Below are 57,671 nucleotides of genomic sequence, written 5' to 3' on the forward strand. Positions count from 1 at the left end.
CCGGGTGCTCTTACGCGGCATCAAATGTTGGATCTTCAACGCCGAACGGGATGTTCTTCTCCTGCGGGTGCCCGCATGGGTGGGCGAGCACGAAGCACTCTGGCAGCCGATCACCGGAGGCATCGAAGCCGAGAAGACCGCCCTGCGGAAAGATCTGGCCGCGATGGGTATCCAGGCCCACATCTCGACAGCGGGCCCTGGACCTAACTGACCATCACCATCGGACGCTGTAACGTCCTACCGGGTTGTGAAGGGCGCCGGCCGGGTCGAGATACCCGAAGCTGTTGCCCAGGCACACGACCGCGTCGACTTCAACACCGGTGTCTTCGGGCCTGGAGGCGGCTGCCACCGGCACGCGGCGGGCACCGTAGGGCCGCCCCCGCACCCGCCACACACGCCCGGCCGGCGTTCCGGTCGAACTACGCGATTTTCGTGGCGTTGCCTTCTCCCAGACCCCCAGATTCAGGCCTTCGCAAGGCTTGAATTCAAGCTTAAAATGGTGCCCATGCAGACGCTACCGATCTCGAAGGTCAAGGACAGGCTCAACGAACTGGTCGACGCCGCCGCGATCACTCACGAGCAAGTGACCATCACCAAGAACGGCTCGCCGGCGGCCGTCCTGATCGGCGTCGACGAGTGGGAGTCGATCCAGGAGACCCTGTACTGGCTGTCGCAGCCGAGCATCCGCGAATCTCTCGCCGAGGCCACGGCCGACGTGACGGCCGGGCGGGTCTTCGACGAAGCGCAGATCCGCGCCGAGTTCAGCGTGCCCAGGCGCGACCGGTAACGCGCCCGGTGAGCTATGAGGTGGTCTTCACGGCCACGGCACGGCGAGACCTCCAGCACATCCCACCGCGCATCGTGCCAGCGATCATCGAGTTCGTCTTCGGCGACCTCGCGGTCGCACCGCAGCGGGTCGGCAAACCTCTCGAACGGGAACTGGCAGGCACCTTCAGTGCCCGTCGCGGACCGTACCGGGTGCTGTACGTGGTCGACGAGGAAGCGAAGCTCGTGACGCTTCTGCGGATCGCTCACCGAGCCGATGTCTACCGCCCCGGCGGTAGGTAGAAGGAGGTCTGGCCCCGGCTGGGCACCGCGAGTTCGACGACGCTTCGATAGCCGCCGTCACAGCGCAGCCCCAGCCTGAAGCTGCACGCGATGACAAGCCGGCCGGTTCGAGAACCTCTGGTCGCGCCCGCAACCTTCTGCGTGCCGTCTTGCCGGAGGCACGCAAGAACGATCTTTATCGCGCTGTTTGTGCTGGTCAAACAGGATGAGCAATATCGGAACCAACCTTGGGTCGCTCGGGTCCAAAGCGCGCGGCGAGAGCACCGCTGCCGATCGTCGCGTCCCAGATGGGGCGGTCGGCCTTCCTTTGGCCTGTGCCGTGCCAGGGCCGGCGAATCAGCGCGGACGTGCTACCGTGCGCAAATAGATCACCTCATAAAATGTCGCCCCCGACGGGCCGCGGAGCCGCGCTGACGGGGCATTCCTGGTCAGGCTGATGAGGGGGCGATGTGCCTGGCACGAGGCGCTCGGGGGATGGTGCCCCCAGCGGGACCACGGACGCGGAGACCGGCGCGGCCGGCCACTGCGACTTCTTCCTTACCCATGCCCGCGCCGATGTCGAATGGGCGAAATGGATCGCCTGGCAACTCGAGGAGCACGTGCATTTCGACGGTCGGAAGGCGCAGGTTTTTCTCGAAGCCTGGGATATCGTGCCCGGATCGGATCTGGTAGCCAACATCAGCCGCATGCTCGACCGCTCCGACCGGGTCGTGCCCATCCTCTCGCCACACTATTTCGCCGATCCCGGCGATCATGTGTGGCCGGCGGCCTGGACGGGCGACCAGGACCGGCTTCGGCGCATCGTGCCGGTGCGGGTCGAGGCCTGCGTACCTACCGGCCTGCTCCGGACGATCCACTACATCGACCTGGTCGGCATGGACGCCGAGGCGGCCGCAGCGGCCCTGCGCACCAGGATGTCCGACGCCATCAAGGGTCGACTGACATGCCGACGCCGACGGTCAGAACGGCCTGCCGCCTCGCGTCTGCCGCGCTGCTGGCCTGTCTCGTCTACGCGCTGGGAGTCAGCGGTTGTTCGTCGCGGGAATCCGGCGACGACGGCGTCGGGCCGATCACCTTCTCCGGGATCGCCGACCTCACCTACGGCCACCAGGTCACCAACGCCGTCGGCCGCTGGAACCGGGAACACCCGGACCAGCACGTCCGATACATCGAGCAGACCGACTCCGCCGACGAGCAGCGCGCCCAGCTCATCGCGACCGCGCAGGGCTCGCACGAGTGTTATGACGTGCATTCGCTCGATGTGGTGTGGACGGCGGAGTTCGCCCGCGGCCACCTTGTCGTACCGCTGGATGCGCACGAGTCGCGCGCGTACGGGATCAGAAAGGATCTCTTCGTCCCCGCGGCGTGGGCGAGCGGGCGTTACCGCAACCAGCAGTGGGCCGTGCCGTTCCTCGTCAACACCCCGCTGCTGCTCTACCGCAAGGACATTCTCGACGCGGAGCGGCTGCTCCCGCCCACCAGCCTGAACGAGATGATCTCGCAGATCAAGTTGATCAACAAGCGGCGCGCCACCGCCGGCCAGCCGCCGGTCGGCGGCTTCGGCGGTCAGTTCGCCCGCTACGAGGGCCTCACCGTAAACGCCCTGGAAATCATCCGCAGCCTCGGCGGCGACCTCGCCGCGGGCCCCGACACGCCGCTCTCCGAACCCGACGACATCGGCGCGGCCCTGCGCCTGCTCGCGGACGGCACCGAGGCCGGCACCGAGGCCGGCGGCTGGCTGCCGCAGGAAACGCTGACCGATCGCGAGCAGGGCAGCCGAGACGCCTTCACCCAGGGCCAGCTGCTATTCCTGCGCAACTGGCCCTATGCCTACAAACTGGTCACGGCCGCGGGCTCACCACTCGCCGGAAAGGTGGGTGTGGTGCCGCTGCCCTGGAGCGGCGTTCTCGGCGGCCACAACCTCGCCGTGTCGACCTGCTCTCGGCACCGCGCCACCGCTTGGTCGTTCATCAGCTACATGACGACCAACCGCGACATCCAGTCGGCCATGTTCCGCGACGGCGGCTACCCGGCCGCTCTGCTCGCCGTCTACAGCGACCACGAGGACGAGTTCAGCCGAGCGGTCGTCAGCAGCCTGAAGGGCGCCGGCACCCGTCCGATCAGCCCGTACTACGCTGCCGTGAGCGGAACCATCCAGGATGCCGTCCACAGCGTGCTGACCCACGAGCGCACCCCCGCCGAGGCCGTCGCCTTCCTCCAGCAGCAGCTGCCCGATGCCCTCCATGGCGGATAGCCGGTCGCGCCCCTGCTTGCGAATGATGGATGCCGCGGACGGCCGGGGCCGGGTAACGGATTCAAGGCGTGCGGGAGTCAGCGGTCGGCTGGGAGGCCGAAGAGCTGGGTCCAGTAGACGCCGTAGCTGCCGCCGCGGGCACAGCCGACCCCGATCTGGGTGAAGTCCCCGGTAAGGATGTTCTTCCGGTGCCCGGGGCTGTTCATCCAGCCGGCCATCACCTCGGCCGGGCCCGGCTGGCCCGCGGCGACGTTCTCACCCAACATGCGGTAGCGATAGCCGGCCGCGGCGGCGCGGTCGGACATCGTCCGCCCGTCCAGGCTGACATGGTCCATATAGCTGTTGGCCGCCATATCCTCGCTGTGCCGCTGCGCGGCCAGGGCCAGGCGGGGCTCGGACGCCAGCGGTCCGGCGCCGGTCCTGGCGCGCTCGGCGTTCACCAGCACGACCACCTCCGCCAGCGGGCCGGCCAGCGGCGCGGTGTCGTCGTCCACCTGGACACCGAAATCACGGACAAGCCCGGCAAGACCGTCGGAGTAGCCCTGGCCAAGCGCACGGATCTTCCAGGCGCCGCCACGCCGGTAGATCTCGGCGAGGAGAAACACGGTCTCATCGCGTGGCCGGGGCGGTGTGAAGCGCACCAGCGTGGAGCCTTCACCACCGCGGATATCCAGCACCGGCACTGGCAGCTGCCCGAGCGACAGCGCGCTGTCGGCGGGGCTCACGACCACCACCACCCGGCTCGCCCCTGGCCGCAACCGGCCCGGATCGATGGTCACGCTGTCACCGTTCACCGTGGCACCAGGCGCGGACGGCTGGTTATAGAAGACGAAGTCCTGATCCGCCGCGACCTGCCCGTCGTCACCGGTGATGAGAAGCGAGAGGTCGAAAGGGCCGGGCACACGGACCGACAGGACACCACCAGGTAACGGCCGGTTGGCACCGGCAACCAGCTCGATCATGGCAGCTCCCGAACACGTTGCCGGCCTGTGTTGTGCGCTGCCGGTAGGCGGCATCGCCACGGCGCGGATAGGCTAGGTCACGGAAAGGACGTAAAGTCACATTTTGGCCCTGCCACCAGATGTTATTGTGCCCGGCATGGCCGAGCCGGCGTCCCCCTCGCTGGGATCTTCTTCCTCCTCCAATACTCCCACCGCGCTCGACGGGGCAACGTCACAAACCTCGTGCCCAGAGCCGCCGCCCACTCCACCGATGCCGGTGGCCAGCACCTCGGTCAAACGATCGATCAAGCTGTTCCAGGCCTGCCGCCGCGAGCAGGTCGATCCCGCGGGCTTCTACTCGTTGCTCGCCGCGGACTCGGTACACCAGCTCAGCCAGTTCACCTCGCTGGCGGGGTCGGTCGTGCTGGACGTCGGCGGCGGCCCCGGCTATTTCCGCGCCGCGTTCGGGCGAGCCGGGGCCCGGTACTTCTGGGTTGAACCGGATATCTCGGAGATGAGCGCGGGAGGGATCGTGGAACCGGGACGGGTGCTCGGCAGTGCCCTGGACATGCCGTTCGCCACCGCCTCGGTGGACGTCTGCTATTCCTCAAACGTCCTTGAGCACGTCCCCGACCCGTGGCGGATGTGTGCCGAAATGGTGCGGGTGACCCGCCCCGGCGGTGTGATCTTCCTGAGTTTCACCAACTGGCTGTCACCGTGGGGCGGCCACGAAACCTCACCATGGCATTATCTGGGCGGCCACCGGGCGGCGCTGCGATACAAGCGCCGCAGCGGTGTCACGCCCAAGAACCTCTACGGCACCAGCCTGTTCCCGGTGTCGGTCGCCGACGCCCTGGCCTGGGCACGCGGCCGAACCGACATCCAGATCCTCGAGGCCATGCCGAGGTACCTGCCCACCTGGACAAAACCAATCCTGCGGGTTCGGGGCCTGCGGGAGGTCGCCACCTGGAACCTCGCGATGGTCTTCCGCAAACGTTGACAAAACGCTGTCGTTGACAAAGCGCTGTCATCGAACGCATTCCGAAATACGGTTTAAGAGCACCCGACAACGGGCGTGTGGATCAAGGAGAGGGGCTGGGGTGCGTGCCCCAGCCCGCGACGCCGTGTCCCCTGTTGCCGGTCGCTCTCAACCTCGTCGACGACATTGTTCCCGACGGTGTCGTCGACGCGGCCATCGTCACCAGGATTATCGCCATCAGGAGCCAGCCGCACTCTGAACCCCGTGTGTGTACAGGATCGAAAAATGCGCTGGAATCGCACATGGCCGCGGTTCAGACCAGCCGTAGCTGGTGGCCCTGGTTCGCCCGTTGCGGGCGGGTACCCGCCGGACCCGAACGGCGCTGGAGCAGTGGCTCACCGAGAACGTCCAGAAATGGTGACGGCCGTGTCTCGATGGCTGTCCCACCCCGGCCGCGGCGAGCCGCCTGGGTGAGCACGAGCCGCCCCTTGGCCCGGGTCATGCCGACGAACAGCAGCCGGCGCTCCTCGGCGTCCCCGCCGCCGTCCCCAGCGCTGGGACCCGCAGCGTTGACAGCTGTCGGCGAGGAGGCACCCGCCCAGCTCAACGGCAACAAACCAGCCTCGCAGCCAATAATGATCACGAGACCGAACTCCAGGCCCTTGGATGCGTGCAACGTCAGCAACGAGATCCGGTCCGCACGTGGATCAAGAGTGTCGACCTCCGCGCCGAGCGCGATCTCTGACCGGAACCGCTCCAGATCATCCCCGCACTCGGTGGCGAGAGAGGTCAGGATGTCGAGCGCGTAGCGGATCTCGATCTCGCCAAGAACCGGCTGGCCAGAGGCTGGCAGGCCGGTGGTGACGGCCGGCGCGGGAGAAGCGTCGATCATCTCCTGTGCGGCGGCACGCACCCTCGCGAGGACGGACCACCGCTCCGAGGAGTCGCCTTGGCACTCGTCGATGAGCTCCAGCAGACGCCCGACGCCCGGCGCGTCGGCAAACCGGTTGTGGGAGCGCCGCTGGAAGGGAAAACCGTGGCGGTCCAGCGCGTCCATCACCGGCCGGGCCTGGCGAGCCGTGCGGTAGAGCACCGCGATGTCGGCGAAGGAGAACCTGTCCTCACCGGTCCCGTCCACACCGAGGTCGAGCGCGTGAAAGGAGGTGCCGCCCAGCGCCTGTTCGATGGTGCTCACGACGGCCGCGGCCTCCTCGGCCTCGTTCGAGGCTCGATGTAACAGCGGCCGCGGGCTTTCTGGGTGGGTGCCGACCGCCGCGAGCGTTCGGCCGGGGACGAGCGTCGCCGGTTCGATCAGGCGGACGGCGGCATCCACGATGGCCGGCGTGGAACGGTAGTTACGGGTGAGCGAAACCACCTGGGCGTCGGGAAAGTCCTCTCGAAAACGCAGGAAGAATCCCACATCGGCGCCGCGGAAGGAGTAAATGGCCTGGTCCGGGTCGCCGATCGCGCACAGGTTCGCGGCAGGCCGGTCAGCCGCCGCGCCAGCTGGTCCCGTACCGGCGGAACGACCTGTCAACATCGTCAGTAGCACGTACTGCAGCTCGTCGACATCCTGGTACTCGTCGACCCAGACATGCCGCCAGCGCGCCTGGTAGGAGGCGGCCAGGTCCGGTCGCGCCCGCATGGCGACCACCGGCAGCCCGACCAGGTCGTCGAGGTCCACCAGGCCACGCGCGCGCAGTGCCTCGTCGTACCGCCGGGCCGGGCCTGCCAGCTCATGGCCGGCCAGCTCATGGCCGCTCGACGGAGTGCCGAGCGCGCACGCCCGGCGGAACCCGGCCAGCTCGCGCCGGACCCGTTCCAGGCTGCGCACGCCCGTGACCGTCCCGGCCAGCGCCTCCCGCAGGATGTGGGCGCAAGTCGCGTCGTCGGCGATACGGACGTCCGCGCCGAGGCCGAACAGCTCGTGGCAGTCCTGGACGATCCGCAGGCCCAGGCCGTGGAAGGTGGTGGCGAGGATGCGGGGCGCCGCCTCGCCGGCGAGCGCGTCGAGCCGCTCCCGCAGCTCGGTCGCGGCCCGCCGGGTGAAGGTCACCGCCAGGCACTGTTCAGCGGGCACGCCCTGTTCCCGGACCCGGTGCGCGATCGAGTGGACCAGGGTCCGGGTCTTGCCGGTGCCGGGTCCAGCAATGATCAATAATGGTCCCCGGATGACCGCGGCCGCCGCGCGTTGTTCGGCGTCGAGACCGGCCAGGATCGACGATGCGGCCGGGCCGGCGCTCGCCCCCGCGCCGGCCGGGGCGGGGGCCGCCGGAGCCACGGCTGTGGGCACGCTCCTGGCCATGCTCTTGGCCGCGCTCTTGGCCACAGTCCTGCCCGCGGTCGGTACGACCGACGGCGCCAGCGCGCTCCGCTCCGCGCGCCGGGTGCCACCTCGCGCGGTACGGGTAGCGCCGGCCGGGCCACCGGCGTCCTTCGTCGCCTCCGGCCTGCCGGCCTCCGCGGTGGGTGTGCTGGGTGCGAGGTCGAACAGCGTGCCCGCCTGGGAGGTCAGTTCCTTCGGGTCGAACAGCCGGATGACCCCGTACTCGCCGTCATAGCCGGCGTCGCGGATCACCTCCTCCCGGCGCAGCCGCCGGATCGCCTCGACCAGCACGGACGAACCGACCTCGGCGATGGCGTCCAGCGGGACCTCACCGAGGATTGCCAGTTCCGGGCCGAGGCGGGTAGTGAGCGTGGTGACCTGCGCGGCTACCGCCTTGCTCTTCGGGCCGACCCCAAGGATCTCCCCGACGACCTCGGGCAACGCGACCAGCGAGCGCACCTCTCCCGCGGTCGCCGGGCGCACGCCATCGCCGCGGTCGGCCAGCGCGTCCACGCGGTGCAGCACACCGACGGTCAGTGGGCGCCCGCACTGCGGGCAGCGGCCGTCGACCTCCCGGGTCTGGCTCGGTTCGAAACGCACTCCGCAGTTGCGGTGACCGTCAAGGTGGTACTTGCCCTCTTCCGGGAAGAACTCGATGGTGCCGGCGAACCCCTCCCCGCCACGCAGCGCCGCGCGGATCGCGAAGTAGTCGACATCGCAGGTGAACGCGGTCGCCTCCCGGCCGAGCATGGGCGGGGAGTGCGCGTCGGAATTGCTGACCAGCCGGAACCGGTCGAGCCCGGACACCCGCCAGAACATCGGCGGGTCCGCCGAGAGACCCGTCTCCAACGCGAAGATGTTGTCCGCGAGGTCGAGATAGCAGTCCTCGATCGCGTCGAAGCCGGACTTCGACCCGAGAACGGCGAACCAGGGGGTCCACACATGCGCCGGCACGAGGTAACAGTCCTCCCCCGCGCCGAGCGTGATCTCCAGGAGGTCACGGGAGTCCAGCCCCAGGATGGGACGCCCGTCCGCGGCCAGATTGCCGATCTTCGCAAGACTCGCGGTGATCCGGCCAGCGGCGTCGGTGTCCGGGGCGTAGAGGAGATGGTGGACCTTGCGGGTCCGCTCCCCCCGCTTGTAGATCGTGGAGATTTCCGTGGACAGCATGAACCGGGCCGCCTGCCGACAGGACGCGGGCAGCGTCCGCAGGACGTCCGCCTCGAGGTCTGGACGCAGCCGGAACAGGCCGGGCTCGGCCGGCACGAGCTTGGTGGCGATCTCCTGCGACCATACGGGATGGGTGAAATCGCCCGTACCGACCACAGCGATCCCCTTGCGTGCCGCCCACCAGGCCAGATGCTCCAGGTCGCAGTCCCGGCTGCATGCCCTGGAGTACTTGGAATGGATATGCAGATCTGCAAGAAACCGTGAGTTCACAGAAATGTATGTTGTCGCATCGCCGCACCCGCACATGCGGCCACCCCGCTCCACCGGCGGCGGGGCACGGATGGGACACCACCCGTCCGGTAGCTCCGGGACCGCCGGGCCAGCCCCAGGCCGCGCAGATGGGCACTTTCATGATCCTAAAATCAAGAAAACGGACCATGCGGCCCGAGCACGGGAGCAGGCCAGCCACGAACCCCGCCGGTGCGACACGGCGAGCCATCCACCCACACCCAACAGTGACCGACAGTAATCTTCATCAGGTGCCTCTGACTCGCGGACGCCTGCGCACGGCACCTTCCGTCCTGCTGCTCGTCTCCCTGGTGACGGGGCTGACAACCATGTTCCCGACCGCGGCGGGAGCCGCCTCGGCACCGAGACCAACCAGCACGAACCTCCTCGGCGGTCCGGAGCTGGCGAGCGATGCCGTCGTGGTCGGTCCGCGTGCCTCGTCGCAGCCTCCCGAAACCACCGCCGCGAGCTGGCTGATCGCCGACGCCGATAGCGGCGCGGTCCTGGCGGCTCGAGACGCCCACGGTCCTCACCTGCCGGCGAGCACGCTCAAAATCCTCACGGCGCTCGCGATACTGCCGCGGTTGTCACCAACCCAGGAAGTGAAGATCAGCGGCGCCGCCGCGTCGGTCGATGGAACCCGGGTGGGTCTCGTCCCAGGCATGACCTATACGGTCGCGGAGCTCGCCACGGAAATGATCATTGCTAGCGGCAACGACGCCGCTGTCGCGCTCGCCGAAGCCGCTGGCGGCGCCGCCACCACGATCGCCCTGATGAACCGCACCGCGGCCGAACTGAACGCGCGCGACACACAGGCCGGAGATCCCAGCGGCCTGGACGCACCCGGACAGCGGACATCAGCATACGATCTTGCATTGCTGGGCCGGGCCGCGCTTGCCAGCCCCATAGTCAGCCGGTTCCTGACGATCCCGCGGGCGACCGTCCGTGGGCGGAGCGGCACATCGTTCCAGATCCAGAACCATAATGAGCTCCTCACCTCATATTCAGGAACCATCGGCGTCAAGAACGGCTACACCGCCGCGGCGGGAGCGACCTACATAGGCGCTGTCCGGCGAGGTGGCCACACCCTCATCCTCACGATGATGCGGGCAGCCCCCGCATATGCCGCGGAGGCCAAGGCGCTGCTCGACTGGGGATTCGCGAACGTCGACACAATCACCCCGATTGGGTATCTTGTCACAGAAAGCGATAAAATTCACAATGTCGAAATGTTTCCAGCCGGGTCAATCGTGGACGGCCCGCGGCCACTGATCACTTCCAGCGCTGACCCGGGCATCCGAAGCCGCAACGCTGTTGGGGACCGGAATTACCCGGGGAACCAGACAGGGCGGCAGGACAGCCACGACCGCGGGATAGGGACGGTGACGTGGATCGCCATCGCAATCACATGCGCGGTGGGGCTGCTCACCCTACGCCGGCGGCTTGCCCGCCATCGCCTTTTCTCGGGCATCGGCACGTTCCCCGTCGACGCACCGCCCGGCATCGCGATCCGGCCGTCCTTGCCCCCCTCCGGCCCGGAAAACATCTCCGGATCCCGTGTCCGGCTGCTGCCTCATCGACGAGGCGGGGACGAAAGCGGAAGCCTGGCAGCCGCTCGGGGCGTCGAGCCCGATGGCGGCCCAGCGCCATCCGCATCTCCGCCGGGAACGTTCCCGGCAGGAGCATCCGTACCAGGAACGGCTACGCCGCCGGGGGCATCCGTGCCGGGGGCAACCGTGCCGGCGGTATCCGCGGTACCCGACGGCGCGACATCGGAGGAGTAAGGCGCGGTGACCGTCCACGCCGCGACCAGCAGCGTCCAGCGCATCATGATATTGATCCAAATCAACAAACCGACAATCACCGCGAACGTCCCGTAGACGGGGTTTCTGGTCGTCATGCCCACCAGCCAGGTCGCGAGGACCTTGAGGCCCTCCACCCCGATCGCGCCACACAGCGCCCCCCGCAACGCGCGGTCACGATCGGTGCTCAACGGCAACCAGAGAAACAGACAGAGGAAGAGCGCCACGTCCAGAGCCAGCGCGACGGCAACAGCGAGCAGCGAGGTCACCACCGCGGCCGTGGTGCTGCCAGCCAGCCCGATCCAGCTCAGGAACGTCCCTGACACCGAGGTGGCAACGCTGGTCACCGCGATCGACACGAACCCGATAAGACCGAGCCCGGCCAGGACGCCGATATCTTTCAACCTGCGTGTCACCACATTTCCGACGTCTACCGGCTGGTGCCACACGATCCTGATCGCGTCCCGCAACGCGTCGATCCATGCCAGCCCGGCCAGCAGGAGACCGAACAGACCGAGCAGACCGACGCCGACCTTCGCGTTGCCGATGCTGGCGATGTCCAGCTTGTCCGCAAGCCCCGGCAGATAGCTGTTGATCTGTTTGGTCATCCCCCGCTGGACGTCCGGATAGGCATCAACCACGAAGCCCGCGATCGAGAAGGCCAGGGCGACCAGCGGAAAGAACGACAGGAACGCGAAGTACGTCGCGGCGGCCGACAGGCGGTCGCCACCGTCAGCGGTATACCGGCCGTAGGCGCGGACAGCGTGGTCGACGCAGGGCCTATGCCGGCGCACGGCTCCCGCCGCGCTGGACGCCTTTCGGGCACCGAAACGGACCGCTCTGATCGGATTGGCCACTGCTGCTCAGTACCCGCTCACGCCGCGGCTGTCACGCCGGGGCCTGCCCGGAGCTGGCCCGCGGCCTCCTCCCTGCCCGGCCTCACCGTGCCCCGCCAGGCCCAATCGCTCCCAACCAGTCCTAATCGGTCCTAGCCATGCCTAACTGGGCTGGTCAGCCTGGTAGGACGCACCGGCGTAGGCGGCCTGCTGGGCCAGTTCCCATCCTTCGGGGAACTGGATCGCGACCCGTCCCAGGGTGCCGCCATCCGTGCTCGGGAAGCAGACCCCGGACATGTAAGCGGACTCGTCGCTGGCCAGATAGAGCGCGGCGTAGGCGTTGTCAAGCAGGTTCGGTGGACGGCGCAGCTTCAGCGGCATCGGGGCGTGGTCCGGGTTCCAGGGCCCCATGACCTCCTCGTAGGACTTGCCGAGCACCTCGGCGTCCGGCGGCAGACCGAAGTTGACGGACATGCCGTGGGTCGGGCAGATGGCGTTGACCCGGATGCCGTAGGCACCCAGATCGAACGCGGCACCCCGGACGAGCGCGTTCACCCCGCCCTTGCTCGCGGTGTAGATCGTGAACTTCGGATAGGCGGCCAGCGATGACGCCGATGACGTGACCACGATCGTCCCGCCGCCGCCCTGCGCCTTCATCGCCCTCGCGGCATGCTTGATGGCGAAGAAGACGCCCTTGAGGTTCGTGTCATGGACATGCGTCCAGCTCTCCTCGGTGGTGTCCTCCAGCGCGACCGTTCCCTGGCCAGGCACCGTGACCCCGGCGTTCGCGAACATGACGTCCAGCCGGCCGAACTGCTCCACCGCGGCGGCCACCGCCGCGGCCACCTCGGTTTCCACCGTGACGTCGGTCCTGATGGCCAGCGCCTGGCCGCCCCGCTCGCCGATCAGGCCCGCGACGTCCTTCGCCCGCCGTTCGATGATGTCGGTGACGACAACCGTGGCACCTTCACGGGAGAACAACAGCGCGCTCTCCCGGCCCAGACCCGACCCGGCGCCGGTGATGACGACAACTTTGTCTTCCAGTCGCACCTGAACTCCTCGGAAAAACGAAAGAGGTTATTCGGATAATGAGATCGCGCGTTCGGGACAGGCCGCCGCCCCATCCCGCGCCTGCCGCTCAAGGCCCACGGACACCACCGCGTTCGCGATAGTGCAGTAGCCGGAATCGTCCAGCTGGTAGACATCCGGCCCGTCGGCGTTGCAGCGGCCGTGCCCGACACACAGCGAAGGATCAACCTGGACCCGCATGCGGTCCTCCTCAGTGCAGGTGAGGCTTGCGGAGACGGGACAGCGGTGCCCGGCCGGACGCGCCGCCATCCGCCGGGAGCCCGGATCGCGCGCCATCGGCCTGCCACCGGCGCCGTGCCGGGCAGGGACACGCGGTGCTCCTGGGGCCGCGGACAGCGATCAGATCCGGCAGCGGCGCCGCCGGACCGGCGATCGCACACCGCTCCCGGGCAGCTGCCATACCCTGTGCCTCTTCTCATCCGGATGGCATGTCCCGCCATCGAACTGTCGCACACCTCACAGTGGACAAATGATCATCAACTGTCAAGATATCGACGCTATCCAGAGATGCCGGAAACAACGCGATCCACGACACCCAAAATGATCATCAAAGCGATCGGTTCGAGACGTTCTCCCTGCCGCCGGAGACCGCGCCGCCGGCTTGTCGATCGACCTGACGGACGGCCAGCCCGGCACGCGGGCACTGGTCGGTCATCATGGTTGAGTGACCCCGGACCCCCGCTCCCGACGCAGCTCGGCGACTGTCCGCTCGCTGGTCCTGGGCGCGGCTCGGGAGCTGTTCGATACGTACGGCTACGAACAGGTGAGCACCCGGGAGATCGCCGCCCGCGCTGGCGTGACCCAGGCGCTGGTGTTCCGGCACTTTGACACGAAGGCCAACCTGTTCGTCGAGGCCGTCTACCGGCCCTTCTATGACTTTGTCGCCGAGTATGTACGGCAATGGATCGAGCGCGGGCATGGCACAAGGAGCGCCGAACAGACCACACTGGACTTCGTCGGCGGACTTTACGGGTTACTTGTCAACAACCACAAACTGCTGCTGGCGCTCCCCGGGGGGCCGAACGGAGGCTCACCCGAACTGCGCAACCGCGCCAGCGCGTTTCTCCAAGAGGTCTTCGACGAGCTGGAACGGGAGATCGAGACCGAGGTGACCATGCTCGGCGCCCCTGTGGTCGACGTGGCGTTGGCCGTCCGGTTCACCGTAGCGCTCGTCTATGGCACCGCTGTGTTGGATGACGTGCTGTTTCCCGCCGGCCAGCGGCACCCGGGCAGCCAGCGCCTCGTCGAGGAGCTGGCCGGATTCGTGATCCGCGGTGCCGGCCGCGTGGGCCCACCGCATGGCCATGCCGGTTACAGCGGCCTGGCCACCGGCTCCTCGGCACCGGCGCCGGCAGCGGCACCAGCGCCGAGCGCCGCCACCACGTCGTCGGACAACGTGGGCCAGGCATCCACCGCCCAGGAGCCGAACTCACGGTCGGTCAAACAGGCACAGGCGGCATTCAACGCCGGATCAACCCAGAGAAAAGTTCCGCTCCGACCGAAATGACCGAAGGTCCCGGACGAATTTGCACCCCCCGTCCAGTGGGGCTGTTTTCCGCCGCGGATCTCGAAACCGAGCCCCCAGTCGTTCGGGTCGCGCACGCCGAAGCCGGGCAGTACCCCGGCGAGCCCCGGAAACGCCACCGAGGTCGCGGCCGCGAATGTCGGCGGCGCGAGCAGGCGCGGAGCCAGCAGCTCACCGGCAAAAACAACGAGATCGGACAGGGTGGACGACACCCCGTAGGCCGGCGAGCCCCGCAGCTCGGACGCTGTCATGCCCAACGGCCCGAACACGGCTTCGGCGAGGTACTCACCGAACGCGATTCCGGACGCCCTTTCCAGCGTTTCACCGAGAACCTCGATGCCCGTGTTCGAATACACCCGTCGCGTCCCAGGGCGGGTCACCGTCCGGGTGCCGGAGAAGCCCAGGCCCGAGGCATGGGCGAGGAGATGGGCGACGGTCGAGCCCGGGGGGCCGGCCGGATCGCCCAGGCCGAGGGCTCCCTCCTCCACTCCGATCAGGACGGCATAGGCGGCGAGCAGCTTCGATACCGATGCCAGCCGGAAGGATCTGTCCATGGCGCCGACCGATCCGCGTACCGTGACGCGGCCGGAGGCATCGCGTACCAGGACGGCAACGGCCGCGTTCTCGACCGGCCAGGAATCCACCTGCACGAGGGCATCCACGTGCCGAACTGTACGAACCCGGGCCGCCTGGTGCGCGCCCGGCTCGCTGAGACACTGGGCGGATGTGGCAACACCGACACCTCCCGATGCCATGACCACGCACTCACGCGGCGTCCCCGCGGCGGCCGATCCAGGTGTTCCGGTCGGGCGCTCCGCCATGGTGGACCTGCTCATCCTCGGCGCCGGACCAGCGGGCTGCGCCGCGGCGCTGCGCGCGCTGCAACTCCGTCCGGATGCCCGCGTGGTGCTGTTGGATGCCGCGGCCTTCCCCCGGGACAAGGCCTGCGGTGACGGCATCGCCCCGCACGGCCTGGACGTCCTGCGTGCCCTCGGCGTGCCCGATGCCGTTGCGGGGTACCCGTCAGTGGATCGCATGCGGTTGCGGACACCTGGGGGCGCGGAAGTAGCCACCCCGTCCCAACGAGCGAACTACGTGGTTCCCCGCAAGATCTTTGACGCACGGCTCGTCGCCGCCGCCCGTGCTCGGGGTGCGGTGCTCCTGCGCCAGCGCGCGCGGTCCGTCGTGACCGGTGGCACCACGGACGAGCCAGTGGTGATCGTCAACGGTGACCTGAGAGCACGGGTGGTGATCGGTGCGGACGGCGCCAATTCGATCACCCGGCGGTCACTCGGCATCGGGCCAAACCCACCGGAGGCACTTGCCATCGCGGTCCGGGGGTACGCGGACGCGCCGCATACCCCCGGACCGCCAGAACAGCTCATCGAGATGACCGACGAGGGCTGGCCGGCATATGCCTGGTCGTTCCCGATCGGCGACGGCCGCGCCAACATCGGCTATGGGATGTTGCGATCGAAACTCGCCGCACTGCCCGGCGACACGGACGGCCGCAGCGTTCTGCACGGCACCCTCGCCCGGATGCTGCCCGAGCAGCCAGCGCATCCGGGAACGCTGCGCGCCCACCATCTGCCCATGTCGACCTGGCGGCCCCGCCAGCCCGATGGCCCGGTGCTGCTCGCCGGTGACGCCGCATCATTGATCAATCCGCTGACCGGGGAGGGAATCTACTACGCGCTGCTGTCCGGCTCCCTGGCTGGTGCGGCCGCCACGACCGCCACCCCAGCCCAGGCCGGCGCGGTCTACCGCCGGGCGCTCGACCGGGAGCTTGGCCGGCATCTACGCCACACCGCCCTGCTGGCCGGGCTCGCCGGCCGCCGTCGAACCCTCATGGACTCAGCCGTGCGAGCCGCCGGCCACCGCACCGAACTGTACGACAACCTGATCGAGATCGGCCTTGGACGGGGGACGATCCCGACCGCCTCCGTCGCACGTCTCGCCCTACGCAGGATCATCCCAACGCGGCCGTGACGCACCGCGGAAAATCCATCCAGCAGCGCGATCGCTGCCCCTTTCGCGCCGCTGGCGGCCAAAAATATCAAAACCGAAATATCAGAACCGGATACTACAGACTGGCCACATCCGCCTGCTTGACCCGCACAGCCTCGGCCGCGGTGACGAGCGCGGCTTTCTCCGCTGCCGAGAGGTCAATTTCCACGACCTTCTTCACACCCCCGCGGCCTATCTGGGCGGGCACGCCGAGATAAACACCGGAAATACCGAACTCACCGTTCACCCAGGCACACACCGGCATGACCACGCCGGAGTCCTCCGCCACAGCCTTCACCATCCGAGCGGCGGCGGCGGACGGCGCGTAGTAGGCCGACCCGGTTTTGAGGAGGGCGACCACCTCGGCACCACCGTTACGGGTCCGCGTGACCAGATCATCGATCTTGTCGGCGGGCAGCAATTCCGCGAGCGGCCTGCCGTCCACCGTGCACTGGGACGGAACCGGCACCATGGTGTCGCCGTGCGAGCCCAGGGTGAGGGTCTGTACCGACCTCACCGGCACCCCCAGCTCCACCGCGACGAAGTTGCTGAAACGAGCGGTGTCGAGCATTCCGGCCTGACCGATGACCCGGTTACGGGGAAACCCAAGGACATTCGCGGCGAGCGCGGTCATCTCGTCCAGCGGGTTGGAAACCACCACGACGACCGCGTCGGGTGAAGATTTCGCGATGTTCTCCGAAACCTGCCGGACAATCTTCGCGTTGACCTCGATGAGGTCCATCCGGCTCATGCCGGGCTTGCGGGGCAGGCCGGCGGTGACGACCACGACGGCCGAACCCTCAGTATCGCCATAGTCGTTTGTTCCGATCACCGTGGTCTCGAAATTCTCGACTGGGCGCGACTGATTCAGATCGAGAGCGATGCCCTGGGGCTTGCCCTCGATAATGTCGGTCAGGACAACCGTGTCGAAAATGTCGTACTCGGCGAGGCGCTGCGCGGTCGTGGAACCATAGAAACCGGCTCCGACCACAGTCACTTTCCCAGCCATCGGCTGTCAGCTCCCCAGCTTCTCGATGATAGCGTCGGCGCGCTCCGCCGTCCCCACCGCGGTGGAGCCGTACGGGTCGGCTTCAGGTCGTAAGCGACACTACGCCCTTCCGCAATGACCAGCCCGCCCGCAATGGCCGGCGCGACGGCCTGATCCAGCTTCCCCGCCGCTCAGCTGCTCAGCTCCCGGGTGGCACCGTGAGCGTCACAACAATGATCATCAATCCGAACGCGCCGAGTGTGGTGACATCGAACGCCCTGCTCCGCGCCGCAAGTAGCCCCACCCGCCGAGTCGGCAGCACCGTCCGCAGAAACGCACCGGCAAGCAGCACCGCCCCGAGGCCGACCAGGCCCTGCCGCCAGTGACCAGCCACGACGAACAGCAGGGCGAGACCGACAGCGCCGAACATGCCGGCGAAGACCGGCTCCCGCCGCAGCCATGACCGCCATCGCGACACGGACTGGCGGTGCCGCAGACTCATGACAGCGTGGCCAGCACACGCCCGATCAGCCGTCCGATGCTCGCTCGCCTCCCACCCGTACGCGGGAGCCGGCCCGCTCACCCCCGACCATAGACGCAGGTGGGAAGCGGCGCGAAAAATCGTGATCACACACTGATCGATTTCCCAGCTCACGGCGAGAAGTCACTGTCCGGCTACCGGCCCGCGTGCGACGCATCGAGAAGAATGTGCCTGGCGGGCGCGGAAGTGGCCTACGCACAGCGTAGAAACCCCACCAGGCATCCTCAACCTCACGATCGCCGCACCGGATTCACAATCGTACGGACCCCCCGGGCGCGGACACCGTGTGCAACTAGGGCAGACTTCCGCCGCAAGTCCCCGGAGTGGGAGGGAGCGGGCCGTGGCAGACGAAACGCCACACAGCAAGAAACTGCAGGAGCTGATGTTCCGGGCTTGGGAGACCTTCGGAGATGCCCGACATCTCGACAGCGACGACCGGGTGTTCGTCCAGGCTCTCGCACGGCAGACGGCAGACAGGATCTCGGTCCTGTATGGCGCCAGCTGGCGGGATGCACTGGACTGGGTTGCGCAGCGTTACGTACCCAACGACGACGCACCCGGTGGTTCCATCCTGGCGTCATCGAACGGCAGCATGTCATCGAATGGCACCACGTCGTCGAACGGCAGCATGTCATCGAATGGCACCACGTCGTCGAACGGCACCACGTCGAACGGCACCACGGCGAGCGCGCGACGAAGCGTGGCAGCGGCGGAGTCCACCTCCATCTTGTGAAACGTTGGTGTCGTCCGGCCAGTCACAGCTGACCCGGACGGCGCCAACGAACAGGCACACAGCAGCTCCATCACCACGGTGTGGCCGGGCTTCACGGGCTTCGGACGCCGACATTAGAGCGACCGGCAACAGGGGGACGCGGCGTCGCGGAGCTGGGGCACACGCCCCAGCCCGCTCCTTGATCCGCACCTCTGCTGCCGGGCGCTCCAGATGAACAACGATCATCCGAATAACGCCTGAATAACGCCTGAATAACGCCCGGATGACGTCAGTGCGCGAAGTGGCGGACGCCGGTGAAGTAGAGCGTTATCCCCGCTTCCCGCGCGGCGGCTATTACCTGCTCGTCACGCACGGATCCACCCGGTTCGACAACCGCACGGACACCGGCGTTGATGAGCACCTGCAAACCGTCCGGGAAGGGGAAATAGGCGTCACTCGCGGCCACGGCTCCCTTCACCCTGTCACCGCCACGGCTCACCGCGAGCATCGCGGCATCCACCCGGTTCACCTGCCCCATACCCACGCCGATCGTTGCGCCGCCCAGGGCGATCAGAATCGCGTTCGACTTGACGGAACGGGCTGCCTTCCAGGCAAAAACAAGATCATTTAGCGTTGCCTCATCGGCAGGCGCGCCAGCCTCCAGTGTCCACCCCGACGACCCGTCGCCAGTCGTGTCCAGCACGTCACGGGACTGCAGCAACAGCCCACCGGAGATCTGCCGCATTTCGACCCCGTGCGGATCCATCGGCAGCGGGCACTCCAGCAGCCGGATCGAGGGCTTGCGGGAAAGGATCTCCTCGGCGCCTTCAGCGTAGCCGGGCGCCACAACGACTTCGGTGAATATCTCCGCGATCTGTTCGGCCAGGGCGACGCTGACGGGCCGGTTCGTCGCGATAACCCCGCCGAAAGCGGACACCGGATCGCATGCGTGCGCCTTGCGATGAGCATCGGCAACGTCGCTGCCGATGGCCAGGCCGCATGGGTTCGCGTGCTTGACGATGGCCACGCATGGCTCGTGGAAATCACCCACGGCGCGCCGGGCCGCCTCCGCGTCGGTGTAGTTGTTGAACGACATCGGCTTGCCGTGCAGTTGCCGGGCACCCGCGAGCCCAGGCCCGCCGTCATCCGCCACATACAGCGCGGCCCGCTGGTGGGGGTTCTCGCCGTAGCGCAGGACCTCCGCCCGCCGCCAGACCGCCGCTACCGTGTCCGGCCAGCCCGACTCGCGGGCGATCTCATCGGGCGCCAGAACACCGGCGAACCACGACGCGACCGCGACGTCGTACGCGGCGGTGTGCGCGAAGGCGCGGGCGGCAAGCCGGCGCCGCGCCGCGAGCTCGAAACCACCAGCCCGGATCGCGGCGATCAGCTCCGGATAGTCCGTCGGGGAGACGACCACGGCCACGGAGTGATGGTTCTTCGCCGCGGCGCGAATCATCGCCGGCCCGCCGATATCGATCTGTTCGATCGCCTCGTCCTCGGATGCGCCGCCCGCGACCGTTTCCCGGAACGGATAGAGGTTCGACACAACGAGGTCGAACGGCTCAATGTCGAGTTCCGCGAGCGCCTTGGCGTGCTCGACGTCGCGCAGATCAGCGAGGAGGCCGGCATGCACGCGTGGATGCAGTGTCTTGACCCGTCCGCCGAGGACCTCGGGGAAACCGGTGAGGGTGCTTACGGGCGTCACAGCCAGGCCATGGCGAGCGAGCACCTGTGCGGTGGATCCGGTGGAGACGACCTCCACCCCGGCATCGGTGAACGCGTCCGCGAGGTCCGGCAGGCCGGCCTTGTCGTAGACGCTGACCAGAACACGGTGGATGGGACGCCGGCCGGTGGTGACCAGCGCCCCGCCGGCTGATGGTGCCTGCTCGGTGTGCGGGAAGGCCCCTGCCCCAGCCGTCGAGTCACCGGCGGTGGAGGCCTGCTGATCCTGTGTGGACGTCATGTCCCCTCCTCCGACCGGATGATCCGGCCGATTGTCTCCACGTACAGGACACGTTCCACCGCCTGGATGCGGGTACGCAGAGTTTCCTCAGTGTCGGACTCCCCCACCGCTACGACCGCCTGCGCAAGGATCTGCCCGGTGTCGACGCCCTCATCCACCCAGTGGACCGTCACTCCGCTGACCTTGACGCCGTACGCAAGCGCGTCGGCGACGGCGTGCGCTCCCGGGAACGCGGGCAGCAGAGACGGATGCGTGTTGATCGTCCGAAAGCGGGCGATCACCTGTTTGTCCAGAATTTTCATGTAACCAGCGAGCACCAACAGATCCGGAGCGTATAGGGAGATCCTCGCCGCGGTGGCCGCGTTGAAAGCGGCTCTGTCCAGCGCGTCTTCCAGGCGGACGACGAACGACGGGACGCCGGCCGCCACCGCCCGGTCCTGTGCTCCAGTGCCGTAGCGGTCCGCGCCCACGGCAACAACTTCCGCGCCGAAATCTGGATCTCTGCACGCGTCCAGTACAGCCTGCAAGGTGGTACCCACCCCGGAGGCGAGAACAACCAGTCGTGCGGGCACGGAACTCTCCGGTACGACAGGTCGGCGGTGGACGTATGACCGTTCCGACTGTACTGAGGTCTACCGGCCCGCGCGCATCAACCGCCCGCCCGGTCACAGGACGGCCTCGGTCGCCCCCCTCATCGTCGGTATCTCCGGATCCGGACACGGATCCTCCCGCTCAACGCGGTAGCCCGCGGAACCGGGCTCGCGAGCCGGCCCGCCCACAGCATCGTCACAACCAGTATCGAAACGGCCGAAATCCTCCCCGTCAAGAAGGTCGCCGGGCCGGCAGAGATACAGCTCGGCGAGCCGCACGAGCGTCTGGGTCGACGGCGCCCGCCCACCTCGACCGGGCCAGACCTCCCAGTAGGAGAAGGATTTTCCCGTCTTCGAGAGACCTTCCCCGGACCACCGTGCGTTCCATCGGCGGGCTGCCTCCTCCTGCGTCCAGCCGTGCGCGAGCCGGAAGGCGACCCGCGCGTTCAGGCGATAGCGATGCTGCCACTCCAGGGCGATGCGCCGATAGGACCAGCCGAGTGCCCGCAGGCGCCCCGACTCAGCCCGCAGCCCGGCGACGCTGACAGCCATGGCGACCTCCCCATAGACGAACAGATGTTCGTACATTAGCGAGCAGGTCGGACATTTCCTGACGCTATGAGCCCTGGCCGGCTCGCGCCGCGAAAACTCCCCCGCTGGCGGGGTGCCGCACCGGTGGGGGGACGGATGAGCACGCATACCCGCGGGCGCCGTGACCCGTTATGATGCCCGTTGCCGCAGCTGGGAGGGCCTGCCATGGTAGTGCCGAAGGAACCACGGCCGGGCGCCGCCCCCAGCGACGGCTCGCGGCCTACCGAGTATCGGCATACGCATGTTGATCATCCGGGCGGATCCCGGAACAACTTTGGCGGTCTGGCCCTGGCACTGGGCCTGCTCGGTGTCGCGACCTGTTGGATCGGCATCGGCGGCCTGGCCGGAATCGCCGCTGTGGTCGTTGGCATGTTCGGTCGTTCCCGCGCGCGGCGGATGGGCGGTGCGGGCGGCGGTGTCGCAACAGCTGGACTGGCGCTGGGCGTGCTCTCCACTCTCATCGCGCTGCTTCTTGTCGGCGGCACCTGGACCTTCTACGAGCGGCATGGCGATGACCTGCGCCGGTATCAGGACTGTCGGAGGGACACGAGCCAGGACCCCGCGGTCTGCCAACAACGCTTCGACGAAGTGCTCAAAAACCCACCCGCCTCAAGCCGGTGAGGTGCGTGCGCACGCTGCACGCCCATGAACAGCGGCACGCCCTGAACAGCCGCCGCATGGGCGGCCAGCCCCACTCAACCACCGGAACCGACCACCGGCAGCCCGCCCGGAAGGCTACCGCGAGCGGCCTGTCTACTGGTCCCGCTGACCGTAGGGCGGCTGGCCGTAGGGTGGCTGCTGGCCGTAGGGTGGCTGCTGGCCGTAAGGCGGCTGGCCGTAGGAGGGTGGCTGGCCGTAAGGCGGCTGGCCATGCGGACCAGGTTGTCCGTAGCCGCTCTGCGGAGGCTGCCCGTAGCTGCCTGGTTCGCCATACCCGCCCGGCAAGGGGCGGCCCGACGAGTCGTAGCGGGTACCTGGCGTGGCCGGGAACCGCGCACGGCCACGGCCGCCCTGCCCGGGCAGCGTGTACCCGCTCGCCAACACGCTGAGAACCGCGAAGGCCGTGATCGCGGCGGACGCGATGAGCCCCAGCCAAAGCCCGGCGGCACGATGGAGGTTCCCAAACCCCAACAGCACTTTAAGAAAGATCATAATTGTGCCAAGCGCCGCTGTCCCGGCAATGACCAGAATCCAGTCCGCGCCCACGGCCGGCAGCTGGACACGGGCGAAGGCACGCAGCGCCACCAGCCCGGTCGCGAGCAGCCCGAGCTCTACGCCGCTATAGGCGAAAAAGCCCACTCCCCACGCGTTCTCCGCGAGCCGGCCGAACGAGAACCAGTTGAATAACGAGACGATGAACAAGACGGCACCGGCGACGAGAACGCCGAGATCATTATTGGATACGTCACGACCGGCGAGACGTGGCACGGAATGACCTCACTTCATACGATCAACGGTGGCCTGACGGAGCCACCCCTACCACGGTAGCCGCTGTGCCCCGAGACGTCATGATCCCATCCGTGGTTCAGGTCCGATACTGAAAATTTCCCCCGAGGGACCTGACGCGACGTGGAACGCCGTAACCGGGTGTGAACCGCCACCGAAACAGCGGGAGCACACCCGGTTACGGGATGCTTCAGGATTTCAGAACGAACGCATGACGTCAGCCATGAGACGGGCGGTCTCCGAAGGAGTCTTGCCCACCCGTACACCCGCCTTCTCAAGAGCTTCTTTCTTGGCCTGCGCCGTGCCTGACGATCCGGAGACGATCGCCCCCGCATGGCCCATCGTCTTGCCCTCCGGCGCGGTGAAGCCCGCGACGTAGCCGATGACCGGCTTGGTGATGTGCGCCTCGATGTACGCGGCGGCACGCTCCTCGGCGTCACCGCCGATCTCACCGATCATCACAATCGCGTCGGTGCCGTCATCGGCCTGGAACGCGTTGAGAGCGTCGATGTGAGTCGTGCCGATGACGGGGTCACCACCGATACCGACCGCGGTGGAGAAGCCGAAGTCCCGCAGCTCGTACATCATCTGATAGGTCAACGTACCGCTCTTGCTGACCAGACCGATACGGCCGGGCGGGGTGATGTCCGCCGGAATGATGCCGGCATTCGACCTGCCGGGGCTGATGATGCCCGGGCAGTTCGGGCCAATGATCCGCGTCGTGTTGCCCTTGGCCTGCGCATACGCCCAGAAGTCAGTGGTGTCATGCACCGGGACGCCTTCGGTGATGACCACGACAAGCGGCATGCCCGCGTCGATGGCCTCGATCACGGCGGCCTTCGTCCCCGCTGGCGGGACGTAGACCACGGAGACGTTCGCGCCGGTCTTCTCGATCGTCTCGGCCACGGTCGCGAAGACCGGGACACCCTCGACTTCGCTGCCCGCCTTCTTGGGGTTGGTACCGCCGACGATCGATGACCCCGCGCGCAGCATCCGGGCGGTGTGCTTGCGCCCCTCGGAACCGGTGATGCCCTGAACCAGGATCTTGGACGTCTCGTCCAGCCAGATTGCCATTGTCGGAAGCCTCTTCCCGTCCGCTCAGGCCGCGGCCGCGGCGAGCTGGGCGGCGAGCTTCGCCGCACCGTCCATGGTGTCCACCGACCTGACCGCATCGAGGTTCGCCTCGGTGAGGATGCGCCGGCCCTCGTCCGCGTTGTTGCCGTCCAGCCTCACGACCAGCGGCGTGGCGACGTCACCGACGATCTTGAGGGCCTGCACGATACCGTTCGCGACCGCGTCGCAGGCGGTGATACCACCAAAGATGTTCACAAAAACACTCTTGACCGCAGGGTCGGAAAGAATGATCGACAGGCCGTCCGCCATCACCTGCGCGGACGCGCCACCACCGATGTCGAGGAAGTTCGCCGGCCGCTGACCGCCGAACTCCTCACCGGCGTAGGTGACGACGTCCAGCGTGGACATGACCAGGCCGGCACCGTTACCGATGATCCCGACCTGTCCGGACAGCTTGACGTAGTTGAGGTCCTTCTCCTTGGCCCGCCGCTCAAGGGGGTCCACCGCCGCGACATCGACGAAGCCCGCGTGGTCCGGGTGGCGGAAGGAGGCGTTCTCATCCAGGCTGACCTTGCCGTCCAGGGCCACCACACGGCCATCGGCGGTCAGGATCAGCGGATTGACCTCCACCAACGTGGCGTCGGACTTGACGAAGACATCCCATAGCTTCACCAGGAGCTCGGTGGCGCCGTCGAGAGCGGCCTCGGGCAGCTTCGCGGCAACCGCGATCTGGCGGGCAACGGTCGCGTCGACCCCGGTCAGCGGATCTATCGGGATGCGGGCGAGGGCTTCGGGCTTGGTCGCCGCGACCTCCTCGATCTCCATCCCACCTTCGCGGGAGCACATGGCAAGAAATGTCCGGTTTGCCCGATCGAGCAAGAAGGAGGCGTAGTACTCCTCGGCGATGTCGCTCGCCTGTTCCACCAGTACCGAGTGGACGGTATGGCCCTTGATGTCCATCCCCAGGATGGCGGTGGCTTTGGTGGTGGCGTCAGCCGGACCGTCGGCGACCTTCACTCCGCCGGCCTTGCCCCGGCCGCCGGTCTTGACCTGCGCTTTGACGACAACGCGACCGCCGAGATCGGTGGCGATGGCGTGCGCCTCGCCGGGGGTCGTGGCGACCTTGCCGGAAGGCACGGGAACGCCGTGATCGGCGAACAGCTTCTTCGCCTGATATTCGAAAAGATCCACAGTCCGTCCAGTCGGATACGAGATCGGTGGTCAGGATCGAACGTTTGAAAGTTCACGAAGATGAGAAGCATCCCGAGCCTACTGAGTTGCCCGTCGCGGTAGCCGCGCTGGCTGTCGCGACAGACGGTCACGCATGTCCGGGACAGCACCATCATCACCCGTACCCGCCACCGGGCGCCCTACTTTGTGGCAGCCGACACCGCGATCACACCGAGCAGGCGACCCTCATCACGAAGATCCTAAGAGCGCCCGGCAAGAGGGTCAACGAGGCTGGGGTGATCCCGACAACCGCGGGACCGCCGCCCGAGCCAGCACCACGCGCGGCTCCGGCGATGCGGAGACGCATCCCCACTACCAGGGCGAACGGGCCACTGGGAGCGCCTGATCGGGTCAGGTCGGAAATCACAGGCCCGAGCGGGAGGCCACCCTGCCCCACTACCTCAGCCAGAACCGGCGCCCACCTGACCGACCAGGCCCGCCTGGTACGTACAAGGAAGATCTAAAACAAACCAACAACTCGGTCAAGAACCGATCCGCACGTGATCCAACATGGTCCAACCAGGTCAGAGCGCGTGCACCGTAGCCACCCGCGAACGGATCCAGTCGACGATCTCGCTGGTCGTCGCTCCCGGAGTGAATATCTCGGCCACTCCGAGCGCCTTCAGCTCGGGGATGTCGGCGGCTGGAATAATACCGCCGCCGGTCACCACGATGTCGTCGGCGCCACGCTCCCGCAGCAGCTCCATCAGGCGCGCGAACAGGGTCATGTGCGCGCCTGAGAGCACCGAGAGACCGATGCAGTCGGCATCCTCCTGGATGGCGGTCTCGACGATCTGCTCGGGTGTCTGGTGCAAGCCGGTGTAGACGACCTCCATGCCCGCGTCCCGCAACGCACGCGCGATCACCTTGGCACCGCGATCATGACCGTCGAGACCCGGCTTGGCAACCACAACCCGGATCCGCTCACCGTTTCCGCTCACGCCGCCTCCTTGCGATCCGTGACATCGACTTCCGTAACAGGGTGCTGGGAAACAGCATCTCTCGGTGGGCCGCCCAGCCCCCGGCCACACGGTCACAGCTCCTCACCCGCGGTTGCGGGCTCGCGGAATCCAGTAGGCCAGCAGCCACGCGATCATCGTCCTCGCACACGACCGGAGGCCCCGAGCAGGCTAGCGTCGCGCGTCCGGAGAAGCACGCCGTTGCCGACCGGGCTGACCGGGCTGACGGGGCCGACCAGCGCAGAAACAGTCGACAGCCATCAGGTCCGTTTGTACTCTCGGTCACAGTAGGCGTGACAATGATCCGCAGAACCTCCAGCAACACGAAGAGTCACCACGAGAGTAGCCGACAGCTCGGTTCGCGATCAAACGGCCCTGGATCATCGCGCTGCTCCGGTTGGCCGGTTCTTCCGGCGGCTATCCACGCACGGACGGGAGAAGGGGTAATCGACAAACGTCAACTGGGCCGGACCGACACGGTGGTGGGCAGGATCGCCAGATCCTTCGGTGCGACCACGGCTCACCACAGCGCAAAAGTGACACGCGGGCTGCTCGACGTGCCCGCGACGGTCCGCGGGATGGTCCTGGAAGCCACCTGGGTGGCGACCCATGTCGCCTTCTATCCGGTCGGGGTCGTCTCGGAGAAACTGCGTGAACCCGTCCGGCGCTACACGCTCGAGGGGCTGTCACCGCTGCGGCGCGGCCTGCTCATCGGCGACATAGAAGCCGCGGGCACGCCGATCCTGCTGGTGCACGGCCTGATTGACAACAGGTCCATTTTCACCCGGTTGCACCGGTCACTGCGTCGGCGCGGTTTTGAACACGTCGCCACCGTGAACCTGCCCCTGTTCACCTCGGACATACCCACAGCGGCCAGCCGGCTTGCCAAGATGGTTGAAACCACATGCGAGCAGACCGGACACGGGCGCATACACATCGTCGCCCACTCGCTCGGTGGCCTGGTCGCACGCTACTACGTCCAGAAACTGGGCGGCGACGAACACGTCCACACGCTGGTGACCCTGGGAACTCCGCACGAAGGTACCCGCCTCGCCCGGATGCTCCCGCCAATGGTGCCCTACACCCTGCTGCGCCAGTTACGCCCAGATTCGGACGTAATCCGGGAACTGGCCGAGCCCGCACCAGCCTGCCGGACGCGCTTCCTGGCGTTTTCCGGTGACCTGGACACGGTGATCCGCCCGACCGAATCAGCGCTTCTTCACCACCCGGACCTCAGCGTCCGCAATGTTCGGCTGCCTGGTGTCGGCCATCATTCACTGCCGTTCAATCTTGACGTTGTCCACCAGATTGCGAACGTGCTGGCCCACCTCGATGGTGACGCGGAACGTCCCGACACCGGCAGGGAACGACCGGAGGGACAGCGGCCGAAGGCGGCAGCACGCTCCGAAGCCCGCTAGGAGCCTGTTCCAGCCCCTGTTCCCGATCCTGGCGGTCGCTCTGGCACCGGGAGCCGTCCAACATGATCCAATCATGTTGGACGCAATGGCTGCAAAAAGCGACGTATGTTACGCTCACTGTCACTACGTCCCCTTGGCGTGGGGTGGCGACAAAGTCATGATTTGGCCGGTGTAGCGTCTTCATCGGTTTACGGGATCCCCCCTCCTGCCGCACGGTGCCGTGGCTGGAGCCTTGTCGACCAACAGGAGCGTGAGTCCGGGTTGTCGCAGCCCCCTGCCCATAGCTCCGCGCGACACCGTGAGCACGGTGCGCCCGCGAGACGTGGGATATCGTTCGGTCGCGGCCGGCGAACGGCGCCCCTGGCCCAACTGCGTCGCACCGGAGTTGCCTCGGCTGTTGTGTCGACGCTTGGCATCGCCATGGTCAACACAACCGGCATCGCGCACTCCGAACCGCCATCCCTCACCCGGCTTGGGACCGTCAGGGCGCCTTCGGCCGCCGGCCAGGCCGAGAGCGCGACCGATGGCCTGAGTGACCCGGCCCTGGTCGCACAGCTCGACAACGACGGCGCGGCTATGCGGCTCCGGGTCCAGGCTGACCGGGTTGACCGCGATGAGGCGCTGGCCCAGCTGTCCATCCTCCTCGTGCAACGACGGAATGCGGCCGAGCGGACCGCACGCGATCAGGATGACGCGCTGCGCTGGGTGCGGCCTGTCGAGGCCCGTCTCACCCAGCGGTTTGGCGGTGCCAACGGCCACCCCGGCATTGACCTTGGAGCCGCGCTGGGCACCCGGATCGTCGCCGCCCACGGCGGCACAATCATCTATGCGGGATGGGAGTCCGGCTACGGCAACTTCGTACAGATCATGCACGAAAACAAAATTGTCACCTGCTACGGCCACCTGTCACGCATCGATGTCCGGGTCGGCCAGGTGGTCGCCACCGGCCAGCAGATCGGCCTGGAAGGCTCAACCGGTTATTCGACCGGCCCGCACCTGCACTTCGAGGTCCGGCTCAACGGCCAGGACGGCATGAAGATCGACCCGCTGGCCTGGCTCGCCGAACACGGCGTGACCTACTAGCGCACCGGAATGACGATCTCAAACCCCCTCTAAAAGCTGCCTGCGTTACGCGACACCAGCGTGACAGCTGGTCAGAGCTTTTCAACGGGTGCGAAACGCAGGAGCAACCGTTTGGTTCCCGTGCCATCCCCAAAATCAATACTGGCTTCCAGATTGTCACCGGATCCCGCCATGGCGACAACCTGGCCCAGCCCAAACGTGTCGTGGTTGACCCGGTCACCCGTGGTCAGATCGGGAATGGGACGTGGGACCGGCGAAGGCCGGCGGCCGGGTAGTCCGCCGGCCTTCGCCGACGACGGCCCAGCGGACGCCGAGCCCCACCCCGACACCCGCGGCGCGGACACGGGCGACGGCGGTCGTGTGCTCTCCTGCCAGGTAATCAGCTCCGTCGGCACCTCGTCGAGGAAACGCGACGGTGGGTTATACGCCGGCTGCCCCCAGGCACTGCGGACATGCGCCCGGGTCAGGTAGAGCCGGGCCCGAGCGCGGGTGATGCCGACATAGGCGAGGCGACGTTCCTCCTCAAGCTCGGTCGGGCTGCCGAGCGTGCGGATATGCGGGAACATACCGTCCTCCAGCCCGGTCAGGAAAACAACCGGGAACTCCAGCCCCTTTGCACTGTGCAGGGTCATCAAAGTGACGACCCCGGCTCCGCCGTCAGCGGGGTCGGGTATCTGGTCGGCATCGGCGACCAGGGAGACCTGGGCCAGAAAGTCCGCAAGTGAACCCTGCGGAAAGCGTTCGGTGAACTCCCGGGCCACGCTGACGAGTTCCTGCAGGTTCTCCACCCGTCCCGCGGCCTCGATGTTTTCCTGCGCGGTCAGTTCGGCGAGGTACCCGGTTCGTTCCAGGGCCGCCTCCAGCGCCGTTACCGGACCGGCCTCCCCGACCGCCCGCAGCTCGGCGAGAAGGTCCACGAAACCACGGACCGCGGTCGCGGAACGGGTAGGCAGGCCCGGGATCTCCGCCGCCTGGCGCAGGGCGTCGGCGAACGGAATCCGTTCTTTTTCGGCAAAGACGGCGAGCATCGTCTCGGCACGCTCGCCAATGCCCCGCTTGGGCACGTTGAGAATACGCCGCAGACTCACCGTATCCGCCGGATTGGCCAGCACCCGCAGATAGGCGAGGAGATCCCGGACCTCACGCCGATCGTAGAAACGCACTCCGCCGACCACTCGGTAGGGCAGCCCGACCCGCATGAACAGTTCCTCGAAGACACGGCTCTGGGCATTGGTCCGGTAGAAGACAGCGACGTCACCTGGCCTGGCTGTGCCGGCGTCGGTGAGCCGATCGACCTCGGCGGCGACAAACGCGGCCTCATCGTGCTCGCTGTCGGCGACGTAACCGACAATCTTCTCACCGTCGCCCGCGTCCGACCACAGCCGTTTGGGCTTACGCTGCCCGTTACGGGCGATCACCGCGTTGGCCGCCAGCAGGATCGTCTGCGTGGAACGGTAGTTCTGTTCCAGCAGAACCACGGTCGAGTCAGGATAGTCCTGTTCGAACTCGACGATGTTGCGGATGTTCGCGCCCCGGAAGGCATAAATCGACTGATCGGCATCACCGACCACACAAAGCTCGGCCGGTTCCACACCATGGCTCCCCGCGCCTGGGCGGACCGGCTCACCGTCCACGGTCAGTGGGGATACGCGGCCGACCAGCTCCCGTACGAGCACGTACTGAGCGTGATTGGTATCCTGGTACTCATCGATGAGAACGTGCCGGAACCGGCGCCGGTAATGCTCGGCGACCTCCGGGAATGCCTGCAACAGGTTCACGACAGACATGATCAAATCATCAAAATCGAACGCGTTCGCTTCCGCGAGCCGGCGCTGATAAATGCCGTAGGCCTCGGCGGTGGCCCGTTCGACATGATTCACCGCCCGGTCGCGGGCGGTCTCCCAGTCGATCAGCTCGTTCTTGAGGTTGCTGATCCCGGCGGCGAGCGCGCGGGGAGGGTAGCGCTTGGGATCAAGGTCTAGATCGCGAGCGACCAACGCCAGCAGCCGCTGCGCGTCGGCCGCATCGTAGATTGAGAAACTGCTGGTGAACCCGAGTCGCGCCGCTTCCGACCGCAGAATACGCACGCAGGCGGAATGGAAGGTGCTGACCCACATCGCCCGCGTCCGGGCACCGACCAGCGCGGTGACCCGCTCCTTCATCTCGTTCGCGGCCTTGTTGGTGAACGTGATCGCGAGGATCTCGCCAGCGCGGACCTCGCGCACGGCCAACAGATAGGCGATCCGGTTCGCGAGCACCCGTGTCTTGCCCGATCCCGCGCCCGCGACCACGAGCAGCGGCGAACCGGCATGGACGACCGCGGCCCGCTGCTGCGGGTTCAGCCCCCCCAGCAGGACATCGGGATCGAGTCGCGGAGCGGGACGACCAGCCTGCTCGCCCGGGTCGAAACCGGCGTCAGCGCCGGCATCATCGAAGTCGGCGTACGGACCGCCGGAAAGAGTACTCATAGCAAATCGATCATATGTTCGACGTCCGACAGTTCTGGCAGCGATGCACACTCGACACCCTACGAGGCACCGGTAGGCCTCACGACAGGGCGTAGCGCCAGATCGGCATCCAGGCCGCTCCGATCCGCGGGCCATCCCGGGATCGATCAGCTGGCCGAGCGGGCGGCCGCCGGCACAGTCAGGAGGATCTCGGGCATCCGGTTTGACGACCATCGGCACGAGCGAGCATCCTGAGCGGGTGGCGCAGCATCTTATGATTATTTTCTGGGCGCGCGAACCCGCCTGACGAACCAGCGCTCCGGGTCCGTGCGCCTTGCCCTCCTGCCATGCCGACGGGGGGCTTTTTTGTTGCCGCGACCATGCAGCAGATGGTCGCCGAGCCATCGGGAGAGCAGCGATGAGCCGACCAGCCGCCACCCAGGCGCCGACCAGCAGTGATGGCGCCGCTGCCGAGACCCCGTCAAAACCCGGCCCGCCCCCAGGCGGCCGCCGTGCCGACCAGCCGGCCGCGGAGGTCCCCAATGCCGGCATCGACATCGCCGGCATCGACGTCGACCGGGCCGCGGCTGTGCTCACCGGGGTGGCCCAGCGCACCCGGGTCGTGCGCAGCGCGCACCTGTCCCGCCTGACCGGCGTGCCGGTGTGGTGCAAATGCGAGAACGAACAGCGCACCGCCTCGTTCAAGCTGCGCGGCGCCTTCACCCGGATCGCCCTCGCGGACCCCAAGGTGCGTGCGCGTGGCGTGGTCGCCGCCAGCGCTGGCAACCACGCCCAGGGCGTGGCCTACGCGGCGGCCCGCTTCGGCGTTCCAGCGACGATCTTCGTTCCAGCCGGGGCAAATCCTACAAAAATCGCTCGAACCAGGCGATTCGGCGCTCACGTCGAACTTGTCTCAGGCGACGTCGACGCCGCTCTGCTTGCCGCCGAGTCCGCCGCGCACGACCTCGGCGGGCTGCTCGTACACCCCTTCGACGACCCGATAGTGATCGCCGGTCAGGGCACGATCGGGCTCGAGCTGATCGAGCAGATACCGGGGCTGCGTACCGTGCTGGTCGGCGTTGGTGGTGGCGGGCTGATCGCGGGTATCGCGACAGCGCTCAGACAGCGCCGCGCCGATGTGCGGGTGATCGGTGTCCAGGCAGCGGGCGCCCCCGCTTTCGTCCGCTCCTGGCGCCGCGGGCACCGGCTGTGGGTACCGGCCACGACGATCGCGGACGGCATGGCCGTGCGGAGCCCGGGCAGTCTGCCGCTGGCCCTCGCCGCGGACCTGGTGGATGACATGGTCACGGTTGATGAGGAGGCGTTCTGGGAAGCGATGGTGATGTTGGCCCAGGGCGATGGCCAGACGGTCGAACCGGCTGGTGCCGCCGGGGCCGCGGCGCTGCTGCGCCATCCGGGCTGTGCGCAGGGCCCGACCGCGGTGGTCCTGTCCGGCGGGAACATCGACCAGGCGACCGCTGGCCGCGTACGGGCGCTGGCGGCCGAGTCGCTGCGCACACCCGCGGCCTGAACCGGCCGCATCGCCACCCAGGGCCACCCCCACGCCACCCGGGGCTACTCCCACTCGATGGTGCCAGGGGGTTTCGAGGTGATGTCGTAGACCACCCGATTCACCTGGGCGACCTCGTTGACCACCCGGTTGGAGATGCGTTCAAGCAGCTCATAGGGCAGCCGAGCCCAATCGGCAGTCATCGCGTCCTCGCTGGTGACCGCACGCAGGACAACCGGGTGCCCGTACGTGCGCTCGTCCCCCTGCACCCCGACCGAGCGGACGCCGGCCAACAGCACCGCGAACACCTGCCAGATTTCACGGTCCAACCCGGCACGACGGATCTCCGCGCGCACAATCGCATCCGCGGCCCGCAAGGCCTCAAGACGCTCAACAGTAACCTCACCGATGATCCGGACAGCAAGGCCAGGCCCTGGGAAGGGCTGCCTCCAGACAATCTCCTCGGGCAGCCCGAGTTCCTCGCCGAGCCTGCGCACCTCGTCCTTGAACAGCGTGCGCAACGGCTCCACCAGGTTGAAACGCAGATCGTCGGGAAGACCACCCACATTGTGGTGCGATTTGATCTTCGCCGCGGTCGGTGAACCGGACTCGATGACGTCCGGATACAGCGTCCCCTGCACGAGGAACTCAATCTGGGTTCCCTCGCTCTCGGCCCGTGTCTCGAGCTCGCGGGCCGCGGCCTCGAAGACCCGGATGAATTCCCGACCAATGATCTTACGTTTACGCTCGGGATCGGTGACACCGGCAAGCGCGGCGGCAAACCGGTCGGCCGCCTTCACCTGGAGCAGCTCAACGCCGGTCGAGGCAACGAAGTCCTTCTCGACCTGTTCGGCCTCGCCAGCACGCAACAAGCCATGATCGACGAACACGCACGTCAACTGATCACCCACGGCTCTGTGCACAACGGCCGCAGCCACCGCCGAATCCACCCCACCGGACAGCCCGCAGATGACCCGGCTGCCACCGACCTGAGCACGCACCGCCGCCACCGCCTCATCCGCGATGTTGAGCGTGGTCCAGTCCGGCCGGCACCCGGCACCGGCGAACAGGAAGTGCCGCAGGATGTCCAGCCCCCAGTCGGTGTGCGCGACCTCGGGATGAAACTGGACGCCGAACAGCCGGCGTTCGGTGTTCTCGAAGGCCGCGACCGGGGTTGCCGGGGTCGCCGCGGTGACCACGAAGCCAGGTGGTGGTGCCGTCACCGAGTCGCCGTGAGACATCCACACCTGCTGGGCGACGGGCAGATCCGCGAACAGGACGCCCGCAGCCGTGACCGCGAGCGGGGTAGCTCCATACTCCGCGACACCCGTGCGCGCGACCGTCCCGGCCAGCGCGTGCGCCATCACCTGATGGCCGTAGCAGATGCCCAGGACCGGGATACCGGCACCGAACAGCGCCGGATCCACCGCCAGCGCGCCCGGTGAGTACACCGACTTCGGCCCGCCCGAAAGGATAATCGCGGCGGGACGCCGAGCGATGATCTCCTCGACCGGAAGATCCCACGGCACGATCTCCGAATACACATGGCACTCGCGCACCCGCCTGGCGATGAGCTGAGCGTACTGGGCACCGAAGTCCACGACCAGAACCCGGTCATGGACGGGGCGGAACCCCGGATCGGTACCGGTCGAACGCCCGGCGGGCTGCGAGGCTGCGGTGTTCACGGCGGTGTTCACGGCGTCAGCCTACGAAGCGGCACGGGCCCACGGCCGCGCGGACATTGATCCTTTCCCGCAGCCGTGCCGTGACGGGTGTCCGCATGAGTCCCGGCCGGGGCACCACCCGGATCGCCGGACAGCGGCCGTGCGCACTGGCCGATCGTAACGATTCCGGCATTCACGACTACCATCAACTAGTATCGGCCCATGCCCGTCCGGCCGCTCCTGGGTTCGGCGGGAACCACTCCTGGGTTCGGCGGGAACACAGCCACCGCATCGAGCGGGAAGTGGGCAACAGTTCCCACACTTCCGGCCGTGCCGAGAAAACCATGATCCTATAGCCTTTGGGTGGCTACCCTAGGGTAGGCGTCTTTCGGGTCGCCTGTCCGTACCGCTAAGGTGCCTGTCGAGGGACATCCGGGCCCGATACCGAGCCATCCTGGTACGACGTGTTCCGGGAGGCTGGCGGAGAGGTTGCGAAGGTACGTGCGCAGACAACCGATAGCCAGCAGGGGCGTCGACGCGCCCGCGGCATCCCCAATGACGCCGGAGGAGCCCGCCGACGACGGTGGGCATCGCGTCGGTGTGCCTACGATTACCCCGGCGGCCCCCGGCGGCCTGCGGCGGATAGCGGCGAACGCCGCCACCCCGGCGAACTGGCGGGTCCGGACCAAGCTGATCGCGATTCTCGCCGTTCCAATGATCGCCATCCTGGTCAATGCCTCCCAGGGGGCCAATGCGGTCCTCAGCAGCACCCAGCAGATCAACAGAGTCCGCAACATGATCCAAATCAGTCGCGCCGCCACCACCCTCACGTTCGAACTGGAGCGGGAACGCACCTACACGATCGGCTATGTCGCGAGCGCGGGGCAACAGCGTTCCCTCGACGCGGTCAAAGCGGCACAGGCCCGGGTCGACCAGGCCGCCCGTGACTACGAGGACACCACCAGGGGCCGCCAGAATGGCTTCAGTGAGCAGACCCGGGCGGCAATCCAAGCAGCCGCCGACCGGCTGTCCCGCCGACAGAACGTGCGCGCGACGGCACTGACTGTCGTCGACCCGGACACCGTCACCGTGACCTATACAACTATTATCAACAGTCTTGTCAACCTGGCTGCCCTCATTCCGCAGGGTCAGGACGACGGGTCGCTGCTGGCGGACGTGACGAGCGCGGACGCGATTGCCCGCTCCGGGGAACTGCTGGCCGCTCAGCAGGCGCTGGTCTACGGCATTCTACAGAAGCAGCAGTTCGATAACAGCGACTATCGCGCGTTCGTCGGATTCCACACTGAGCGCGAAAGCCAGATTTCCCGCTTCGAGGGCGCGGCAACCGGCCCGCAGCGCGATTTGTACGGGACGACCGTTACCGGTCAGGACGTGTCGCAGGCCAACGACAACTCGCAGACCGTGCTGACCGGACGAGTTGGGCAGCCCCTCGACCTGGACGCCCAGAAATGGCTGAGGTCGACCCAACAAACGATGGACCTCAACCACAAGGTCCTGACCTCCCTTTTCAGCGACACCGACAGCCGGGTTCAGACGCTTCGTTCGACTATTCAGCGCAAGGCGCTGGTAGCCGGTCTGCTCATCGTTTTCATCCTGGCCGCGGCCCTCCTCATGACAATGATCGTGGCCCGCTCCCTGGTCCGGCCGCTCCTCGGACTGCGCGCGGCGGCGCTCGACATCGCCGGCAGCCGCCTGCCTGAAGCCGTCCGTCGCCTGCGTGACTCCACTGACCAGGACATCGACACCAACATCCAGCCGGTCGGTATCGACACCGAGGAAGAGATCGGTGAAGTCGCCCGTGCGTTCGACGAGGTACACCGGGAAGCCGTCCGCCTCGCCTCCGAGCAGGCGGTCCTGCGAAACAACGTCAACGCGATGTTCGTCAACCTGTCCCGACGAAGCCAGGGCCTGGTCGAACGGCAACTACGGCTGATCGACGATCTGGAGAACCGGGAGCAGGACCCCGACCAGCTCTCCAACCTGTTCAAACTCGACCACCTCGCCACCCGTATGCGGCGGAACAACGAGAGCCTGCTGGTCCTCGCCGGTACCGACACCGCTCGCCGCTGGACCCACCCCGTCCCGCTCAACGAGGTCGTCCTCGCCGCCATCTCCGAGGTGGAGCAGTACACGAGGGTGAAACAGTCGGCCGCGGCCCCGGTATCGATCGCCGGACACGCGGTGAGTGACGTCGTGCACCTCATCGCCGAACTGCTGGAGAACGCGACATCGTTCTCGCCGCCGGCAACAGAGGTGTTGGTCACCAGCCATTCGCTCGGTCCCGGCGCGGGGGCAATGATCGAAATTGAGGACCGTGGCATCGGCATGCCGGCCAAGGACCTCGAGCGTGTCAACGAGCGCCTTGCCAACCCACCGGTCGTCGACGTGTCGGTATCCCGGACGATGGGTCTGTTCGCGGTAGGCCGGCTGGCCACCCGGCACGGCATTCGCGTCCAGCTTCGGGAATCAACTTCCGGCGGCATAACCGCCGTGGTGCGGCTACCAGCCAAAGTTGTCGCCGGTGATCCGTCGTCAAGCGCCCCCGCACGGCCGGCGAGTACTGTCGGTGGCGGTCGCCCATCGGTTGGCAGCCGGCCAGCGGCCGACAACGCTTTCCCCGCGGCCATGGCCAACGGCACCTTCACCGCCAACGGCACCTTCACGGCCAACGGCAGGACGCCAGCCAAGGACAGCGCGTTCTCCAACGGCGCTGCCCAGCTCAACGGGCATGCCCCGTTGAACGGCAGCGATCCGAGATCCGCCGAGCCGCAGCTGGGATTCCCGCCTCTTCCGTCCCCGGCGCCGCACATGGCGTCCCAGGACGACCGGGACCGGGGACGGCGTCCCGGAGCGGACGGCATGCCGGCCGACAGCGGATTCCGCCAGGCGGGAAGCGGCGGACTGGACGTGGGCTCCGCCCGTTTCGGAGGTATGAAGCCAGGCCCGGACGCTCTGTCCAGCACTACCGGCCCGCAGCACATCATCGCCGGCGACCGGTCGGGAATCGATTTCCCAGCCGCGACCGGACCTTCCAGCGACGGTTATGAGATCCCCCGCGGGCCGAGTGCTTCGTCTTGGCCGGCCGCATCGGACACCGGGCCGATCAGCACCGGACCGATCAGCACCGGACCGATCAGCACCGGACCGATCGGTAACAGACAGCCCGCAATGGGCCCCACCGGCTTCGGGATGTCAGAACCCGCGGATCACGTCGCCCCGGACACGGTGTGGGGTGCTCCGAAGGCCAACGCCGATCCCACCTTCGGCCGGGCCGCCGTGACGCACAAGGCATACGACGGCGGACGCTCGACCGGCGCCATGCCGATGGCCGGCGACCAGTCTGACGATTTCAGTCCAGATCAGACCGACGCCCCCTTGGACGATTCATCCTTCGTCCAGGCAAGCGCCAAAGATGATCAAGGTGCTGAACACGAGCTGGACGATGCCGACACAACTCCCATCTTCGACTCGGTGTCGGCCTGGTTCCAGCGGCGCTCCCCCGCACCGGCGCTCCCGACCCGGCGGGCTGTGCCACCGCCGTCCCCGCTGCGCCGTCCAGGCCCGACGATCAACCGTGGCCCGGCGGTACAGCGTGGTGACTCACGCCCGGCAGAGCCGCTGAGCCGTCTCGGTGGCCGTGCTAACACGATTGCCGGCGGCGAGAGCAGCCGCCCCGGTTCCTCCTTCCCGCCCCCAGGCCGGCTTGCGAACCCTGCCCCGGCAACCAGCCAGGATGCGGCACCCCCTGAGCTCCCGGTACGCGCCGGTGCGGGGATGGGTGCCCCCCCGGCCTATTCACCAGAGCCGATGTCGAGCGCGATGGTCACCGGTGTCGGCGACGCCACGGCGGCTTCCGCCGCCCCCGGGGCGATCTCCTGGTCCTCCGCCGGTGATGCGGGCTGGCAGGCGGCCGAGGCCGCCCGTCAGCCCGCATCCAGCGGAACGACTCGGGCCGGTCTGCCGTTGCGGGTCCCGATGACCCACCTCGTGCCGGGTAGCGCCGAACCCGGGCCACGGCGCCGTCCACCGGACACGCCCCCTCGGTCTCCGGAAGCAGTCGGTGGCCGGCTCGCCAGCTTCTATCAAGGCGTTCGGCAAGGGCGCGACGTCACCAGGGACGCCGCTCCTCGCCGGGATGCCCAGGAGGACATGTGACGCCCATGAGCTCAGACGCACAGAACCTCAACTGGTTGATCAATAACTTCGTCGAGAGGGTGCCCGGTGTCGCGCACACCGTGGTGGTCTCCGCGGATGGTCTGCTTCTGGCCGTATCGGACGGATTCCCCCGCGACCGCGCGGACCAGCTGGCGGCCGTCGCCTCGGGTCTGGTGAGCCTGACACAGGGCGCTGCCCGTGTCTTCGAAGCGGGCAACGTGACGCAGACTGTCGTCGAGATGGAGCACGGCTTCCTGTTCATCATGGCGATCAGCGACGGCGCCAGCATGGCGGTCCTCGCGGCGCCGTCGTGCGACATCGGGCTTGTCGGCTATGAGATGGCACTGCTGGTAACCCGGGCGATGGACGTTCTGACGCCGGCACTACGGGCCGAGCTGCAGGGGATCCTTCCGCGGTGAACCGACGGGAACACAGGGGGTCAGGGTGAGCATTGATCCCGAGAACGCCCCCGGGCCGGTTGTCCGTCCCTACGCGATGACCGGTGGAAGAACGCGCTCACGGTACGAACTTGCCATCGAGGCGTTGGTCTTCACGACAACCCTCGGCGAGGAACGGGCAATTGACCTTGCCCTGGAGCAACAGACAATTGCCGCCATGTGCCAGCATGTGCGATCGATCGCGGAGATCGCCGCCGGCCTGCGGGTTCCCCTCGGCGTCGCAAGGGTGCTGGTAGGCGACATGGCGGACGAAGGTTACGTCCGGGTACACCAGCAACCGGACCGCGACGAGGCGCCAGACCTCGCGCTGCTCGAAAGGGTTCTCAGTGGCCTTCGAAAACTCTGACCACCGACGGGTCAATTCATCCGTCGCCACGACATCAGTCAAGATTGTTGTTGCTGGCGGTTTCGGTGCCGGCAAGACGACCTTCGTGGGTTCGGTGTCGGAGATTGTGCCCCTGCGCACTGAGGCTGTGATGACCGAAGCCGGGGCGCACGTCGACGACCTGACCCACCTGACCGACAAGACGACAACCACCGTCGCCATGGACTTCGGGCGGGTCTCCCTGGATGAGGATCTGATCCTGTATCTGTTCGGTACGCCAGGACAGTACCGTTTCTGGTTCATGTGGGACGACATCGTCCGCGGCGCGATCGGTGCCATCGTGCTGGCCGATACGCGGCGGTTGGCCGACTGTTTCGCCGCGGTCGACTATTTCGAGCAGCGACAGCTGCCGTTCGTTGTGGGCGTGAACTGCTTCGACGGTATCCTGCGGCATTCCATCGACGATGTTCGGGAGGCCTTGCAGATCAACCAGGCCGTACCAATCATCACCTGCGACGCGCGGAACCGTGACTCCACGAAAAGCGCACTCATCTCGGTGGTCGAACACACCATGTCCCGAGCGGTAGCGCGGACCTGAACCCGGGCCCGCAGCCGGTCGAGGGCGACCCGGAAGAATACTACCCGCCCTCGACCGTGCGGGATGTCACAGCCGCAGGCGGCTGGGATACTGTCGGCCCCACTCCTTTATCGCATCAGCTGTACTGCTGCACCCGGTCCGACTGCGAAACAATGCTGCTGTCCGAATCTTCACCGACGATCACAAGCTTGTAGCCCTTGTCCTCTTCCTGGCGCCACTGACCGCCGACCAAAGGCGTCTTCGCGACGTTCTTGGGGATGTTCGCCAAACCGCCGAAGGCGAGCGGCCCCACTATCGTGTTGATACGCAGTTTACCGATGGCATCCGCGAGTGCCGCCCGGTCACCGAGGGAGCCGACCTGGGCCAGCGCTTCGGTGGCAACCTCGTACAGCGCGTGCACGAAGCCAAGGGTCTGCAGCCATGGCTTCCCGGTCTTCGCGGTGAAGTCGTCGGCGAGCGCCTGGGGGGTGGCCCCCGTCAACGAGCTCCGAAAACGGTGCACAGGTGACCACCAGACCTCGGTGCCAAGGTTGCTCGCATTCGTTCCGAGCTCCAGGACCGACGCCGGGAACAGCAATGCCTTCGCCACCGTTACGATCTTTGGCTTGAAATCCTGCCGGACTGCCTCCCGCCAGAACAAGGCAAAGTCGGCCGCTGTCATCACCCCGGTCAGGATATCCACGCCCTTGCTCTTGAACTGGCTCACCAACGGGCTGAAATCTGTTGTGTTGGCCGGGATCGCGGGTTGCGCCGCCAAGGAGTAGCCATGCCCGGCAATCGCCTGCGGGAAGGCCCCGGCGAACGCCCTGCCATCGGGGTCATCTGGCCACAGCGCCCCGACTTTCTTGTTGGTGCCGAGCTGCGCCCACATTCCCAGGTAAACCTGGATCACATCCTCCAGGCCCCAGAAGAAGTGATAGGTCCATTTGAACGGCTTCGTGAGGTCGCCACCGCGGCCGGAGAACCACGACTGCCATGGAGCCGCGGTGGAGATGCATGGCACCTCATTCGCCTCGCACTGGTCCGCAACCGGGTTGACCGTGTCCAGCGTCGACCCGACCAGCACGACGTCCACACCATCGATGAAAATCAGGTCGCTGGCCGCCTGCGCCGCTCTGGTCCGGTCGGACTGGCTGTCCCGGAAAATGATGTCCACCGGGTAGGTCCGAGTGCCTATGGTCAGGCCACGCCGGTAGAAGGAACGCATCGAGTCGGTGACGTACCTGTCCGCGACGCCGAATGCGGCCAACGACCCGGTCTGCGGGCTCACATAACCGATCCGGATGGATCTCGACGCTTTCGATCCGTCGGAGCCCCCACCGCACGCGGCAAGCGGCAGGGCGGCGGCGGTCATTCCAGCCAGGCCCAGCAGCTTCCGGCGGTCCAGGGAGCCACCGCCCCAACCGTCCGGTCGGGCCATGACCGGACGATACGAGCTGGTCGTGGCGCAGACGCCGGAGTCCGAAAGGCTGCCAGGTCGTACCGGGTCAGCGCCGGTCACACGGTCAGATCGGAGCATGGGACCTGATCCTGCCGCACCCAGGTTGAAACCTGGGCACTGGGTCCTGGTCAACACGTATCCAGGAGATCAAAAGGGGAGTTTTGTTCCCTGCATCGTGCATTGTCACCCGTTGTTCTGACGCTCGGCACGGCCACCGGAGCAGGCGATCACCGAGACCGGCCAGAACGCCCTCGGCCGGGCTGCCTGGATCCGCCGGGACGGCCCGGCGAACCACGGGTGCAGGCATCCCAGCCCCGCTCCTTGATCCACGCCTCTCTTGCCGGTCGCGCTAATTGATCGCACACCACCGGTTGGTCCCGTCCTCGAATGTCAGACCACCCACGTCCTTGCCCGCCTCGCCCTGTCGCACACGGTTGAAAAACAACGCCTTGACGTCCTTGAGCGGCCCAGCGGTGAACTGCACATCGGCGAAGATCTCGGTCTCGGTGCTCAGGCTGTTCTTGGCGATCGTGTAGGTACCCTGCTGAGCGTTCCAGCTGTAGGCCCCTCGCCCCATCGGGACCACGAGCTTGTCCGGAAGTGCCGCCAGCGGCTTGAGGTCCGCGCTGTCCGCCTGGTAGCAACGGTAGGCGCCATCGATCAGTGCCAGCCCCGCAGCCGCGTCCGGATTACTCGTCGTCGATGTCTGCGACCCCTCGGAGCGCGAGGTGGACGCCACCGACTTCGGCGCCGCGTCCGAGGCCCTCTTTCCACCGGTCAACATGACATACACGCCGATCGCGACGAGTGATACCAATACCGCGATCGCGAGCGGGCCCACCCAGCCGTGTCGATAGCGCGCGAAGATTCCGGACGGGTAGTCATCATCGTCGTCAAGATCAATATCAGCATCGTCGATCAGGTCGGTGTCGCCGGTGAGATCAGGGCCGAAGTCGGTCCGGCTCGCCGCGCCACGCCGACTGCCGGGGGCGTTGCCGCCACGCCTCGCGGAGACCGCTGTCCGCCCGCTCAGTGCCTGGCGGCGTTCCTTCACCCCCTTCGTCGCCATGTCTGAGATCGCGTCGGCGGACGACGCCCGCGCGGACGATACTCGCGGGGGTGCCGCACCACCGCGGTCCGTCTTCTTCCGGACGGTGGTGGACGGCTTCCAACCGTCGTCCTCAACACTCTCCGGCGCGGGCTCCAGCCTCAAAGCCTCGGTCATCGCGGCTTCCACCGGCGGCTGAGGCGGCAGCGCGGCAGGTGGCACGCCCTGGGACAGCGGACCGCTGTCCCAAGCGGGAGCCCGCGAGGGGTGAGGACTGTCCCGGTCCAGCTCAGGCGTGCCAGCCGCCGTGCCAGCCGCATGGCTCCCCGACGAGGGCGGAGCCGGCGGCAGGGCAGGCATCGGCGGTGCGGTTACCGGCGGTACGGTCGCCGGCCCCAGTGGTGTTCGCGGCGCGGTGAGCGGATCAACGCGAGGTCCGGCCGGGCCCCGGTGAGGCGGGGGGGGGACCGTGACACGGCCGCTGGCATCCGCTCGTCTCGCGGCCGTCCGCGCGGGCCCGTCCGGTGGCGCGAAGGCCCGATCGTCCGTGCCGGAGCGGCGAGGAACCGGCCTACCTGGCGGATAGCCGGAGTATCCGCCCGCACTGGGCTCGGCCGGGCTGGGAGGCTCCGGCAACAGGACTGTCCGGCTCGCGGCCTCCGGGCGGCGCCTCGCGTCATCGTTCCCCGTCCATCGCCGCGCGATGGACGGGGAACCCGGCTCGTCAGTCGACGCCCAGCCCAGGGCGCCTCCCTGCGCAGCCTCGCGATCCATCCGCCCGGACTCCGCTGTCTGATCGAACGCCCTGTTGCCGGAGCCTCGTTGGCTGCCGGCGTCAACGGGCCGGCCGGAGCGGGCGATGGCATCACGCCCACCGGCAGCGCCGCGCGCGGATCCCGAGTAATCGGGAGGCTGGTGACCGCTGATCGCATAGCTGTCACCCTGCGGAACGCCATAACCGTCCGGCTGCTGGCCACCGGTGTAGCCATTCGCGCCGCCAGCAGGCCCGCCCCTCGGCGGACCATCGGCACCGGTAGGCGTATATCCACTGCTCCCATGGTCCGCAGGGTGCCCGGTAGCGCCCGCGAACCCTCGAGGGGGCGGCGGGCCGGTCGTCGAGCCGCCGGCCGGCCGGTCCCCGGCCGCGCCGGTGGCGTTCCCCAACGGCTGGAACGCCTGCGCACCAGATACGGCCTGACCAGCGGCGGGGAAGGCCGTTAGCCGGTCGTCGGCTGGCGGCCAGTTGCGCCTGGCGTCAGCGGAGCCGACAGCCTCCGAACGGTTGGGCCCGAAACCGCGGGGAACTTCGGGCTGGCGGTCACGCACGCCGGGATCCCGGCCCGTGCCTGGGCCCGCGGGCGAGGGCTGCCAGGCCAGACCAGCGCCGCGCGCGGAGTGCCCGTCGTCGGCGCTGCCCACCGACAGATCCCAGCGCCCGCTCCCAGGTCCGTGCCCGGCTGGCGTTCCTGGCAGGCCTGGCACGCCTCGCCCAGGATCAACCTGGTTCGGCGAACCATCCGTCCACGGTTCATGACGGACCAGATACGGCTGGTGTTCAACGGAGGGGTACGCGGGAGGAAGCGGTCGGTCACGGGTGGAGGAGACGTCAAAGGGGTCGACCGCGGCAACCGCCGGCCGTGCGGGCGAACCCGAGTCGGAGCGCCGGCCAGGGTCACGCTCCGAGGGCTGGTATGCCGGAGCGGTGACATCCCAGGATGATTCTCGGTCCGACGGCTGATGCGGACGGTCGTCGGTCTCGCCGACCCGTTCCACCGCAAAGAAGTCATCCGCGCGTCGCGCCGGTGGACCGGATCGCTCCGATGGCCCCGTCACAGGCCCACCCGCGTCACCGGGATCACCGGCCGTCGCCCGCGGACGCCACATCTTGGCCGCGCCGTCCCACACCCACGCGCCATCGTCGCTCAGCCAGCGCCCGAAGTCGTCGGTGGGCATGTCCTGCCCCCCAGGTAAAGGGCGTATATGCCCAGGAAACGCGAAAAAAACGGATAGACCAAGTATACACTAGTGTTCATCATCCGGCGCTCACGCACTGGTCCGCGATCTCACGAACGACCTTGGTCGAGTCGGAAGAATTAACATTGTTGTTGAAGGCGACGTACTGGTCCTCCGGGTAGGTGGCTTCCAGCTTCTCCAGCGTGCATGCGCAGTAGGCCCGCAGCCCCCCGCTGACTTGGACGCACTCCTCCAGATAGGCCGTGCGTACCGGCGCGGAGTACTGCCGCGGGTATCCCGCCGAAGCACTCGCCGCAGCCTTGGCCGGTCCGCGGCTCACGGTGTGCCCACCAGCGTGGCCGAAAAGCAGCCACCCACCGAAGCCGAGCAGAAGCGCCAAAACCGCCGCTCCACCGATAAGCGCGGAACGCGGCAGCGGTGGGATACCGCGCGGGAACCCGCGGGTCTCCCCGTCGGCGGGCCCGGTCGACGGGCCGGACCGTGTCACTCGGGCACTCGTCGTAGCGCGTCGCCGACGCCCATGGGTACGCGCGCCGCTGGAGCCGGTGCGGCCGCGCGCCCCCGCCTCCAGCGCAGCAGCAGGGGCACGGTCACCACGGTCGCGTTCAGCCGGGTCCCACCCCGGGGCGGACGTTACGGGATCATCCTGGGCATGCTGGCTGAGGCCTGGTGACATCCTCTCGGCGCCCGGCACCCGGCCGCCGAGGACATCAGCCCCGGCAAGACCACCGGAACCAGCCGGGATGTCACCCTCCCCCACAGCCCCCGCGAGCCAGGCCCCGGCGATCGGGTCAGGTACCGGGGCGGGATCCCCGGATGCCCTGCCCGCCGCGGGGACACCGGTGCCGATCAGGTCGGTACCAATCAGGTCAGCGCCGGTCAGGTCAGCGCCGGTCAGGGTGCCATCGGGCCGGTCCCACCCGGCAGGGCTGGCCAGCCCCCCCACGACGGCCGGCTGGGTGCCCGGCCCGACGCCGGAATCCCCCGTAGCGTCACGAATCGACCGCGGCCAGTCCACACCCGCCACCGAAAGATTGTCCGCCGCGGGCAGGGCCGCTGTGCTCTGCGGGAGGGAAAGCAACGAGAAAGCGCCGGTGGACTCGACCACGATGCCATCCGTGGCAGGGTCGGCGGTACCGGGGGCAGCCGTGGATCCCGCCGCTCCGGTGGGACGCGGCGCCGACGGCTGCCACGCCTGGGCGGCCTCATCCCAGACGTAAGCGCCGTCATCGCTGACCCAGCGACCGTGCTCGTCGATGCGCATGTGTCATCCTTCGGACCGAAACAGACGGTTCCAGGGTGCCATGCCGCCTGAAGGCGACGTCACCCCGGCATCTGAACCAGGCCGGAAACGCCCGTTATGCCCGTATCGCCGGAAATTACCTGTCGCACAACCGACTACGAGCGCCCTGCCGCGGGAGCCTCCCAATCGCGGGCTGACCGCCGGCTCGCGCGGCCCGGTCGGGAGACCGGCAGAAAACACGGCAACCGGCAGGGGAGGCCAGGCAGTCAACAGAGCGTAGAGGTGATCAGAACTTCCGCCTTCTGCAACTCCTTCACCGTCGCATAACCGGTGGTGGCCATAGCGGTCCGCAGAGCACCAGCCAGATTCAGGGTGCCGGGATTAACCGCCGCCGGGCCCAACAGGATCTCGCGCAGCGTCCCGGTGACAGGCACACGCTCCCAGACACCGCGGGGCAGCCGTGAATGCAGGACATCCATGGACCAGTAGCCGCCGTGGCCAGGCGCCTCGGCCGCGGCGGCCAGCGGCGCGTCGAGCATCACCGCGTCAGCGCCACAGGCAATGGCCTTGGCAATGTCGCCGCCCGTCCGCATACCGCCATGGGCGATCACATGGACATAACGGCCACCGGACTCATCCAGGTAGCGCATGCGCGCCCCGGCCGCATCCGCGATGGCGGTCGCCATCGGAACCCCGACCCCGAGCACCGCGCGGGTGGTGTCCGCCCCGCCCGGTCCGACACCCACGATCACACCAGCCGCCCCGGTCCGCATCAGATGGAGGGCCGTCGAGAAGGACGCGCACCCGCCCACCAGGACCGGCACATCGAGCTCACCGATGAACCGCTTGAGGTTCAACGGTTCGCCCGCCCGCGACTGGTGCTCGGCGGACACGGCTGGCGCATGGATGACGAGCAGGTCTATACCGGCCTCGAGGAGGAACGGGTATAGCGCCCCGACCCGTTGGGGACGCAGCGCGGCAGCGGTGACGACTCCGGATTCGCGGATCTCCGCCAGCCGCTTGACCACCAGCTCCGGTTGGATCGGCGCGGCATAGAGCTCGCGCAGCCGCCGGGTGGCCGCATCAGCGTCGAGGGTGGCGAGCTCCGCCAGCAGCGCATCAGGCTCCTCATGCCGGCTCCACACGCCCTCCACGTGGACGACGCCCAGACCACCGAGCCCACCGACGCTCACGGCGCTCACCGGCGAGGTCACCGCGTCCGCCGGGGCGGTGACAACCGGCAGGTCGAAACGATAGGCGTCGATCTCCCAGGCCAGCGAGACGTCCGCGGGGTCGCGGGTCCGCCGCGATGGCACGATGCCCAGGGCGTCCAGCCCGAAGGCGACGCGGCCGCTCTTCCCGATCCCGATCTCGACCTCAGTCACTGTGTCCTCTCACCGGGGATGTCTCACCGGGCGCCTGCCATCAGAGGCCTGCCACCGGGGACCGGGCCGACGGAAACCGGCTGACCGCGCGCGGGCCGGCCACGGCACATATGCTGATCATCGAGTGTTGTAGTTCGGCGCCTCGACGGTCATCTGAATGTCGTGCGCATGGCTCTCCTTGAGCCCAGCCGAGGTGATACGCACCAGCCGGCCGTCCTGCTGGAGAGCGCCGATCGTCGCCGAACCGGTGTATCCCATAGCCGCGCGCAAGCCTCCGACCAGCTGGTGCGCGACCGCGGCCAATGCCCCCCGGTAGGGCACCTGCCCCTCGACACCTTGCGGAACAAGCTTGTCGTCGGAGAGAACATCATCCTGAAAGTAGCGGTCTTTTGAATAGGAGCGAGCCGTACCCCGGCCGCGCATCGCGCCCAACGACCCCATCCCGCGGTATGCCTTGTACTGTTTGCCGTTGATAAAGATCAGTTCGCCTGGGCTCTCGTCAACTCCGGCAAGAAGACTGCCAAGCATCACCGAGTCAGCACCAACGGCAATCGCCTTGGCGATATCGCCGGAGTACTGCATCCCGCCGTCACCAATCACGGGGACGGCCGCCTGCCGCGCGATGCGCGCGCACTCGTAGATCGCGGTGACCTGCGGGACCCCGACCCCGGCCACGACCCGGGTCGTGCAGATCGAGCCGGGCCCCACCCCCACCTTGATGGCGTCGGCACCGGCGTCGACCAACGCGCGTGCGCCGTCCGCGGTCGCGACATTGCCCGCGATCACGTCAAGAGGGCCACCGTCCAGGCGGGTCGGCAGGTCTGACTTGATACGCCGCACCATGTTCAGCACAGCCCGCGCATGGCCATGCGCGGTGTCCACCACCAGGAAGTCGACGGCCGCCGCTACCAGCATCTGCGCGCGCTTGTAGGCGTCATCCCCCACCCCGATGGCGGCGCCGACCACCAGCCGGCCATCCGCGTCCTTGGTTGCCTGCGGATACTGCTCACGCTTGGTGAAGTCCTTGACCGTGATCAGTCCGCGCAGGCGGTCACCGTCGTCCACCAGGGGAAGCTTCTCAATCTTGTGCTGGCGCAACAGCAACAGCGCGTCGTCCGCGGACACCCCGACCCGCGCCGTGACGAGCGGCATCGGTGTCATGACCGCACGCACCAGCCGGGAATAGTCCCGCTCAAATCGAATATCACGATTCGTGACAATTCCCACGAGCCGGCCATCCGGTTCGGTCACCGGAACCCCGGAAATGCGGTAGCGGGCCATGAGCTCGTTGGCGTCCTCGATGGTGGCATCCGGGCCGCAGGTAACAGGCGTTGTGATCATCCCTGATTCGGAACGCTTCACCACGTCGACCTGCTGCGCCTGGTCCTCGATGGAGAGGTTGCGATGCAGCACTCCCACGCCGCCCTGCCGGGCCATCGCGATCGCCATCCGCGCCTCGGTGACGGTGTCCATCGCCGAGGACAGCAACGGAACAGCCAGCCGGATGTGCCTGGACAACCGGGTGGACGTGTCGGCATCCGCCGGCATGACGTCCGATTCCGCTGGCAGCAGCAATACGTCGTCGAAGGTCAGCCCCAGCATGGCCAGCTTCGCCGACGGCATCGACCCTGGCTCGGACCCGATCGACTGGACAACGGGACTGTTCATGGCACCTTCCGTCCGCACCTCGCCACTCCCCATAACGATCAAAACCATATCCCCGCGCTTTGCCCAGAACGCCCGCGGCCCCATGGCGGGAACGCCGTCCTGGCGCCGGCTGCGGCCATGAGCCGCCGGGCACGCGAATCAGGCACCGGCACGAGAGCCCTACGGGCACATCCTAGGACCCCCAAGACCGCCGGCAAGGGCGCGCGGGCGCGCGGAAGCGGAAGAAAGACCATCGTCGCGCACCCGCGCGGAGAGGACCGCCAAAAAACGATCAGCTTTGCTCTCCGCCTAGCGGCATCGGCGCCCCGGCAGCAGGCGGGACCAGTGAACCGGAACCACCAATCCAGTGCCGGATATGTCGTACTACGCAGTAATCCAGCGCCGCCAGCCGTATGAGATGCGTAAAACGGTCTCGCGGACAGGTTGAAACACGCGATCCGAAACCGGCCAACCCCCTGGAGTCGCCCATCGGGACCACTAAGGGGCTTGCTCCGGCGTAGCGTGGGCGACGTGAGCGACGAGCCTCTCGACCCGTTCGCGGGCGACCCCGAGGACCCGACAGCAGAGCTCGCGCGCCTCGACCCGGTTGAGGACACCGAGCTGCTGGGGCCTCTTTCGCCGCACGAGCGCGAGGAGATACTTGCCGAACTCGGGGACCTCGACGTCTTCCGGACCTTGCTGGAGCCCCGCGGCTACCGCGGCCTCATCGTCGACTGCGAGGGATGCGCGGAACCGCATTTCTTCGACTGGGACCTGCTCGCCGGCAACCTCCGCTACCTCCTCGACGAGGGCCGTGCCCGGGTCCACGAACCCGCGTACGCTCCGGACCCATCGTCCTACGCCAGCTGGGACTATGCGCGTGGTTACGCCGACGGCGTCTACGAGACAAGTGAAGCCTCGGAAGCCGATTCCCGCTAGCCAAAGATCACCGGCCTGCTTCGGATCATGCCTTCACCCTGGTCCGGGCGGCACGTGCTAACCCTGGAGCGGGGCTCCGGTAAGAAGGTCGAGGGCTTCGCGCAGGGATCCCGCATGACGGACGCGCCCCGGAAGAGTCGATCGCTGCCAGCCTGAGCCGCCGACAACGATCGATGTCGGCGGCCGGGTCACCGGTAAGCCAGTCAACACCTGCACATCCGCGGACGTCCGACGCTGCGACCACAGGAAGACAGCTACCGGTCCAACGCGGACGATCGCATTGCGCAACGCGGTGATCGGCACCGCGGCGCCGAGTACGCGAACGCTCGCCCCCCGCTCAGCAAGGCCCGCGGCGAGTGCGGTCAGCGCGAGGCTGTGCTGCTCGGCCGGAGCACACGCAAGCAACACCGGTCGGCCATGACCGTCGATCTCGCGATCCGCGGCCCGGCGGAACACCGCAGCCACGCAGTCACTGAGCAGATGTTCGACATCGACGGCGTCGCCACGTTGTTCCCATCGCCTGCCCACAGCGACCAGTACCGGGCACACAAGCTCCTGCCAGGCTGCGACAACACCATCAGCCGCGACGGCATGGGCCAGAATACGGGTCACCGCCGACGAGTCGAGCGCCATCGCCGCACGAGCAAGCCCACGGGCCGCGATGCCGGCATCCGCCAGCCGCAGCACCCGGCCGCCTGACCCCCGTGCCCCGGCCAGGTCCGCAACCGCCGGCTCGTCGAGGCCACCACAATCGTCGTCCGCCGAGGTCACGGCCCCGGCGTGCTCGCCGCTACCCGCCTGGCCCGGTTGCCCGCGGCCAGCTCCGCCCGCGGACAGTCCGGGTCCGGGTCCGATGACACACGGTCGATCATCAATTCCCGGAGCCGATCGCGGCCAGCGCGATTCCGGTAGATCATCGATGAGTGTGCTCCTGGCGATTCTGGCCGCTTCGGCGGGCGCGATCCCGTCCTGTGTCAGCCGGCACATGAACTCCAGGCGGGCCAGGTCGTGTGGACCGTACCTGCGGCGGGTACCGGAGACATGGTCGGCTGGACCGAGCCCGTATCGACGGTTCCACGTGCGAAGGGTCGCGGGCGCGACGCCCAGCCGCCGGGCAACCGCCGCGACTGTGTACCGCGGGTTGCGCTCCGCCGGCTCCGGGGAGGGGGTCACAGCGCTCATGGTGGCTCTCGGCGACCGTACCCACAACTTGGCGACGAACCGGCTCCGACCGACCACGCGCCGAATGATTCTCTGTGTTGAACAACATATGGCGCGGCACTACGGTGTAGCTGCGGCGCCAGCCGCCCATGGTTGAGAGGGGGGCTCAGACCGATGACCGACGTCCGACGACTTCCAGGCCCCGGTGCCGAGAAGTGGGAATGGCAGCTTCACGGTGCATGCCGTGGAGAGAGCACGGAGCTCTTCTTCCACCCGGAAGGCGAGCGGGGCCCGGCCCGCGCGGCGCGTGAAGCCGCCGCAAAGGCCGTCTGCGCACGGTGTCCCGTGATCCAGGCATGCGCCGAGCACGCGCTGCACGCCCGCGAGCCCTACGGGGTGTGGGGCGGGCTGAGCGAGTCCGAACGAGAAGGCATCCTGACCGGCCGGACGCGCCGCGGCGCGGCGCGGCACAACCCGTCACGCCCCGGCCTGGCTCCGGCCTGTTAAGGCGTGTTTCGACAGCCGCCTGTCCGGCTCGCCGCGTCCAGGCGGCCCCTGGTCGTGTTCGCCGCCACACCGGTGCGACCCATCCGGTATCGGTGTGGCCCGCGGCCTTGCCAGCAACCACCTGGACGCGGCTCCCTGATCGAACGGCGACGTCCGAAACACGCCGCAGGGCGGGAGCGTGGTGGCGCATCGATGATCTTTAGGTCGACCGGACGCGGGCGTTATGCCCTGACATACACGGACGGATCCATCGCATGGATCGGGTCACCCGCGACGTGTGAACGCAACGCCTGGTGAAATCGACGGGAAGCGCGAGAAAGCCCGGTAGGACGCCGAACGTCCTACCGGGCTTTGGGGAATCCTCGTCAGGATCCTGATCCTGGCAAGCAGGATGATCCTGACAGCTCAGAACCCGGCGCCGTGCGAATGGCCGTGGTCATGACCGTGCCCGGCGTCAGCGGCGGGTTTGGACGGCTTCTCCGTGACCAGGCTTTCGGTCGTGAGCAACAAGGCGGCGATGGACGCGGCGTTGGCAACGGCCGAGCGGGTCACCTTCACCGGGTCGACCACGCCGTCCGCGATCAGGTTGGTGAACTCGCCCCGAGCCGCGTTGAAGCCGCTCCCGACGGGCTGCTCCTTCACCCGCGCGACGATCACCCCACCCTCCTGACCGGCGTTGTTCGCGATCCAGGTCAGCGGGGCACTCAGCGCGTCATGAACGATCCGCACGCCGGCCAGTTCGTCGCCGGTACGCCCGAGACCGCCGTCGAGTACCGCACCCGCGTGTACAAGCGCCGACCCACCGCCAGCCACGATGCCCTCCTCCACCGCGGCGCGGGTGGCGGACACAGCGTCTTCCAGACGGTGCTTCTTCTCCTTCAGCTCAACCTCGGTGGACGCCCCAACCCTGATCACGGCAACGCCGCCGGCAAGCTTGGCCACCCGCTCCTGGAGCTTTTCGCGATCCCAGTCCGAGTCGCTGGCCTCGATCTCCCCGCGGAGCTGACGTACCCGGTCGGCGAGGCTCGTCTCGTCACCAGCGCCGTCGATGATGGTCGTAGTGTCCTTGTCGACGACAATCCGGCGCGCCCGGCCGAGCTCGGCGAGCCCGACCGAATCGATCTTAAGGCCAACCTCGGCAGCGACGACCTGCCCCCCGGTGAGGATGGCGATGTCCTGCAACATCGCCTTACGGCGATCGCCAAAGCCCGGCGCCTTGATCGCCACCACCTGGAAGGTCTTGCGGATCGCGTTGACGACAAGGGTCGACAGGGCTTCCCCCTCGACGTCCTCAGCAATGATCAACAGCGGCTTCCGTGCCTCCACGACCTTCTCCAGCAGTGGAAGAACGTCGTTCAGCGCGCTGATCTTGCCCGGATGCAGCAGCACATAGGCGTCCTCGAGGACGGCCTCCATGCGCTCGGGGTCCGTGACGAAGTACGGGGAGATGTATCCCTTGTCGAACTGCATCCCCTCGGTGAGCTCAAGCTCCAGACCGAGAGCCTGGCTCTCCTCGACGGTGATCACGCCGTCCTTGCCGATCCGGTCCATCGCCTCGGCGATGAGCTCGCCGACCTTCGCGTCCTGGGCGGAGATAGCCGCGACGTGCGCGATGACCTCCTTCGAGTCCACCTCCAGGGCCTGCTCCAGCAGGGCGTTGGAGACGGCCACGACCGCGGCCTCGATACCCGCTTTGAGCGACACCGGCGGCGTCCCGGCCACGACGTGACGCAGACCGCTGCGCACCATCGCCTGAGCGAGCACGGTCGCGGTCGTGGTGCCGTCGCCAGCGACGTCGTTGGTCTTGGTGGCGACCTCCTTGACGAGCTGGGCGCCAAGGTTTTCGTTCGGGTTGTCCAGCTCCACCTCGCGCGCGATCGTCACCCCGTCGTTGGTGATTGTCGGCGCGCCATAGGACTTGTCGATGACGACGTTGCGGCCACGCGGGCCGATCGTCACCTTCACAGCGTCCGCGAGAGCGTTCACGCCATGCTCAAGCGCATGGCGAGCGTCCTCGCTGAATGTCAGAATCTTGGGCATACGTGGTCCTCCCGAACCGGCTCAGGGCATGTCTGGCCCGTGGGCCTGTCTGATCGATCTTCGATCGCTTCGCCCAATATCCAGTCAGACAGGCTCTGGGCGTGCCTCCGGGAAATCGCTCGATGGACTCCGGGAGCAGGAACCCACACGGACGCGGAGCATGCGGGTGGGGTGCTGCGAGCGGGATTCGAGAGGCACGCCCTAACGGCGATCAGGCGTGCTCCGCCGATCCGGACGAATGCCATCCAGAACGGCGAAACACGCCCTTGGATCCTGCTGGAGACAGACCTACTTCTCGATGATCGCCAGCACGTCGCGGGCGGAGAGAACCAAGTACTCCTCGCCGGCGTACTTCACCTCGGTACCGCCGTACTTGCTGTACAGAACGACATCGCCGACCTTGACGTCAAGCGGGACCCGCTTGCCATCCTCGAACCGGCCCGGCCCGACCGCGAGCACAGTGCCCTCCTGCGGCTTCTCCTTGGCCGTATCCGGGATCACAATACCTGACGCGGTGGTCTGCTCGGCATCTGACGGCTGGACGACAATGCGATCTTCAAGTGGCTTGATTGCAACCTTGGTGGCGGTCGTCACGATCGACCTCCCCCTTCCTGCGCTGGATGAGAGAGCGACCCTGGCGGCCTGCCGTCGCGGGTGAACAGGCGCCTGTTGTCGCTGGCACTCTCGTGTGCCGAGTGCCAACTTAGCACCCGCCTCGCCCACGTCAACCAACACAGCCAGAACTGTCAAGCGAGCCCAGGCGGAAGGCGTCGGCCAACCCGCCGAGCCCGGTCGCGGCCACGGGCGGCCGGGCTGGCCACAGCGGGCCGGACTCGCCCCGCCCGGCCGATACCCGTCGTGCCCGCGCCCACAACGACGCCGCGCCAGTCCCGGTACGGGACGTCAGTCCCGGTGCAGGACGTCGGGATGCTCACGAAACCAGGAGACCGTGGTGTCAAGACCGGTCCGCAGGTCGACAACTGGTTCCCAACCGAGAACCTCGCGGGCCAGCGATATGTCCGGCTGCCGGATCGTCGGGTCATCCTCCGGCCGCGGAATGAATGAGATCTTCGATTCACTCTTGGCGACCTCACGGACGAGCTCGGCGAGCTCGATGATCGACAGCTCATACGGGTTCCCGATATTCATCGGACCAGGATGACCAGAAAACATCATCTGCACGATTCCCTCAACCAGATCATCGACGTAGATGATCGACCGGGTCTGGCTGCCGTCACCCGCCACCGTCATCGGTTCGCCGCGCAACGCCTGGGTCGCGAAGGCGGGGATCGCACGGCCGTCGTTAGGGCGCATCCGCGGCCCGTGGGTATTGAAAATCCGGACGATTCCGGTATCCACACCGTGACTTCGGCGGTAGGCCATGGTGAGCGCCTCGCCGAACCGCTTCGCCTCATCGTACACACCCCGCGGACCTACCGGGTTGACATGGCCCCAGTAGTTCTCCGGCTGCGGATGGACCTGCGGGTCACCATAGACCTCCGAGGTCGACGCCAGTATGAAACGCGCGCCTTTTTCCTTGGCCAGGCCAAGGGCGTGCAGCGTACCGATCGAGCCCACCTTCAAGGTGTGGATCGGCAGATTCAGATAGTCGATCGGGCTTGCCGGCGACGCGAAGTGCAGCACGTAGTCGACCGGACCAGGAACATGAACGTAATCCGTCACATCACAGCGGATCAATCGGAAGCACTCGCGGTCCGCAAGATGAGCGACGTTCACCGGGGTCCCCGTGACAAAGTTGTCCAGGCAAAGGACCTCATGGCCTTCGGTCAACAGCCGCTCGCACAGGTGCGATCCCAGAAAACCCGCACCTCCGGTGACAACGCTTCTTTTCATCAGGCCCCCTCCTGGTCATCGGTATTCGGTCCGCGTGACGATACGCGCACGAAGTCCCACTCCCGCGCGGAACGCGCGAGAAAGCTCGGCGGAACACCATCGAGAACAGACCCGGCGGCAGCGGCCGATGGTTTGCCCACCGATAGTCCGCCGCCATGCGGATGAAGCAGTACGACAACCACGTCACCATTGCCGCCGGCACCGCGGTAGACCTCCGCCGGAGCATCTCCCAGCGCCTGGTCCAACCAGGCCAGGAGGTCCTCCAGGCAGCCATCGGCCGCATGGGCCTCCCACATGCGCGTCACATCAACCACACCCACATCTTCGACCACGGTGGGCAAGGCACGACCAACGAGGTACCGGCACGCAACAAGGCCTGGCCAGAGAGCGCACGATCACAGTCCCGCCGGCTCTCAGAGCCGGCTACAGCGAAAGGGTCGAGGAAGCGGAAATGTCCAGCAAGGACGGGGTGACACCGGCGGCGGCCTGAAGGGAGCCCAGCGCGGCGACCATCGCGCCGTTGTCGGTGCACAATCCAGGCCGGGGCACCCGCAGGGTGATACCAGCGGCCGCACAGCGCGCCGCCGCGAGCGACCGCAGCCTGCTGTTCGCCGCCACCCCCCCACCGATCACGAGGGTGTCGACCCCGTGCGACCGGCAGGCCGCGACGGATTTGGCCGTCAGCACATCCACAACAGCCTCCTGGAACGACGCGGCGACAGCCGCGACGGGTATCGGCTCACCCGCCCGGTTGCGCGCCTCCAGCCACCGGGCCACCGCGGTCTTCAGCCCGCTGAAGGAGAAGTCGAAAGTACCGTCGCCCGCCTTCGCGCGCGGGAACGCGATCGTGGGGCTCCCGTCCCGGGCCGCCTGGTCAATGGGCGGCCCGCCGGGAAACGGCATCCCGAGCAGCCGGGCAACCTTGTCGTACGCCTCGCCCGCGGCATCGTCGACCGTGGCCCCGAGCGGGATCACCTCGCCCGTGGCGAGGTCCGGCACCAGCAGCAGGGAGGAATGCCCGCCGGAGACCAGCAACGCCATGGACGGGCCGGGCAATGGCCCGTGCTCAAGGGTGTCCACCGCGACATGCGCGGCCAGATGATGGACCCCGTAAAGAGGGACGTCGAGCGCGAACGCGTATGCCTTGGCCGCGGCCACTCCGACGAGCAGCGCCCCGGCCAGGCCCGGACCGGCGGTGACCGCGATCGCGTCCACGTCACGATGGCGCAGCCCCGCCTGGGACAGTGCCCGGTCGACAGCCGGCACCATCGCCTCGACGTGCGCACGGGCGGCGATCTCCGGGATCACCCCGCCGTAACGCGCGTGCTCGTCCACAGATGACGCGAGGGTGTCCGCGAGCAGAAGCCCGCCCCGGACCAGGCCCACTCCGGTCTCGTCGCACGAGGTCTCAATACCCAGCACCAACGGCGCGTCACCCCGCACCGACGGCCCGTTACCCCGTACCGGGGGGACGTGGCCGGCGCGGACTCCGCTCACCGGGACACCGTCGACTCCACCGCGTCAAGCATCTCGCCGTAGTCACGGGTGTCTATGTGACGGGCCGACATCACGTAGGCGTCGGCCCCTGACGGCTGGTAGTAGCCCCTGCGCAGGCCGAGATCGACGAAGCCGAACCGGTGGTAGAGAGCTCGGGCCGTGCTGTTGTCGGTCCGTACCTCCAGGTCACAACGGCGCGCACCGCACATCCGGGCATGGCGCAGCAGAGCGGCCAGCAGCCGGGTGCCCACCCCGTTGCCGCGGGAGCCCGCGGTGACGCCGAGAGTCTGCACATAGGACTCGCCGTCGTGGACGGCAAGCCCGCCGTAACCGACGACTTGCCCGGCGCGCACAGCGGCCAGATAGTGCCGCGCCAGTCCCTGTGCCAGCTCCGACCAGAACAGCTCGGCCGTCCAGGCGTCCTCGGCGAAGATGTCCCGTTCCAGCTCGACAACATCATCGAGATGCCACCAGCGCAGGCGCACAAGCGCCACCTCGCCACGCCCAGGTGCCGGCGAATCCTCGGTCACCGTGTCTGTCCTGATCGTCAACTGGCCGGTCACACAGCCACCGCTTTCGGCGGGCGCGGTTCGGCCGCGTCCGGCCGGCGCAGGTACAACGGGACGAGCGGCGCGGGCGGCCGGCCGGCCAGAACGTCCGCGCCGGCCAGGCGGGCGAGGGTGACCGGGGACGGATACCCCGGGCCGGCCACCGGCTCCACCGGCTCCCCGAGGCTGGCGAAAACGTCCGGGTACAGCTGCGCACCCGGTCCGGCCACCCGGCAGACCGCCATCTCCCGCAACTCGTCGACAACGCTCCCCGGTCGGCCCACGGACGGCCCGGCCACCCGCTCACCGTTGTCGTACACCGCCCA

Annotated in this window: 46 protein-coding genes and 4 pseudogenes (1 of these 50 cut by a window edge); 19 read left to right on the top strand and 31 right to left on the bottom strand. The window is 67.6% G+C overall.

What is annotated here, in order from left to right; translation table 11 throughout:
* The 5 genes and pseudogenes from MJ797_RS06990 to MJ797_RS07005 all read left to right on the top strand — a co-directional run.
* Nucleotides 1–211 (top strand): annotated as a pseudogene (locus tag MJ797_RS06990) (hypothetical protein); the annotation flags it as partial.
* A gap of 285 nt (nt 212–496) precedes the next feature.
* Complete coding sequence (locus tag MJ797_RS06995; RefSeq protein ID WP_374403176.1) at nt 497–787, top strand: type II toxin-antitoxin system Phd/YefM family antitoxin; 291 nt, start codon at nt 497–499, stop codon at nt 785–787.
* 8 nt (nt 788–795) lie between these two features.
* Complete coding sequence (locus MJ797_RS07000; RefSeq protein ID WP_239332968.1) at nt 796–1,068, top strand: type II toxin-antitoxin system RelE/ParE family toxin; 273 nt, start codon at nt 796–798, stop codon at nt 1,066–1,068.
* A gap of 449 nt (nt 1,069–1,517) precedes the next feature.
* Nucleotides 1,518–1,952, top strand: a pseudogene (locus tag MJ797_RS27425) (toll/interleukin-1 receptor domain-containing protein); the annotation flags it as partial.
* Between the two features lie 59 nt (nt 1,953–2,011).
* Nucleotides 2,012–3,322: an extracellular solute-binding protein gene (locus tag MJ797_RS07005; protein ID WP_239332970.1), complete on the top strand. Its 1,311-nt coding sequence runs from the start codon at nt 2,012–2,014 to the stop codon at nt 3,320–3,322.
* Nucleotides 3,323–3,399: 77 nt separating this feature from the next.
* Here the strand turns inward: MJ797_RS07005 and MJ797_RS07010 are convergent, their stop codons facing one another.
* Entirely contained in the window at nt 3,400–4,284 is an 885-nt protein-coding gene (locus MJ797_RS07010; protein ID WP_239332972.1) for a CAP domain-containing protein, read from the bottom strand.
* A gap of 250 nt (nt 4,285–4,534) precedes the next feature.
* On the opposite strand from MJ797_RS07010, the gene MJ797_RS07015 reads away from it, so the two are divergent.
* Complete coding sequence (locus MJ797_RS07015) at nt 4,535–5,263, top strand: class I SAM-dependent methyltransferase (RefSeq protein WP_239333035.1); 729 nt, start codon at nt 4,535–4,537, stop codon at nt 5,261–5,263.
* 292 nt (nt 5,264–5,555) lie between these two features.
* On the opposite strand, the gene MJ797_RS07020 is transcribed toward MJ797_RS07015, so the two are convergent.
* Nucleotides 5,556–9,008 (bottom strand): UvrD-helicase domain-containing protein, encoded by a 3,453-nt coding sequence (locus MJ797_RS07020; RefSeq protein WP_239332973.1) that lies wholly within the window; start codon nt 9,006–9,008, stop codon nt 5,556–5,558.
* A gap of 347 nt (nt 9,009–9,355) precedes the next feature.
* On the opposite strand from MJ797_RS07020, the pseudogene MJ797_RS07025 reads away from it, so the two are divergent.
* A pseudogene (locus MJ797_RS07025) lies at nt 9,356–10,078 on the top strand (D-alanyl-D-alanine carboxypeptidase family protein); the annotation flags it as partial.
* Between the two features lie 521 nt (nt 10,079–10,599).
* Here the strand turns inward: MJ797_RS07025 and MJ797_RS07030 are convergent.
* The 3 genes from MJ797_RS07030 to MJ797_RS07040 all read right to left on the bottom strand — a co-directional run bounded on the left by MJ797_RS07030 (nt 10,600) and on the right by MJ797_RS07040 (nt 12,933).
* Nucleotides 10,600–11,685, bottom strand: coding sequence for a YihY/virulence factor BrkB family protein (locus MJ797_RS07030; RefSeq protein ID WP_239332974.1), 1,086 nt, complete (start codon nt 11,683–11,685; stop codon nt 10,600–10,602).
* Between the two features lie 141 nt (nt 11,686–11,826).
* Nucleotides 11,827–12,714, bottom strand: coding sequence for an SDR family NAD(P)-dependent oxidoreductase (locus tag MJ797_RS07035; RefSeq protein WP_239332975.1), 888 nt, complete (start codon nt 12,712–12,714; stop codon nt 11,827–11,829).
* 27 nt (nt 12,715–12,741) lie between these two features.
* Nucleotides 12,742–12,933, bottom strand: a complete 192-nt coding sequence (locus MJ797_RS07040) for a ferredoxin (protein WP_239332976.1) — start codon at nt 12,931–12,933, stop codon at nt 12,742–12,744.
* 484 nt (nt 12,934–13,417) lie between these two features.
* On the opposite strand from MJ797_RS07040, the pseudogene MJ797_RS26960 reads away from it, so the two are divergent.
* Nucleotides 13,418–13,594 (top strand): annotated as a pseudogene (locus tag MJ797_RS26960) (helix-turn-helix domain-containing protein); the annotation flags it as partial.
* Nucleotides 13,595–14,064: 470 nt separating this feature from the next.
* On the opposite strand, the gene MJ797_RS07050 reads toward MJ797_RS26960, so the two are convergent.
* A complete protein-coding gene (locus MJ797_RS07050; RefSeq protein WP_239332977.1) occupies nt 14,065–14,940 on the bottom strand; it encodes a serine hydrolase in 876 nt (291 codons plus the stop codon).
* 91 nt (nt 14,941–15,031) lie between these two features.
* On the opposite strand from MJ797_RS07050, the gene MJ797_RS07055 reads away from it, so the two are divergent.
* A complete protein-coding gene (locus MJ797_RS07055) occupies nt 15,032–16,267 on the top strand; it encodes an NAD(P)/FAD-dependent oxidoreductase (RefSeq protein WP_374581633.1) in 1,236 nt (411 codons plus the stop codon).
* 94 nt (nt 16,268–16,361) lie between these two features.
* Here the strand turns inward: MJ797_RS07055 and mdh are convergent, their stop codons facing one another.
* The 6 genes from mdh to MJ797_RS07085 all read right to left on the bottom strand — a co-directional run bounded on the left by mdh (nt 16,362) and on the right by MJ797_RS07085 (nt 21,634).
* Complete coding sequence (mdh, locus tag MJ797_RS07060; RefSeq protein ID WP_239332978.1) at nt 16,362–17,294, bottom strand: malate dehydrogenase; 933 nt, start codon at nt 17,292–17,294, stop codon at nt 16,362–16,364.
* A gap of 178 nt (nt 17,295–17,472) precedes the next feature.
* Nucleotides 17,473–17,904 carry a DUF3017 domain-containing protein gene (locus MJ797_RS07065; protein WP_239332979.1) on the bottom strand — a complete coding sequence of 144 codons (432 nt, stop codon included), beginning with the start codon at nt 17,902–17,904 and terminating at the stop codon, nt 17,473–17,475.
* Nucleotides 17,905–18,348: 444 nt separating this feature from the next.
* Complete coding sequence (locus MJ797_RS07070; protein ID WP_239332980.1) at nt 18,349–18,540, bottom strand: hypothetical protein; 192 nt, start codon at nt 18,538–18,540, stop codon at nt 18,349–18,351.
* Between the two features lie 275 nt (nt 18,541–18,815).
* Nucleotides 18,816–20,492, bottom strand: a complete 1,677-nt coding sequence (purH, locus tag MJ797_RS07075) for a bifunctional phosphoribosylaminoimidazolecarboxamide formyltransferase/IMP cyclohydrolase (RefSeq protein ID WP_239332982.1) — start codon at nt 20,490–20,492, stop codon at nt 18,816–18,818.
* Complete coding sequence (gene purN / locus MJ797_RS07080) at nt 20,489–21,064, bottom strand: phosphoribosylglycinamide formyltransferase (protein ID WP_239332984.1); 576 nt, start codon at nt 21,062–21,064, stop codon at nt 20,489–20,491. Before purN ends, purH begins: the two co-directional genes overlap by 4 nt.
* 93 nt (nt 21,065–21,157) lie before the next feature.
* On the bottom strand, nt 21,158–21,634 hold the full coding sequence (locus MJ797_RS07085) for a helix-turn-helix domain-containing protein (RefSeq protein WP_239332986.1): 477 nt from the start codon (nt 21,632–21,634) through the stop codon (nt 21,158–21,160).
* A 204-nt stretch (nt 21,635–21,838) separates the two neighbouring features.
* Here MJ797_RS07085 and MJ797_RS07090 point away from each other — a divergent pair, with 204 nt between their 5' ends.
* Complete coding sequence (locus tag MJ797_RS07090; protein WP_239332988.1) at nt 21,839–22,294, top strand: hypothetical protein; 456 nt, start codon at nt 21,839–21,841, stop codon at nt 22,292–22,294.
* Nucleotides 22,295–22,426: 132 nt separating this feature from the next.
* On the opposite strand, the gene MJ797_RS07095 is transcribed toward MJ797_RS07090, so the two are convergent.
* From MJ797_RS07095 to MJ797_RS07110, 4 genes are all read right to left on the bottom strand, one after another.
* Nucleotides 22,427–23,101: a hypothetical protein gene (locus MJ797_RS07095; protein WP_239332990.1), complete on the bottom strand. Its 675-nt coding sequence runs from the start codon at nt 23,099–23,101 to the stop codon at nt 22,427–22,429.
* Nucleotides 23,102–23,317: 216 nt separating this feature from the next.
* Nucleotides 23,318–24,193, bottom strand: a complete 876-nt coding sequence (sucD, locus tag MJ797_RS07100) for a succinate--CoA ligase subunit alpha (protein WP_239308617.1) — start codon at nt 24,191–24,193, stop codon at nt 23,318–23,320.
* Between the two features lie 24 nt (nt 24,194–24,217).
* A complete protein-coding gene (gene sucC, locus MJ797_RS07105; RefSeq protein WP_239332992.1) occupies nt 24,218–25,384 on the bottom strand; it encodes an ADP-forming succinate--CoA ligase subunit beta in 1,167 nt (388 codons plus the stop codon).
* Nucleotides 25,385–25,947: 563 nt separating this feature from the next.
* A complete protein-coding gene (locus tag MJ797_RS07110) occupies nt 25,948–26,364 on the bottom strand; it encodes a cobalamin B12-binding domain-containing protein (RefSeq protein ID WP_239308615.1) in 417 nt (138 codons plus the stop codon).
* Nucleotides 26,365–26,864: 500 nt separating this feature from the next.
* On the opposite strand from MJ797_RS07110, the gene MJ797_RS07115 reads away from it, so the two are divergent.
* The gene (locus MJ797_RS07115) at nt 26,865–27,800 is read left to right on the top strand and encodes a triacylglycerol lipase (RefSeq protein ID WP_239332994.1); all 936 of its coding nucleotides are present in this window, start codon (nt 26,865–26,867) and stop codon (nt 27,798–27,800) included.
* 420 nt (nt 27,801–28,220) lie between these two features.
* Nucleotides 28,221–28,883: a M23 family metallopeptidase gene (locus MJ797_RS07120; protein WP_239332996.1), complete on the top strand. Its 663-nt coding sequence runs from the start codon at nt 28,221–28,223 to the stop codon at nt 28,881–28,883.
* Nucleotides 28,884–28,954: 71 nt separating this feature from the next.
* Here the strand turns inward: MJ797_RS07120 and pcrA are convergent, their stop codons facing one another.
* Nucleotides 28,955–31,351, bottom strand: coding sequence for a DNA helicase PcrA (gene pcrA, locus MJ797_RS07125; RefSeq protein ID WP_239332998.1), 2,397 nt, complete (start codon nt 31,349–31,351; stop codon nt 28,955–28,957).
* A gap of 397 nt (nt 31,352–31,748) precedes the next feature.
* On the opposite strand from pcrA, the gene MJ797_RS07130 reads away from it, so the two are divergent.
* Entirely contained in the window at nt 31,749–32,861 is a 1,113-nt protein-coding gene (locus MJ797_RS07130) for a threonine/serine dehydratase (RefSeq protein WP_239333000.1), read from the top strand.
* Nucleotides 32,862–32,905: 44 nt separating this feature from the next.
* Here MJ797_RS07130 and guaA read toward each other — a convergent pair whose 3' ends face one another.
* Nucleotides 32,906–34,537, bottom strand: coding sequence for a glutamine-hydrolyzing GMP synthase (guaA, locus tag MJ797_RS07135; RefSeq protein WP_374581639.1), 1,632 nt, complete (start codon nt 34,535–34,537; stop codon nt 32,906–32,908).
* 468 nt (nt 34,538–35,005) lie between these two features.
* Between guaA and MJ797_RS07140 the strand changes: the two genes are divergently transcribed.
* From MJ797_RS07140 to MJ797_RS07155, 4 genes are read left to right on the top strand one after another with little or no spacing between them, the layout of a single operon-like run.
* Nucleotides 35,006–38,680 carry a nitrate- and nitrite sensing domain-containing protein gene (locus MJ797_RS07140; protein WP_239333002.1) on the top strand — a complete coding sequence of 1,225 codons (3,675 nt, stop codon included), beginning with the start codon at nt 35,006–35,008 and terminating at the stop codon, nt 38,678–38,680.
* Nucleotides 38,677–39,099, top strand: coding sequence for a roadblock/LC7 domain-containing protein (locus tag MJ797_RS07145; protein ID WP_255720431.1), 423 nt, complete (start codon nt 38,677–38,679; stop codon nt 39,097–39,099). The genes MJ797_RS07140 and MJ797_RS07145 overlap by 4 nt, the downstream gene beginning before the upstream one ends.
* A 25-nt stretch (nt 39,100–39,124) precedes the next feature.
* Complete coding sequence (locus MJ797_RS07150) at nt 39,125–39,484, top strand: DUF742 domain-containing protein (protein WP_239310871.1); 360 nt, start codon at nt 39,125–39,127, stop codon at nt 39,482–39,484.
* Complete coding sequence (locus MJ797_RS07155) at nt 39,465–40,061, top strand: ATP/GTP-binding protein (RefSeq protein ID WP_239310872.1); 597 nt, start codon at nt 39,465–39,467, stop codon at nt 40,059–40,061. Before MJ797_RS07150 ends, MJ797_RS07155 begins: the two co-directional genes overlap by 20 nt.
* A 115-nt stretch (nt 40,062–40,176) precedes the next feature.
* Here MJ797_RS07155 and MJ797_RS07160 read toward each other — a convergent pair whose 3' ends face one another.
* From MJ797_RS07160 to guaB, 5 genes are all read right to left on the bottom strand, one after another.
* On the bottom strand, nt 40,177–41,481 hold the full coding sequence (locus MJ797_RS07160) for an ABC transporter substrate-binding protein (protein ID WP_239333004.1): 1,305 nt from the start codon (nt 41,479–41,481) through the stop codon (nt 40,177–40,179).
* A 370-nt stretch (nt 41,482–41,851) separates the two neighbouring features.
* Entirely contained in the window at nt 41,852–44,503 is a 2,652-nt protein-coding gene (locus tag MJ797_RS07165) for a hypothetical protein (RefSeq protein ID WP_239333006.1), read from the bottom strand.
* Between the two features lie 79 nt (nt 44,504–44,582).
* Nucleotides 44,583–45,788: a hypothetical protein gene (locus tag MJ797_RS07170; protein WP_239333008.1), complete on the bottom strand. Its 1,206-nt coding sequence runs from the start codon at nt 45,786–45,788 to the stop codon at nt 44,583–44,585.
* Nucleotides 45,789–46,033: 245 nt separating this feature from the next.
* A complete protein-coding gene (locus MJ797_RS07175) occupies nt 46,034–47,152 on the bottom strand; it encodes a GuaB3 family IMP dehydrogenase-related protein (RefSeq protein WP_239333010.1) in 1,119 nt (372 codons plus the stop codon).
* A gap of 117 nt (nt 47,153–47,269) precedes the next feature.
* Nucleotides 47,270–48,820: an IMP dehydrogenase gene (gene guaB / locus MJ797_RS07180; RefSeq protein WP_305039688.1), complete on the bottom strand. Its 1,551-nt coding sequence runs from the start codon at nt 48,818–48,820 to the stop codon at nt 47,270–47,272.
* Nucleotides 48,821–49,321: 501 nt separating this feature from the next.
* Between guaB and MJ797_RS07185 the strand changes: the two genes are divergently transcribed.
* Nucleotides 49,322–49,738, top strand: a complete 417-nt coding sequence (locus MJ797_RS07185; protein WP_308128289.1) for a DUF5319 domain-containing protein — start codon at nt 49,322–49,324, stop codon at nt 49,736–49,738.
* A 57-nt stretch (nt 49,739–49,795) separates the two neighbouring features.
* Here the strand turns inward: MJ797_RS07185 and MJ797_RS07190 are convergent, their stop codons facing one another.
* Nucleotides 49,796–50,920, bottom strand: a complete 1,125-nt coding sequence (locus tag MJ797_RS07190; protein ID WP_239333014.1) for a MerR family transcriptional regulator — start codon at nt 50,918–50,920, stop codon at nt 49,796–49,798.
* A 153-nt stretch (nt 50,921–51,073) separates the two neighbouring features.
* On the opposite strand from MJ797_RS07190, the gene MJ797_RS07195 reads away from it, so the two are divergent.
* Entirely contained in the window at nt 51,074–51,406 is a 333-nt protein-coding gene (locus MJ797_RS07195) for a WhiB family transcriptional regulator (RefSeq protein WP_239312986.1), read from the top strand.
* Nucleotides 51,407–51,811: 405 nt separating this feature from the next.
* Here MJ797_RS07195 and groL read toward each other — a convergent pair whose 3' ends face one another.
* The 7 genes from groL to tsaB all read right to left on the bottom strand — a co-directional run.
* A complete protein-coding gene (gene groL / locus MJ797_RS07200; RefSeq protein WP_239333016.1) occupies nt 51,812–53,446 on the bottom strand; it encodes a chaperonin GroEL in 1,635 nt (544 codons plus the stop codon).
* Between the two features lie 288 nt (nt 53,447–53,734).
* A complete protein-coding gene (gene groES, locus MJ797_RS07205; protein WP_043604033.1) occupies nt 53,735–54,043 on the bottom strand; it encodes a co-chaperone GroES in 309 nt (102 codons plus the stop codon).
* Between the two features lie 306 nt (nt 54,044–54,349).
* Complete coding sequence (locus MJ797_RS07210; RefSeq protein ID WP_239333018.1) at nt 54,350–55,300, bottom strand: UDP-glucuronic acid decarboxylase family protein; 951 nt, start codon at nt 55,298–55,300, stop codon at nt 54,350–54,352.
* The gene (locus tag MJ797_RS07215) at nt 55,300–55,614 is read right to left on the bottom strand and encodes a hypothetical protein (protein ID WP_239333020.1); all 315 of its coding nucleotides are present in this window, start codon (nt 55,612–55,614) and stop codon (nt 55,300–55,302) included. The genes MJ797_RS07210 and MJ797_RS07215 overlap by 1 nt, the downstream gene beginning before the upstream one ends.
* 109 nt (nt 55,615–55,723) lie before the next feature.
* Nucleotides 55,724–56,743, bottom strand: a complete 1,020-nt coding sequence (gene tsaD, locus MJ797_RS07220; protein WP_239333043.1) for a tRNA (adenosine(37)-N6)-threonylcarbamoyltransferase complex transferase subunit TsaD — start codon at nt 56,741–56,743, stop codon at nt 55,724–55,726.
* A gap of 50 nt (nt 56,744–56,793) precedes the next feature.
* A complete protein-coding gene (gene rimI, locus MJ797_RS07225; RefSeq protein WP_374581646.1) occupies nt 56,794–57,360 on the bottom strand; it encodes a ribosomal protein S18-alanine N-acetyltransferase in 567 nt (188 codons plus the stop codon).
* On the bottom strand, nt 57,357–57,671 hold the end of the coding sequence (gene tsaB, locus MJ797_RS07230) for a tRNA (adenosine(37)-N6)-threonylcarbamoyltransferase complex dimerization subunit type 1 TsaB (RefSeq protein WP_239333022.1). The gene runs 396 nt beyond the window's last position; the window shows 315 of its 711 coding nt (coding positions 397–711); its start codon lies off the right edge, out of view; it ends in the stop codon at nt 57,357–57,359. The genes rimI and tsaB overlap by 4 nt, the downstream gene beginning before the upstream one ends.

Source organism: Protofrankia sp. CiP3 (assembly GCF_917627345.1).
Taxonomy (GTDB): domain Bacteria; phylum Actinomycetota; class Actinomycetes; order Frankiales; family Frankiaceae; genus Protofrankia.

What these genes read in the sequence shown, in the direction of transcription:
- MJ797_RS06995 (WP_374403176.1), top strand. Translation starts at nt 497, where the DNA reads ATGGTGCCCATGCAGACGCTACCGATCTCGAAGGTCAAGGACAGGCTC.
- MJ797_RS07005 (WP_239332970.1), top strand. Translation starts at nt 2,012, where the DNA reads ATGCCGACGCCGACGGTCAGAACGGCCTGCCGCCTCGCGTCTGCCGCG.
- MJ797_RS07010 (WP_239332972.1), bottom strand. Translation starts at nt 4,284, where the DNA reads ATGATCGAGCTGGTTGCCGGTGCCAACCGGCCGTTACCTGGTGGTGTC.
- MJ797_RS07015 (WP_239333035.1), top strand. Translation starts at nt 4,535, where the DNA reads ATGCCGGTGGCCAGCACCTCGGTCAAACGATCGATCAAGCTGTTCCAG.
- MJ797_RS07040 (WP_239332976.1), bottom strand. Translation starts at nt 12,933, where the DNA reads ATGCGGGTCCAGGTTGATCCTTCGCTGTGTGTCGGGCACGGCCGCTGC.
- MJ797_RS07055 (WP_374581633.1), top strand. Translation starts at nt 15,032, where the DNA reads ATGACCACGCACTCACGCGGCGTCCCCGCGGCGGCCGATCCAGGTGTT.
- mdh (WP_239332978.1), bottom strand. Translation starts at nt 17,294, where the DNA reads ATGGCTGGGAAAGTGACTGTGGTCGGAGCCGGTTTCTATGGTTCCACG.
- MJ797_RS07070 (WP_239332980.1), bottom strand. Translation starts at nt 18,540, where the DNA reads ATGGAGGTGGACTCCGCCGCTGCCACGCTTCGTCGCGCGCTCGCCGTG.
- purH (WP_239332982.1), bottom strand. Translation starts at nt 20,492, where the DNA reads ATGACGTCCACACAGGATCAGCAGGCCTCCACCGCCGGTGACTCGACG.
- MJ797_RS07085 (WP_239332986.1), bottom strand. Translation starts at nt 21,634, where the DNA reads ATGGCTGTCAGCGTCGCCGGGCTGCGGGCTGAGTCGGGGCGCCTGCGG.
- MJ797_RS07090 (WP_239332988.1), top strand. Translation starts at nt 21,839, where the DNA reads ATGGTAGTGCCGAAGGAACCACGGCCGGGCGCCGCCCCCAGCGACGGC.
- sucD (WP_239308617.1), bottom strand. Translation starts at nt 24,193, where the DNA reads ATGGCAATCTGGCTGGACGAGACGTCCAAGATCCTGGTTCAGGGCATC.
- MJ797_RS07120 (WP_239332996.1), top strand. Translation starts at nt 28,221, where the DNA reads ATGGTCAACACAACCGGCATCGCGCACTCCGAACCGCCATCCCTCACC.
- pcrA (WP_239332998.1), bottom strand. Translation starts at nt 31,351, where the DNA reads ATGAGTACTCTTTCCGGCGGTCCGTACGCCGACTTCGATGATGCCGGC.
- MJ797_RS07130 (WP_239333000.1), top strand. Translation starts at nt 31,749, where the DNA reads ATGAGCCGACCAGCCGCCACCCAGGCGCCGACCAGCAGTGATGGCGCC.
- MJ797_RS07160 (WP_239333004.1), bottom strand. Translation starts at nt 41,481, where the DNA reads ATGGCCCGACCGGACGGTTGGGGCGGTGGCTCCCTGGACCGCCGGAAG.
- MJ797_RS07165 (WP_239333006.1), bottom strand. Translation starts at nt 44,503, where the DNA reads ATGCCCACCGACGACTTCGGGCGCTGGCTGAGCGACGATGGCGCGTGG.
- MJ797_RS07170 (WP_239333008.1), bottom strand. Translation starts at nt 45,788, where the DNA reads ATGCGCATCGACGAGCACGGTCGCTGGGTCAGCGATGACGGCGCTTAC.
- guaB (WP_305039688.1), bottom strand. Translation starts at nt 48,820, where the DNA reads ATGAACAGTCCCGTTGTCCAGTCGATCGGGTCCGAGCCAGGGTCGATG.
- MJ797_RS07190 (WP_239333014.1), bottom strand. Translation starts at nt 50,920, where the DNA reads ATGAGCGCTGTGACCCCCTCCCCGGAGCCGGCGGAGCGCAACCCGCGG.
- MJ797_RS07195 (WP_239312986.1), top strand. Translation starts at nt 51,074, where the DNA reads ATGACCGACGTCCGACGACTTCCAGGCCCCGGTGCCGAGAAGTGGGAA.
- groL (WP_239333016.1), bottom strand. Translation starts at nt 53,446, where the DNA reads ATGCCCAAGATTCTGACATTCAGCGAGGACGCTCGCCATGCGCTTGAG.
- MJ797_RS07210 (WP_239333018.1), bottom strand. Translation starts at nt 55,300, where the DNA reads ATGAAAAGAAGCGTTGTCACCGGAGGTGCGGGTTTTCTGGGATCGCAC.